Here is a 57671-nt window from a genome sequence, read left to right as displayed (position 1 = left end):
AAAATCACTTCTATTGGTGCCCAGTCGTCGATCAGACCTGCCGATCTGAAACAACCTGTCGGAAGCCTTTCTAGTGTGATTGCCGGCCGGGTAGCTGGTGTGATCGGCGTTCAGCGAAGCGGAGAACCTGGCTATGACGCATCCAATATTTATATCCGTGGTATTTCCACGTTTACCAGTAGCAGTCCGCTGGTTTTGGTAGATGGGGTCGAACGGTCTTTCAACAATATCGATCCGGAGGATATTGCCAATTTTACGATTTTGAAAGATGCATCGGCAACTGCTGTATACGGTATGCGCGGTGCCAATGGTGTTATACTTATTGAGACAAAGCGCGGAAGTGCCGGGAAAGCAAAGGTCAACGTGCAGTACAACCAAGGAATAACGCAGTTTACGAAGGTTCCTGAATTTGCTGATGGAGTTACCTACCTCCAAATGGCTAACGAGGCTTACGCCAATTCATATCCCGGAAGACCTCCGTTATATAGCGAAGAAAAAATAGAACATACTGCCAATGGTATTGATCCAGATCTGAATCCGAATATCGACTGGTTTGGCGAAATGTTCAATGATTTTGGGCAAAATAGAAGAGCCAATGTAAATATGAACGGCGGAACGGAAAGAGCGAAGTACTACCTCTCCGTAGGCTATTATGACGAAAATGGCCTTTATAAAACAGACGAATTAGCACAATATAACTCTAAGATAAAGTTTACACGATTTAATTTTACAAGTAATCTCAACATGATCTTGTTTAAAGATACAAAAGTTGATTTTGGAGCTATGGGTTTTGTCACGAATGGCAATTATCCGGGTTCGAGCGCAGGTGATATCTGGGATGCTGCTTTCATTATGCCGCCCACGGTAATACCGGTAAAGTATTCTAATGGGTATATCGCCATGCCAAGGGGCGAAGTGCGTAACCCTTATGAAATGCTTACACAAAGCGGCTATGTTAATAATATCAATAGCCAATTATGGTCAAACATTAGGGTAACCCAACCTTTGGATTTTATGCTAAAAGGATTGAGCGCATATGGTATGTTTTCCTTCGACAATTACAATGCCCACCAAATCTCACGGACGAAAACGGTAGACACCTACTTTGCTTCACACCGCGACAACGAAGGGGAGTTGGTATTTGAGCAAACGCGCATTGGATCCAGCTATTTGGGCTATGGCCGCACAAATGGTGGTAACCGCCAATTCTATGTCGAATCAGGAGTTAACTATCAAGAGACTTTCGGTAAACATGATGTAACCGGCATGCTCTTATACAATCAACGAGATTATGTGGACGCGTTTGCCGGCGATTTTATTTCTTCTATTCCGTCTAGGCTGCAGGGGGTTGTTTCCCGGTTTACCTATGCATACGACGATCGTTACCTAGCCGAGTTCAATATCGGATACAACGGTGCCGAGAATTTTAAGCAAGGAAGTCGTTTTGGTTTTTTCCCTTCTTATGGGTTGGGCTGGGTGGTATCCAATGAACCCTTCTTTGATCAGGCAAGCAAATTTGTACAGCTACTCAAATTACGCGCGTCGTATGGTGTTGTAGGTAACAGCAACATTGGCGGCCGGCGATTTGGTTATTTGGCCACGGTAACTAGCGCTACCGGATACTCATTTGGTCAAACCACGAATAATTCCTTCGGTGGCCTCGATATCGGGGATTATCCAATCGACGTTTCGTGGGAGGAAGCAAAGAAAGCAAATTTCGGTCTTGAACTAAAAACCCTCGCCGGGAGCCTTTCTGTCATTGCTGATTACTTCATGGAGAACAGGGAGGGTATCTTTTTGCAACGTGGAGATTTACCGAATTATACCGGGATCCGTAACCGTCCTTATGGTAACTTAGGTGCTATATTCAATCACGGTATCGATGGAACGGTGGAATTTTCAAAAGCAGTCGGTCAAGATGTTCATCTTCAGTTTAGGGGAAATATGGTATGGAACCGTGCTACCATTAAGGAAGATTCGAATGCGCTGTGGCCTTATCCTTGGCAACAAAACATTGGACGGAAGTATGGACAGAGATTTGGTAAAATAGCATTAGGCTTGTTCCAATCGGAAGAAGAAATAGAAAATAGCGCCCAACAGACAGGAGATATTCAACCCGGTGACATTAAGTATAAAGATTTAAATGGCGACGGTCGTATAGACTCGTACGATGAAGCTCCCATTGGATATGGTTCTATGCCCGAAATTGTTTACGGATTTGGTCCTTCGGTTACTTACAAGAACTGGTCTTTTGGGGTATGGTTTAAGGGTATCAGCAACGTGGATATATCTACGAATGGAGAGGGGATGCAGCCTTTCCAAAAGGAAGGTACGCGTGGTAATCTGTTTAGCGATATTGTTGATCGCTGGACTCCAGAGACTAACCCATCCAACCCGACCTATCCGCGGCTTACTTATCCCTCGACAAGCAATAGCAATTATGAAAATAGCAGCTGGTGGATCAATAATGGTGCATTCCTGCGCCTTCAAAATGTTGAGGTCAGCTATACATTCAAAGATAAAGGATGGATGAACAGAATCGGACTACAGAATTTCCGAATATATGGTATTGGATATAACCTGGCAACATTTAGTAGCTTTAAGCTATGGGATGTCGAATTGGGAGATGGTAAAGGGGCGATGTATCCGTTAGTGAAAACATATAATATTGGAATAGATTGTCGTTTTTAAAAACCTAAATGAAATGAAAAAGATATTTAACGCATTATGTTTGGTTGTACTTCTATTTGTATCGCAGGCCTGTGATTCCTTTTTAGATCAGGTGCCTGACGACCGGCAAACTATTGAAGAGGTATTTCAAAAAAAGAGACCGACCGAAGAGTACCTTGCCAACATCTATAATTCTGTTCCTGACGAGAGTGATCAATGGAATGGTCACCCCTGGATAGGTAATGTGGACGAAGTGCACATCGCTTGGGCCAAATGGACCATCTATCAACTGAATATTGGAAACTGGACGCCCGGCAGTAGTCCGTTTTATAAATGGCAGGGCTACTACAACGGTATCCGTTCGGCGACCTACTTTATGAATCATATCGACGGAAACACGGAGATATTAAATATTGATGGGCAGTGGCTCATCGATCAGTATAAAGGTGAAGCCCGCTTCCTACGGGCCTTGTACTATTTTTTGATCCTGCGGCAGTATGGGCCATGTGTGTTGCTCGGAGATAGTGAAATCCCGGCCGACGCGACGAATAATGACATACAACGTGCGCGAGCAAGCTTTGATGAATGTGTGGATTATATCGCTTCCGAATTCGCAGAAGCTGCAAAGGTATTGCCCATCGTCAATAGTCATGAACGTGACTTCGGGCGGGCTACAAAAGGTGCTGCCTTAGCTTTTAGAGCGCGTTTGTTACTTTATGCGGCAAGTCCGCAATATAATGGAAATACAGAGCAGGCCTCTTTTCGGAATAAGGATGGAGCACAGCTCATTGCTCAGTCTTACGATAAAGAAAAATGGAAGCGCGCCGCGGATGCAGCCAAAGAAGTAATAGATCTCGAAACGTATAGTCTTTACGAAGATCCTAGTCAGGATCCGGTAGCTTCCTACCGAGGTGTATTGCTGAGTCCTTGGAATTCGGAAGTGATCTTTGCGCGCAAAGACAACGGCTTATGGAATTGGGACTATAACTGTTCGTTGCGTTCTGCTGGAGGCTGGAATGGTGTAGCTCCTCTTCAAGAGATGGTCGACTCCTATTTTATGAAAGATGGAAAATCTATTCACGAATCTGATCTGTATGAAGGAAGCGGATTTACTGATGGAATTTATAATATGTACGTGAACCGTGAGCCCCGGTTTTATGCTTCCATATTGTTTCAAGGTACCACTTACAAAGGTGGAAATATCACAAGAGATCCGATTACTGTCGAGCTCAATTATTCGGGAAGAGATGGAAAGCGAAATGGGGGCGAGGATTATTCACACACGGGATACCTCGTGCTGAAAGGCGTGTCGCCAGAAACGAATCGGCTCACCGGTGTCAGTGCGAGCAGACCTTATGTCTTGATGCGATTGGGCGAGATCTATCTAAATTACGCGGAGGCTTTGGCCGAATATGGTGGAAATGATGCGGAAGCCTTAGTCTATCTCAACTATATCCGTAAGCGTGCCGGGATCCCCGAATACGGCACAGCGGGCCTTCCCGAGCCTACAGGAGCACAGCTCATCCAGAAAATTCGGGATGAACGTCGTGTCGAGTTAGCGTTTGAAAGTCATCGTTGGTTTGATGTGCGGCGATGGAAAATTGTAGAAGGTGTAATGGGTGATCAACACGGTATGAATATCGATGCTGATGGCAACGATTTTTTTAATCGTAGAGTCGCAGCGCATTACGCTTGGCGGAAGGCCTATTACTGGTTTCCTCTTTCACAATACGAAATAGACAGAGGTCTGCTTTTGGTCCAAAACCCAGGTTGGTAAATTTAAATGGATAAAAAAATGAAGGTAACAAATATAATGCGCCTAACCATGGCTCTCTTTGTCTGCATGTCGTCTTGCGAGACAATAGATATACCTAAGATCGACGAGGTAAACAATTACAATCTCGTGTATATGCCTGCGGCGGTTAGCCCGGTCGTAAAAGGATTTACGTATAAAGATACGATTTATAAAATGACCTATGGTGCAGGATTCGGCGGTGGCGAGCAATATCCTTCGGAAGAAATAGTAGTTAATTTCGAAGTACATCCGGACTCGGTGGTAGCCTACAATCAGGTAAATGATACTCAATATGAGATTCTGCCTCCTGAATGCTATGAATTAACAACATTGGCAGCTACGATAGCACCCAATACGGTGTCGACAGAACCGTTGTCTATTTTAATAAATCCGTCTAAAGGTATGGAATTGTTCAAAACGTATCTTTTACCTGTTTCCATCCGTACGATAAGCGGCAACGCCCAGATCAATCGCAGTTTGGCTACGGCGTATTATCTAGTCACAGCATCACTCAACCTAGCTGATTTTGATGATTTCGACCGCAGTAATTGGACTATTAGCGACATGTCTTCTGAGGAAGAGACTGGTGAGGGGCCGAATAATGGCCGAGCTATCTTCGTCTTGGATGACGATTTTTCCAGCTTCTGGCATACCCGCTGGAATGGTGGTAATGCACCGCCACCTCATTATCTGGCCGTCGATATGGGGGAGTTAAAGACACTTCGTGGGATCAGCATTGTTGGTAGACCAGGTTCCAATTCAGGACGACCCGAAGTTATCCTCGTAGAAGTGCGTACACAGCCAGATGAGGAATGGACCGTAGTGGGGAATGTATCGTTTAGCAATGTAAGTGATATACAGCGCCAATTTTTCAATACATCTTACGACGCACGACAGGTCAAAATTACGATCGTCAAGAATTTCAATAATATGCCGTTCACACATTTGGCCAATCTGAATTTATTTTAAACATTATTTATTTTAGAAAGCAATGAATTTAAAAGCTAAATTTTGGGGAACACTCCTTCTACTATGTATGACCATATCATGTAGTAAAAATGCCGTATCTCAAGATGAGACGAAAACGGAAGAAGAACAACAGGAGGAGAATGCACCTCCGGAAACCATACAAGAATTTTGGCTGGAACACCGCCAGTTAGTCTCCCGTGTATATTATGATGATTCTATCGCGATCTATTATGATAATGACATGCCACGAAGCATATCGTGGATAGCGCCTTATACAAAGAAAGTGTGGAGCTATGTCGTTCAAACCTATGGAGATTTGCATGGCAACGCAAAGGACAGACGGCTTTATGGGATTTTTCATAAAAACAAATATGGAGGAGGCCATCCGTTCTTCTACGACAATCCCGACCATGGTTATATAAGCGGAATTGATATAGGCTCTTCAGGAAACGATGCCTGGGTCAACGCCGAAGGATGGAATACGGATATCATTGCGCATGAGATTATCCACCATATTGAATTCGTATCGCACGGTAAGAGCGGATCGCCCTCTCGAAAATGGTGGGGAGATAGCAAGATAGCCGAAATCATTAACTATGATATCTACATGAATATCGGTATGCCCGAGGAAGCGGCACGTATTTACAACAATGATATTAACAAAACGGAAAATTTCCCCAGTGAAGGAACAGCCTGGTTGAAAAACTGGTTCTGGCCGATTTATTCCAACCACGGAAAAACCGAAGTGTTGCAGCGTTATTTTAAATTATTGTCCGATCACTTCCCGCAAAATTCGAGTGGCACCTATACGCGCGATATGAGTTTTGGTGAGTTTATTCATTTTTGGAGTGGTGCTGCAAAAGTGAATTTGAAAAATCAGGCAGTCATTGCGTTTGGATGGAACGATAATTGGGAACGTGAGTGGAAGCAGGCGCAAAGCCAATTTCCAAATGTCGGTTACACCTATTAATCCGACCTAGGCTAAGGTTTAAGCAAGGAGCTATACAATATGAGCCTGTTCTAAAAATAAATTTAGAGCAGGCTCATTACCATACAGATAGTTTATAATTTATAAGAATGAATAAGAAATATACTCTTTTTTTAATCTTGGTTTTCCTAACCAATATCCCAGCCCTTTTTGCCCAAGACATTGATCCGGATGCACTATACAAAATTGTAAGTCCGTCCGGTTTTGTGCTAGACAATCAAGGTAGTTTCGAAGATAATGCAACGGTTATCCTCCGTCAAAATCAAAAAGAAAGCAACGGCCAGCTGTGGCGAATCAAGCCTATAGGCAACGGCTTATATTCCTTTACAAACCCCTTCACAGACAAGAGTCTTGATAACGGCAATATTCATAACGGCAATGGGAATCCGATTATTCAGTGGGGAGCGGAACTAAATAACCGTAACCAACACTGGAAAATTCAGGTTACCGGAACAGGAGCAGTACAAATTCAAAGCGCTACAAATGGAATGTCATTAGGCATACAGGAAGATAAGGGAGGCGAGCAGGTGTATCAATTGCCCAACAGTTTTCAGGTTTGGAGGTTAGTACAAGATGAGGCAAAGTTGCCGACAGATTTTGTGCTGCGAGGCGAAGAGGATTGGCAGAATGAAACCGTATTTGGAATCAATAAGCTGCCCGGACATGCCACATTCGTGCCCTATTCCAGCACGACAGAATTGCAACAAGATGCCTACTATGAAAAGCCATGGTTAGCACCTAATTCTGGGTTATACCAATCCCTAAATGGTGAATGGAAATTTAATTGGGTAAAACAACCGGATGATCGTCCCAAAGATTTCTATCAGGTCGGATATGACGTCTCTAAATGGCAGCATATCAACGTGCCATCGTGTTGGGAAATGCAAGGATATGGCACTCCGTTATATACCAATATTACGTATCCATTTGCGAATAGACCGCCATTTATTCAGGTAAAAAAAGGTTGGACTATCGAAAAAGAACCTAATCCGGTCGGATCCTATCGCAGGGAATTTACCATTCCCGATGCATGGGAAGGGCAAGAAGTTATTTTGCACTTCGATGGGGTGTATAGTGGGTTTTATGTTTGGGTAAATGGACATAAAATTGGCTATAGCGAAGGGGCGAACAATGTAACGGAATTTAATATTACCTCCGCCTTGCGAAAGGGGAAAAATATGGTCGCGGTAGAAGTGTACAAGTGGACAGATGGCAGTTATCTGGAAGACCAGGATATGTTTCGGTTTGCGGGCATTCACCGTGATGTATTCCTTTATGCGCTGCCTAAAGTTCACCTTTATGACTATCAATTTAAGGTAGAATTTCCGGAGGAGAATATGTCAAAGAGTAAGTTCGTATTGCATGCGGACGTTAAGAATAGCAGCAGCCGTGCTTCAAAAGGAAACAAACTTGTACTGACTTTACTTGATCCCGACAGTCGGCTGGTTACCACGATTGATAAAGAGATAGCTGTAGGCAAAGGGGCGAGCCAATCGTTGGATATGATAGGTGAATTAATGAATCCCAGCCTATGGTCGGCAGAAAAACCAAACTTGTATACCTTAATTTTGGCATTAAAAAATAGTAAAGGTGAAGAAACGCAGGTAATTTCTTCGAAGGTTGGCTTTCGGAAAATCGCGATTAGAGATAAGCGGGTATTTATCAACGGAAAGCAAGTGTTTTTTAAGGGTGTGAATAGACATGATACGCATCCGGAATTTGGTAAGACAATTCCTGTAGCATCCATGATAAAGGATATTGTCATGATGAAGCAGCATAATATCAATATGCTCCGTACAAGCCATTATCCGAATAGTCCTCAAATGTATGCATTATTAGATTTTTACGGATTATATGTCATGGATGAGGCCGATGTGGAAAACCATGGGAACCACAGTATTTCCGACAAAGAGAGTTGGCGGGATGCCTATATAGACCGTATGGAGCGAATGGTATTAAGAGATCGTAACCACCCGTCCATAATCTTTTGGTCTATGGGTAATGAAAGTGGTAATGGACGAAACTTTGAGGCTATGTACAAAAGAACAAAAGAACTCGATCCAAATAGACCGATACACTATGAAGGGCATAACGAAGTTGCCGATATCGATTCCCATATGTATCCGTCTATGGAGCGTATGGAAAGATTTGATCAAATGAATAGTAGAAGACCTTATTTTTTGTGTGAATATGCACATTCCATGGGCAATAGCCCTGGCAATCTGAAGGAGTATTGGGATTATATCGAAAATAATTCCCAGCGGATGATCGGCGGATGTATCTGGGATTGGGCAGATCAAGCACATGTCAAAATTGGCGAGCCAAAAAATCATTATTATTACGGAGGCGGTTTCGGGGAAGTACCCACGGATGGAGATTTTTCGAGCAACGGCCTCACTACACCCGATCGGCGCGTAACGGCAAAGCTTATCGAGGTGAAAAAGGTATATCAGTATGTAAAGATCATTCCCTATGCACTGCACGCGAACAAAATTATCTTACATAATACATATGATTTCACCAATCTGAATGAATTCGAACTGCGCTGGCAGGTCAATAGAGAGGGGGTGGTGGTGCAAGACGGGATAATAGAAGCATTGGATCTCGATCCGGATCAAAAGCAGATACTAACGATACCCCTTGATAGGAAGTTCGATTTGGGAAAGGAATATCATTTGAATGTATATGTTACGTTGAAAGAGGACAATATTTGGGAGAAAAAGGGGTATGTCGTGGCCTCCGAGCAATTTCAACTGACAGCAAGAAGTCCTATTGCGCCAATAGAAATGGATAAAATAGGTACCCTTCATGTGTACGAAATCAATAACGAACTGCATGCCGAAGGGGATAACTTTTCGGTTAGATTTGATAGCAGATCGGGACAGATGACTTCATTAGTATACGGTGGCAAAGAGATCCTCAAAGACAAGGGGGGATTTCAATTTAACTGGTATAGAAGCGTCAATAATGATAAGTATACGGATCAGAATTATTACCCGACGACATTCTTGGCCCCTTTAACCAATTACCAACTGGATAATACCAAGAAGTCTTTGGTAGTCATGCAGACCAGTACGGCCGTTATACATGCCCAGAAAGAAATCCAGGTGCCTCACACCATCAAGTATACGATAGTTGCTGATGGAACAATTGATGTGGATAGCTATTTTATTTTGCCGAACAATTCGGATATCATCCACCGCTTAGGCCTTCAGGTGTTATTAGATCAATCTTTGGATCAAATTGAATATTTTGGACATGGACCTCATGAGAATTATACAGATCGTTTGGCCTCCTCATTCGTTGGAAAATATGAAACTTCTGCAATCGGAATGGAGGAGGAACACTATATACGTGCTCAAAGTTTGGGGAATAGGGAAGGTGTTAGGTGGCTTACGATGAAGAACAAACGAAATCAGGGGATCAGAATAATATCGAAAGATCGCTTGTCGTTTAGCGCATTGCACTTTTCGGATGCAGATGTCTGGGCAGCGAAGTATGATTTTTTACTCCCGTCTATTCGCAAAGACAAGATTTATTTAAATCTAGATGCCGTACAACAAGGACTTGGGAATGCGAGCTGTGGTCCGTTACCTTTACAAAAGTATATGATTCCTGTGGAAATCCCTACTTTTTATTCCTTTAGGTTGCAACCAATAGGTTGGTAGTTTTGCTGATTGAGAAAGCACGATTATTTTATTTAAAACAAAATGCCTACGTTTTTGTCGATACATATAAATACGATTATGACATCAAACATTAATTTAAACAATATGCAGTTGGAAGACTTGCAAAAGGAGGTCAGTATCCCTAAAACTGTAGAGGATCAAGTGGAAGAAACTTGGTTTGTTAAGTCTGGAGATGATATTATTGGGGTAGGTCTTTTTCTTCCTGAAAGTGACAACTGTGTACTTGCTATCATTGGTGAAAGCTACGAGGCAAAGATTGTATTGGGGACATATTCAACTAGCGATCAGCAATATGAGTCGGTGTATCAAGGTCTAGATATTGCATTTCAAGGATATTTACGATCTATTAAGGGCGATACCGTTATAGAAGGTCCAGAAGGCCCAGATGAAAACCCGTATTAGAACCGAAAAGCTTTTTGGTTGCTGATAAGCATCTATATAAAAAAGGCCTGCACTCCTGCAGGCCTTACATCAAAACAAAAATACCCAGTTTTAGAGGTATGTCGTTACCACTTTGCTTACCTGCCATCCATCCTTGGTTTGGCAAAGTGTGATGTGGTCTACACGGGTGAAGTCAGCGAATTCCATGGTTGCCTTTGCAATACACGAGTTACCACTTTCATCCAATATCTGATAGGTCGTTTTGCAGTCGTATTGTAATCCTTTATTTTCTTTAAGAAATTTGGTGTAATCTTTTTTGTTGTGCTTACTATCGTTTACCGTATTATAGCATTCGACATCTTTAGCAAATAAATGCTCGTTATACTGTGTGTTACCCAGTGCAGCTGCATCTAGATACACGGCGATAATACCTTTGCTGTTCATGTTTTTTAGCGGGTTAGCTTTCTCGGCTGCAAACGAGTTGAATGTTGAGATCAAGAGGAATGTTGTTGCGATTGTAGTGAAGATAGATGTTTTCATTTTTATGTTTTTAAACTTGTTATGTCGTATTATTAAATCAAAAGTAGGAGAGAACTCGGGGTTAGCAAAGGGCAACTAGACCAATAGCTATAATTAGTCGGCGAATGCGGGAAAATAATCGATGAAAATATTTGATGCTATTTATGAGGTCATTCATATGCGCAAGACGCAAAAAATCGACTTAGGGTTGCACGATCTGGGGTAGGAGTACTATAAAAATCAACTAATCTACAAGTATACCACGAAAACAAAACCCATAATAATAAATCAATTTTGTAGATTAGCCCCAGATAAATAGCACATTAATTATGTATTTACTTCACGGAAAACTAATAGCAAAGGAGGGGCAGGCGAAAGCGCTTGCAGATATTCTATTGGAGGCATCGCAACTTGTATCGACTGTAGCGGGATGCAAATTATATGTAATAGGTAAAGATGAAGACGACTTAAACGCGGTTTATATAACTGAAATTTGGAATAATAAAGAAGATCATGACAATTCGCTTAAAGTCGGAGGTGTCAGGGAATTAATTGTGAAGGCGATGCCCCTCTTAGATGGGCCGCCAAAAAAAGGTCAGGAGCTCCAAATCTTAGGAGGGGCAGGGATTTAAAAAAAGCACAGTTATTCTTAGTATTGTACTTTAGGCTTTCCGTTTTCACAGATTACGCCCTTAGCGGGCTTAGCGTTTTCGGTAGAGCAGTCAAGGCTTGTATCCCTATGTCTTTTGGCGGCATACAGGTAATTATATTGTTCTATTTTGTGAAAAAATTCGCCAAAATTAGCAGTCTGCGTGTAGACAATGGGAACAAATTCACAGTCTTTACGTACGGTATATACCTGCCACTTGCTGGCATCGTCGCAAGCAACGTTGCTGAAGAATTCCGTTATTTCTGTAAAGAGCTGATCGAGGTGTTCGTCTATTTCGACTAAACCTAGATCTAGGGCACTTGCCACCTTTATCTTGCCATCAATACAGCGCAAACCAAAATGGGGAGGACGGCTTACCGGACTGGTGTCGTACCGCTCAGGATTTTTGTATACTTTATTTGCTCTTGTCTGAAGATCTAGGGCTTCCGCAACAAGTTTATCATAAGCTTCTTCGAAGCGTGCATGTATGGGCACATAGGTGCTATAAAGCGTATCTATCCGCCATTCGTCGAGATTAGCACAGGGATGATCTTGCGTTAATTTTATGGCCTCTTGAATTTTGAGTTGGGCAAGTTGTGAAAGCTCCTCATAAGACTCTCCCTCTTTTTTGCAGCCTGAAAATAAAAAAATAAAAAGCACGGTAACGGAAAACAATGTTTTTCTTTGTGTCATAATATAGAATTTAAGGTTATAACGATCGTCGACAGAAGTTTGCTACAATTTTGATAGTTGTAGAGTCGTATTTTTAATCCTAGAGATGATAGACAATTTTATCTGTGGTGTTGATCGAAGCGGATGACGTAATTAATTTTAATTAGATGGCATTTAAATTTATAAAAATAGGGTTTGTTTTAGTACTCTGGATATTCGTTCGTTGCGAATCGCGAACTGAATCGCAATCGACCGCTTATGACGGACGAAATTTTGAACAGTCTATGCACGCAGATCCGGACATTTTTCAGGTGACAAAGACTATAGATGGTGATACCTTTTGGGTACTGAACCACACGGGTAAAAAAATTAAAGTGAGGCTCATCGGTATTGATGCGCCCGAGACAAGAGACGTATTTAAGAAAAAGAAACATCCGTTGGGACAAGTAGCGAAAGATTACCTTGACAATATGTTAAAGCAAAATCCCTATATAAAGCTGACGTTTGATGTAGACTCACTTGATCAATACGGTCGCAGCTTGGCCTACGCTTATTTAAGTGACGGTACTATGATCAACGAACAATTAATAAAATACGGTTATGCGGTATTAATGACCATACCTCCAAATATCAAATTCGAAAAGACATTTTCTGAGGCTCAAAATATAGCCAGGGAAAATAAAATGGGTATTTGGAAATATAGCGTATCAGAATAACTAGTTTTTTACGTCTTCATCGTCATCCGTTTTATACTGTGTCTCAGTGGAGGGATGAGTCAACGTTGAAGTTTTCACGAAGGCGAGTTGAGGTTCAACTTTAGAAGTATGCGGTACAACGAAGGTCCCCTTCACGCGCGTAGATTTGAATAAGTAGAGCGACCATATTATGGCGAAGAAAATACCTCGAACCATTTCCGTAGATTCAATATGCTGCGCGATTTTATTATTAAATATAGCTAGCGAAACGAATATATCCAAGAGGATAGCCAGCACCTGTAACATCAATAAAGCAAAAAGAGTTTGCGGAAAAATATCCCGCTTTTTGATCAATAAATAGAAACAATACGCCGATAGGAACATGATCATGGTGTTAGCTATAAACTCAGCAATTAGAAACATACCATATACAAATGGTGAAACACCCACGTTGTAACTTAAGCTAGCCCATACCTGTTCGCTAAAAGAAAGGGGTATCATTACACTAAAAAATATTCGGATCGGGCTCACAAACAACGCGATGGCTAGTAGAATTAGCCATCCTCCGATATCATTATATTCTGCTTCATCGTACAGTGGAATGAGCGATGACGCCTTTCGTGCATGATAATACCGGAATGTTGTCCAAGTGAACAAGACGAGTAGACAGATAAATCCGAAAACTGACCACCAATTCAATTGGTTATGTGTATTGGATCCGGTTACAAAACCATCGTTATCCAAAAAAATAGCAGCACTAAAAATGCTGTTTTTGTCGGAGAAATCGGTGATGTACTCTTGAATTCCTACATCTTTAACATAGGTATCATGAAAACCTAATCGAAAAGCAATCTTGATCGTATCTTTGCTTGTCGTGACGGTCTTTCCATAGTAATAGCTTTCTCTTGCGGTAAAGCTATTCTCACGCATAGTAGGTATGTTTACGCCCTCCGGGTTGATAATATAGACATCATGTTCTATGGCCAGGGGATAGCTCAAGGCGATAGGTGCTACACGCGATTCCATAACATCAGGAAGCAATGAACTTAAGTTAGGCGCATATACGGATACGGCATTTCTGTTTGTCGTCAGATCCAGCTCCGATATTTTTTTAATGGAATAGGATTCCTTAACCTGAAAAATGTTACCAGCCATATCGTCTTCGTACGTTAAAGTCGACTGTTTTGTAGTCTGTTTGTAAAGTCGTTGATAGTACTCCAAATAAGATTTCTCAATTTGATTCTTAGCATTCTGTTTAAAATAACTACGAATATTATCGGCATCAGATCCTGTATAGATAGTTAAAACATCTAGAATGGCCGCACCATCTTTCTGCAAGTGAAATCGTTCTTCAACACGTGTGTTTCCAGCTACAATTTTCTCCGTATCATACATCGTTGCTCCTGGCTTTGCCCACAAAACTTTTCCATAGAACGGAAAGTATCGATCACGTAACGCCCCTCCTTGGTCCGTAATAGTGGGGTCAATAAATTGCCCGCGTCCATCCACGCTAAAATAGACAACCATATGGTTGAATGCAGCAGGCGAGGGAAGGTACTCGTCCAGGTTATATTCTTCTAAAGAATTCACCAAAGCTAGTTCGCTGTCGATCCCCTTATATTTAAGCATGGAAGCCAGCAAGACCGATTTATCCTTACAATCGCCGTAACGTTGCGCAAATACTTTTTCTGGACTGTTTGCCCGATGGGAATATTCGCCAACCTCTATTCCCATGTATCGGATCTCATTTTGTACAAAATCGGTAATCTGTCTCGCATATTCCATCGAATCGCCCTTTGCTTTTTGCCAAAGGTCCTCTGCAAACTGTTGTAGCTTCCCAGGCTTTACCAATGCCGGAATGGGATTGACATCAGAAGCCCACTTTCCCACGTCCGACCATTTCTCAAATTCCGAACATTCTATACGTTGCTTTGTCGTATGCCAGAGCGGAGTATTTGGCTCGTACTCCGTCTTATCTGTACCAGCAATATCCCAATAATAGGCAGTAGCTAAGCCATGATCGTGCTGGGTAGGTGCGGTAGCACCCATAAATGTTTTGAAGTTGAGCTTACGCCCTTTAGGCACAATATAGTTGACATGGAGCAGCCCTGTAGGTTCGAATCCCTGCAATGTATAACTGTCGAAGAATTTTTCGCCAAATACGGGATTGAAGCCTTTCACGGAGTAGGATAATACAATCTTGTCGTCTTTTCTTAAATCTTCTAGGAGTAAGTAAGCGGAATAGGTTCCGTTGTAAATCGATCGCGAAAGCTCAGTTTCATAGGGCATGAGTTCGAATTTACTCATGTTTAGGCGATCCAGTCGCTTTCCATCACGCAATAGATAAAGCTCGTGTAAGATTAGTGTTTGATATTTGGGTTCGAAATTGATATATATCTGACCCGCGTTTTCTGCTCCCGCATTTTCTGTTAATACTTTTACAGTGCGTGAAAAGCGGGTTTGAGCAGCTAGGTTGACCTGATAGTCGATGCTTTCGAAATAATAGCCATCACTGATATCTTCCAAATTGGGTATTTTTGGCTGCTTTTGAGATAAGCGTACCCAAGCTGGGACAGTTGTTTTTGTCAATTGTGGGGATGCTGCGTAGCTGATCAATTGTAGGCAAAACAAAAAAAGCGTCAGGCAAAAAGTCCTTCTTAATTTCATGTAGTTAATAATCTTGAACGAAGATAATAATAAGTTGAAATATTTGGAAACGCAATTATGCAGTTCTCGTTAAGAAAGTTTAGATCTAGTTGGCTCTACTTTTGATTTCTTTGCTGCTTTCTTCTAGGTTCTTATCTTCAATTTTTTTACCTCTTGAAATCATATAGCTAAGCGAGATACCGAATACCTGCGTCGGTCTTTTCTGATAAAAGTTTATAAATGTTCCATTTCTTGCTGTCCATTCCCTTTCCCGGGATGTATTGAAGATATCGTTCCAATGCAGGCTAACTTTTCCTTTATCCTTTGCGATCCTTTTTGATAGTGTTAAAGAAGAGTAGAATTGATTTGCAAATTTGGTGTTCGCTGAAATAGTCGGTGAGACGTATCCTAAATATAACGAGCTATCAAGCCATTTTTTGATTTTGAAGGATTGAAAGACACTTGCTTCCCAAGTCTGTTGCGACAAGTCGTTGCCATCAATTTCAAAATTTGTTTTGTACCAAGCTGTGTTGAATTGTCCCGACCACCAGGCATAAATTTTCCAAGGTGTAAAGAAATTAGCTCCGTAATCTATGCTATAACCAAAGTTTCTAGATTGATAGGCCAGTATTTTATTATCTATGGTTTCGGTGAACAAGGCAATTTTGTCTTTGTTGTACGCAAAATAGAGATCTGCTGCAGCACCATTTTTGAATTGAAAACCACTCTGTACCCGATGCGTGAATTCTGGCGTCAATTCGGCATTTCCCTGCAATAGGATGAAGTCATCGATCTGCAAGGTATACGGATTTAGATCTCTAAAAGAGGGTCTCCGGATGCGTTTTGCATAGTTCAAAAAGAGAGCATTCTTGCTATCACCTAATTCGTGCAACAGAAAAATAGATGGAAAAAAATTGAGGTAATTCTGCGGAACCCGCTCACCCAAAGTAATAGATAGTGCATTTACATCGGTGTATTCTGCCCGAAGGCCCGCCTTCACCGATGATTTGTTTCTTTTGTAATTGATTGCTGCATACCCCATGAAGAGTCTTTCGTTATATGTAAACTCGTTACTCAGTCCTTCATCTTTTATCCAGATATTCCCAATTAAGTTGTTACGTAGTACCTCATTATTTCGTTCCGTACTAATAAATTTTAATCCCGCGAGCCAATTCAACCCTGAGGCATAATATTGTGTCCAATCGGATTGAATACTGAATATTTTAGTGTTACTGGGGGAGTAATTGACATACTGTTGATTTTCGCCCGTATTAAAATCTGTTAATACGTAATTGTTTTCTTCCCGATGGTTATTGGACACGAAATCTGTTAACAGTTTTAATGACGAACCTAATGAATCACGTTTCCAGTTGTAGTTCAACGTCGAGCTGAACTGAGTTGGATTAGTCAGCCAGTTATTCGAGGTCTGTTTATAAAGTGTGTCATCTGCTGTAAGATGCGTGTTATCAGTGTAAAAGTCTTGATCCGTGTTATTTTTATTAATGAGCGCCTGAAACCCCAAGCTCTGGTTATCTCGGATGTCATAAATGGTTGTCAATCGCGCATTGTAGCTTTTACTTTCTCGAAAGCGATCTGTTATGCTATGATATGTGCTGTTGTCTACATACGTCACATCGTTTGTCGCCATGATGTATTCATCGTTTCTTAAATAACCGAGCACACCGGTCAAGTAAAAATTGGATTTCTTAAAATCCATAATTGTCCCCACGTTGTAATAAGGATCCTTAACTTGTTGGAGGTATCGAGCCATTAAGTTTGCCCTGAATCCATCTAAGCCGTTTTTTCGAAGGACAATACGAATGATGCCCGCGGTACCAGCCGCTTCATACTCGGCCGCGGGATTGGGAATGATTTCAATTTTACTGATGTTTTCCGAAGGTAGGCTGCGTAGGTATTCGGCCAGTTGTTCGGACGACATCCGTTGTACGATATCATTTATCATAACCTGTACACCCTGATTGCCTCGAATACGAATATTACCGTTTGGATCCACCCAAAGCCCAGGAGAACGCTGTAAAATCTCCAAAGTAGAAAGTCCGCTTTCTAAAGAGGAACCTTCCACATTGACAATAAAGCGATCCGCCACCCGTTCAAAAGGTTGCTTGAAAGCTTTAACAGCCACTGTCTTTATTTGTATTTGTGATACGGATAGTACAATAAGACGTAGCGGTTTATCATCAGGATATATAAAACGGATGGTTTTGGGCATATGACTCATTGAGGAAATCTGGATCGTATACATTGTGGCTGGCTTGAGTAGTTCTTTCAGCACAAAGCTCCCATCTTGTGCGGTACTGGAAACAGAAATTAGTCGGTCTCCCTGAAAAAGTCTAAGGGAAGCGAACTCGACAGCCACACCTGTCGAATCCGTAACGCGACCAGAAATTTCCGCCCTTGGTTGTTGCAGCACATTAACAGGATAAATAGCTATTACCTTATCATCAATGTTTTTATAGGTCAATCCGGCCTGCTTTAAACTCTGATCTAAAAGGAGACGGAAATCTATCTCTTCCGCGGCACTATTGTATTTCATGTCATCTGTAACCACTTCATTGCTGTAGAATATAATGATGCCGGTTTGCATCTGAATCATTTCTAGTATCTCCTTCAAAGTAAACGTGCCCTTCGCTAGCTGAACCGACTTTTGCTGTCCAAAGCAACAAAATAATGCGCAAGATAAAACCACTAATATGATAGCTCTTTTCATCGATATTACCTGATTATTACCATTGAATCTTGGCGTTCATATTCAAAAGGATATGTTGCTTTTAACGCATCCAAGAACTCCTCCAAAGACATCTTATATAATACACCACTGAAACGCTTTCGTTGTAGTTCTTTATTCTCAAAAAAGATCGTTACAGTGTATATTTCTTGTATTTTTTTGGCTAAATCAATAAACCGTTGATTTTTAAATACAATACTATCCCGAAACTGGTTTTGGTTGTTAATGCGCTCAATTTCCGATAACTGACTTACTTTCACATCGCTGATATGTTGATTTTCAGATTTCCATGTCACTTTCTGGTTGGGTAAGATTTTTAAGGTCTTTTCAGACGAGTCCGCTGGTTTTAATATTACTTCACCATTGAATAAGGTAAGTTCATTTTGGTCTAACAGCGTATCTTGTATGATATCAAAAGAAGTTCCTGTCACGACCACTTCCCAATTATTTAGGTGGATGCGCATGGGAATGTCTGGATTCTTCACTACATCAAATCTAGCATTACCTACTAACTTGGCCTCCCGCTGCTGTTGTCCAAAGTCAGTGTTGACGAAAAGAGTGGCATTTCTATCCAAGGTGACTATTGTACCATCCACCATCGAAACGAGTGATTTGTTTTTCCCGCTGGCCATTTCTGTAAAAGAAGTCACATCTACAATAGTCGAATTGTGCTCTTCCTTACTGCTATACCAGATCACAAATAATAGCAAAGCGGCCACAGCACCCAATCTGACAATTTTACCTATAATTGACGTTTTCCTTATTAGTTTCTTTTGCGGCAACGAAGATTCACCGAGTTTCATCCAAATTTTTTGCAGATTTGCCTGTTGCGCCTGGCTGACCACACTATCGCTTTGATTAACATATGCCCTAAGACGATCTGCTACAGGTTTGTAATCCGCATGTCGATGAAGATATAGGTCATAATCGATCTGTTCCTGTCGATCCAGACCAGTTGATATCTTTTTTGAAAGTAATGCTAAAAAATCTTCTTTGTTCATAACCAATATTTTTTTGAGCCGTTTAGATAAATAAGAATAGTAGGCGGCTATTCCTTTTCTTCTGCGTAGGATTTGTACCTAAATAGACTTCAATAAGCTGAGCCAGTTGTTTTACTGCTTTATAAAGTTGGTTTTCTACCGTTCTGGTGGAAATGTTCAATAGTTCAGCCACGTCCTTGTGTTTTAAACCTTGATCCTTGACAAGTCTGAAGATAATTTTGCGTTGCGCTGGTAATGCTTCAACCATGGCATCTAGTAACTTAAATAATTCCTTGGTCTCCATGATATCCGCTGGACTGTCAAAGAAGCTGACTGCTAAATCGTTAGATTCTAATTCTACTGTTCGTGGTAAATTGCTTTTATCCTTTCGGATCTTGTTTAAGCAAATATTCTTCAACGCCTTGAAAATGTACGTTTTGGGGTGTTGGACAGTAGGTAGATTAGTGCGTCCGGTCCAAAGCTTCATGAACACATCCGAAGTTGCTTCTTCGGCCAGCTCCTCCGATTTTAGAATAACAAAAGCGTATTGCTTTAAGGTGTGAAAGGAACTTTGATGTAACCGAGCGAATGCGTTTCGATCATCATTTGCAATCGCTTCAAAAAGCTCCTTTATATCTAAATCGTTTATATTCATGTTGCCACCGTTCTTATTTAACTTCGCTTTTAAGTTCTTCCATTGCCAATCTAATCTTTTGGTGTTTTTCGATTAATTGTCGTGCTTTTACGCTAGTACAGCCAGCTTCTTCTACTAGAATACGCACGGCCCTATTTCTAAGCTTATCGTTGCTTAATTGCATGTCGACCATTTTATTTCCCAGCACTTTGCCCATGCGGATCATAGCCGCAGTGCTTATCATATTCAATACCATCTTCTGTGCAGTCCCCGCTTTCATACGTGTCGAACCGGTCAGAAATTCAGCACCAGTATGGATTGCTATAGGATAGGACGATACTTTTGCAATAGGTGAGTTGGCATTACAAACAATACAGCCCGTTAATATACCATTTTCTCGTGCGTATTTCAATGTACTCAATACATACGGTGTGGTGCCTGATGCCGATATACCGATCAGAAAGTCATTAGAATTTATCTGTAAATGTGTTAAGGTTTTCCAACCGTCGTCCATGTCATCTTCGGCATTTTCAACGGCGTTGCGTATTGCTTGGTCTCCGCCTGCAATGATACCCTGTATTATTTCGCTGTCCACGCCAAAGGTCGGCGGACATTCGGAGGCATCTAAAATTCCTAGTCGACCACTAGTACCCGCTCCGACATAAAATAATCGTCCACCTCGTGCTAACTTATACACAAGATTGTCAACAAGACTATGTATAGCCGTAATGCAATTTGCGACGGCTATTGCGACAGTCTGATCTTCTTGATTAATTGCTTTCAATATATCTTCTGTAGATAGTAAATCTAGATTGCTGTAAGCAGATTCTTGTTCGGTATGTAATATCATATGCCTGTTTAAATCTAAAGACACCTATTTCAAGCTAACTACTTACTCCGTTTCGAAATAAATTTTGCTCACTACTTACAACAATCTTTATAATTTGTTGTCGACTAGATTCGTAGTTAGTAGCTTATCACCCTGGGTGAGAGGTTCTACCAGGAAATTAAAAATGAGCCGTATGATCTTCAAGCCTAAGTTTTTCAGTTTCCGGATGTTCATTTCATTTTTTTCTTTTTGAACGGTCGTACTCAAAATTACCCGTAACGATTGGTAATGCAAAATTAAGACAGCAAAGTTAGGTTCGTTAAAAATGTAAGATCCCGTAGCGGGGAGCAACGGGATCTTACCAAACCAATTATTAACCTAAATTATGAAATTACTTATATAACGCATAATCAGTCCGGATATTATGTGGGTTAAAAAATGGGGACAATATTTGGTTGTTCGGAATTTCCAACCGACCACTTAAGCCTACGATAATGATATTATTGTGATATTTCGAGCCAAAAAAGCGATTATTATATCGTAAATTTAGCGTAAGAAATTGAGATCGAGCTCTCATCACCCTTAAATAAAGTATAGATTAGATGAAAAATGCGGAGAGAAATAGAGGATTTGTCTTTAAACAGTATGAAGAGTCCTTTCAGGCACCTTTTGATAAGTTGTTTGAAATTTTCATGGAACTCATCACCCATACTGCCGGTGACTTTGATGAAGCTGTCGATTGGTTACGGCAGTTGGACAAAGAGTTTAAGTTAACTACCCCCGAATATACTGTGGACGACTTTATAGAAGATTTAAAAAATAAAGGTTATATCGTCGAGCGTCCGGATTTGGATGGAAATGGGGGAGCGGGGCTCAGCTCGAAGATGGAGAAGGCGCTGCGGCAAAATGCGTTGGAGCAGATATTCGGAAAGATGCGTAAAGGTAAATCGGGCAATCACAAAACCAAATACAGTGGCCAAAGTGATGAGAATACGGGAGATTTTAGAAGCTATCAATATGGCGATAATCTGGACAAAATTTCCATTACAGAGAGTTTAAAGAATGCACAGGTCAACCATGGGATAGGTGATTTTAGCTTATCGGAAAATGATTTAGTCGTGGAAGATACCCAATTTAAGTCGCAGATGAGCACCGTATTGATGATTGATATCAGCCATAGCATGATCTTGTACGGCGAAGACCGCATCACACCAGCCAAGAAAGTGGCTATGGCGTTGTCAGAACTGATCCTCACGCGCTATCCCAAAGATTCACTGGATGTCATTGTATTTGGTAACGATGCTTGGTCTATAGCGATCAAAGATCTACCTTACCTGCAAGTGGGACCATTTCACACCAATACCGTCGCAGGCGTACAGCTGGCTTTGGATATACTCAGACGTAAACGCCATGCAAACAAGCAAATATTTATGATTACGGATGGCAAACCAAGCTGTTTGAATATGCCAGATGGCACATACTATAAGAATCCTAATGGGTTGGATCCTATCATTACTAGTAAATGCTACAGTATCGCTGCGCAAGCCCGAAAGCTAGGGATACCGATCACCACCTTTATGATCACTTCCGATCCATATCTTCAGGAGTTTGTCGATGAATTTACAGCTTCGAACCGCGGCAAGGCTTACTATACGGGATTGGGTAACTTAGGTGAAATGATCTTTGAAGATTACGAGGACAATCGTAAAAAGAGAATACGATAAACTATTGATTTAAACAACTACAATACATGAATTATACGACGATTAAGACTTTTGGAGAGTTGAAAAGTGCAGGATATATGCCCAAAGGCATAAAAGAGGAACTGCGTAAGAATCTGATTGAGAAAATACGCAGTGGCGAAACTGTTTTTGAAGGCGTGCACGGCTATGAGGATACGGTGATTCCGGAATTAGAAAGAGCTATCCTCTCCAAGCATAACATCAATTTCTTGGGACTTCGTGGCCAGGCAAAAACACGATTGGCCAGGTTAATGGTGAATTTATTGGATGAATATGTCCCGACAGTCGAAGGTTCTGAAATTAACGACGATCCGTATAAACCTATTTCCCGTTATGCCGTCGAGTTAATGAAAGAAAAAGGTGACAGCACACCAATCAGCTGGCTTCACCGGAGCGAGCGGTTCTCCGAGAAATTAGCTACACCGGATGTAACGGTTGCCGATCTGATCGGCGACGTAGACCCTATAAAAGCGGCGAATTTGAGGCTGAGCTATGCAGATGATCGCGTGATCCATTTCGGGATGATCCCGCGGGCCAACCGGTCGATATTCGTGATCAACGAGTTACCCGATTTGCAAGCTAGAATTCAAGTGGCACTCTTTAATATACTGCAGGAAGGCGATATACAAATCCGTGGATTTAAGTTGCGATTACCTTTAGATCTACAGTTTGTCTTTACAGCCAACCCCGAAGACTACACGAATAGAGGAAGTATTGTAACACCTTTGAAAGACCGCATAGGTTCTCAGATTCTAACACATTATCCCGCTACTGTGACAGTAGCCAAAGCGATAACCGAGCAGGAAGCGGGCTTGGAAGCTGTTCAAAAGGAGCAAATCTATGTTCCCGAATTGGCACGGGATATATTGGAACAGATTAGTTTTGAAGCACGGAATAGCGAATACATCGATGTAAAAAGTGGTGTCAGTGCGCGAATGGGGATTACGGCATTTCAAAATTTGCTCAGTACTGCCGAACTGCGCATGCTGAGAAATGGAGATACGGCTACAGCGGTGCGGTTGAGTGATTTTATGGGGATCGTTCCGGCTATTACGGGAAAAGTAGAGTTGGTGTATGAAGGTGAGCAGGAAGGCGCTGCCGCTGTAGCTATACAGCTGATAGAAAGTGCGGTGAAGACATTGTTCCCAACCTTATTTCCTAAAATTGAAAAACTGGAAAAGGAAAACGAGCAATATCCTTACGACGAAATTGTGCGATGGTTCTTAAATTCAGACGGTATTCAACTACCAGATGAACTCAATGATGTAGACTATCAGCATACATTGGAGCAAGTAGATCCCATCGTTAGGGTAATACAGAAGTATCAGCCAGATACAAAAAAAGAAGATGTTTATTTTCTCAGCGAGTTTGTGTTGTGGGGATTAACCTTAAACAATAAATTGAGTAAATACAGGTTGGATAACGGACTAGAGTTTCAGGATAACTTTCAGGGATACCTGAGAAGTAATATATAGAAGCCGTCGGGTTAAGCTACAAATAAAAATCCCATACACCTTGGTATGGGATTTTAATCCTCTCTCGATCCGTCATCCGCCATACGTACAATTTTGGGTAGAAACGTGGCTACAACATCTACCAGATCGGTTTGTGCAGCCATGACCGTATGAATATCCTTATAAGCCATCGGTGCTTCGTCCATTCCTGCTCCGAGCAGCGTAATGCCATTCACTTCTAGTATGGTCTTCAGTTCTGTAGCAGAAAGGGTTTTTATGGCTTGTGTGCGGCTCATCAATCGCCCGGCACCGTGCGAAGCGGAGTGGATAGCACGTTTTTCACCTTTCCCCCGAACCAAGAATCCTGGTGTCGCCATCGAGCCAGGTATGATTCCCAGCACCCCCTTCCCGGCAGGAGTGGCCCCCTTGCGATGAACGATTACTTCTTCATCATTAAGTAGTTCCTTCCACGCGAAATTATGATGGTTTTCTACTTTAACTAATAGTTCAGCACCTAATGTCGATCGTATTTTAGCATGAATGACTTCATGGCAAGCCGAAGCATAGTCACCCGCCAAATTCATGGCTAACCAGTAAGCCTGTCCTTCAGCCTTACTTAAGTCCAAGTAGGCTAGGTTTTGTGCTTCGTAAGGTAATTTGCAGATTTCTTTGGCCAATTTTGTGTAGTGCCCAGCAATGGTAGCGCCTAATCCCCGCGATCCCGAGTGTGTAAGTAAAGCGAGGTATTTGCCTTTCGCCAGACCTAATAGTTCATCGGCTTTGGCTACTTCCATCACACCAAATTCTACAAAGTGGTTTCCTCCTCCTGAGGATCCTAGTTGCGACCATGCTTTGTCTTTCAATGATCGGATAAAGCTGTCCGACTCAAACAACGTATTGTCCAAAACCGCGTGATCTATTCTTTCGTGCCTCAAATACCCATTACCTGCGCCAAATCGCGTGCTTTTTAGGAGTATCTCTTTAAGTTTTTCTTTATGCTCATCAAGGTAAGACGCAGGCATATCAAATATAGACAATGCCATTCGGCAACCAATATCCACACCCACACCGTAAGGAATAACCGCATTTTTTGTTGCCAACACACCACCGATTGGCAAACCATACCCTTGGTGTGCATCTGGCATCAAAGCACCAGCTACCGCTACCGGCAATTTCATAGCTACATTCATTTGCTTCGTTGCACCTTCTTCGATATGTTCTTCGCCAAAGATCATGTAAGCTGCTGGTGCGTCGTTTAGTGGAATGGTCTCTGCTTCAATCGTATCCATCTTCAACAATATTTCGGCGAGAGGCCTAAAAATAGCATCCTCAGTATACGATGCCGGATCTTCGAGCACATTTTTGAAATTTTCTAGCATTTGCTCCCTGCTAAAGCCTAATCTTTTTTTGTTGATTTTCAATGCAACACCCATTGCGTGATTTTCTTTATATCCTAGGGCAATCAGATCATTGCCATTAATTCTTTTATTTTCCATTTTTTAAAGTTATTAAAGTTTTCTAACCACTTCCTAAGCAAGGAGCAACAACCTCTTTACGTTGCCCCTTGCGCCTCTTTGTTTAGTTCCTATTTGATAAATATTTGTTTCAACGCTTTTCGCTGGTTTTCATCCCAAGAACGATTGTCATACCTGACATTACAAAGGTGCGAAGTGTACTACGCAGCTTTTTTGCGTGATTCCATAAAAAATGGTGGAAAATCACCTATTTTTTTTAATAATTTGATATTCAGTGTAATAAAGTTTTAAAAAAATAGGGATATAGTTTCTTTTCAAGCCTATTGCGCAAATATATTGCGTAGTAAAATATAAAAGCTATCTTTATCCTGTAGGAAATTCGCTGTAATTAATCATGGCCATCAACAAACTTGCTCTTATCCGCTACAAAATTATTGACAACTGCCTTCGGCAAAAGCATCGTAAATGGACGTTGGACGACCTAATAGGGAAGGTGTCAGAAGGTCTCTACGAACTGGAGGGTATTCATAGCGGTGTAAGTACAAGAACGATACAAGGCGATATTCAATTGATGCGTAGTAATAAATTGGGATATAACGCACCGATTGTGGTGATAAAACGAAAATTTTATACATACGAGGATCCGAATTATTCGATTAGTAATACTCCCTTATCAGATAGCGATTTATCCAAAATGAAAGATGCCGTGGATATCTTAAAACATTTGAATGGTTTTGCCTATTTTGAAGAAATGAGTGATATTATCGCCAGATTAGAAAATAACCTATCTAAGCAGGAAGACATATCTCCTTCATATATACAAATGGAAAGCAATAAGCTTCTGAAAGGATTGAACTGGATAACACCTATCCATAAAGCTATTAGAGAACAGATACCTTTATTGATTACTTATAAATCATTCAAATCCAAGACGGAGCAGGAGGCTGTGTACTTTGCTTATCTACTAAAAGAATACCGTAATAGGTGGTTTGTAATCTGCAAGCCGAAAAAAGGGAAGACGCTCATAACATTAGCACTTGATCGGATTGTAGAAATAGATGAAATGGCGAAATCGGGGTATGTAGCCTATGAGGGAGTAGATTTTGAACGGTATTACGCAGATACCATTGGGGTAACGAAATCCGAAAGAGATAGGGGCCATCGTATCATTCTACAGGTAGATAGTTATAATGCGCCCTACGTGATTACGAAGCCTATACATTCTTCGCAACAGATTTTAAAAGAAGAGGAAGATGGGAGTATTTTGATACGTCTGGATGTAGTCATCAACTTCGAATTGGAAAGAGAAATACTCGGTTTTGGTGAATGTATCAAAGTGTTAGCACCAAGGATACTTCGCGACAGAATCAAGCGACGATCGTACAATATGTTACAACAGTATCTTGCTGAATGATAATAGTGAATTTAACGGTGTACAATGACCTACATCTAGACAAGATAAGCCTCATTTTAATGGATGAAAATCATAAATAAATCAAAATAGTAAATGAAATATAAGGAATTAGGTACATCAGATTTAAGAATATCTCTAGCTATCTTAATTTATATCTGCGCGTTTTCAACTCAGTTTCTTTTCGCTCAGGATAAACCTCTGCCTAAGAGCATAGTCCGTGGCAGTATTATCTACAAAGCGTCGTGCATCGGTTGCCATATGGTTAAAGGAGAGGGTATTGTAGGCCTCTTTCCTCCTTTAGCAAAAGCAGATTATCTCGATAATACGAAGAAAACAATTCATGCTATTAAATTTGGACTGGAAGGGGAGATAACGGTGAACAACGAAGTATATGATAACATGATGCCTTCTGCAAATTTGAGTAATCAGGAAATTGCTGACGTGGTAAATTACATTAAAAATTCATGGGGAAATAGTTCAAAAGGAAAAGCGGTTACTGCTAAAATGGTAGAAGCTATTAAGGAATAGAAGATATGAAAATCACCTTCAAAAAGTCATTGCTAACTGCATTGGGTTATTTATTACTCTTAACGACTTATGCACAATCGAAGCAGACGCCTATTGGCATCGACGGACTTACACATGCCCATGTACATGGTGCACTACAGAATTTTGGGAAACACAATGCAGCAATTCAGATTGTAGGCATAGCAGAACCGAATAAAGATTTAGCCCGACGGATGGCTACACAATATGGGTTTAGTATGAATATTGTGTATGATTCTGTTGAGGAGATGATCGAAAAGACAAAACCGGAAGGGGTGATGGCTTTCAATTCCATTTATCAGCATTTGAGTACAGTTAAGGCCTGTGCACCCAAAGGTATTCATGTGATGGTCGAAAAACCACTTGCAGTGAATATGAGCCACGCTAACGAAATGGTAACATTAGCAAAAGACCATAACATCATGCTATTGACCAATTATGAGACCACTTGGTATCCAAGCAATCAAGAACTATATAAAATGGTGGAAAATGACAACGCTATCGGCGAGCTGCGTAAAGTTGTTATCTGTGACGGACATGAGGGACCGAAAGAAATAGGTTGTAATCAAGAGTTTCTCGATTGGCTTACTGATCCAGTGCAAAATGGAGGTGGTGCTGTTGTTGATTTCGGTTGCTACGGTGCCAATCTCATGACATGGCTCATGAAAAATGAACGTCCACTTTCCGTTTCGGCCACCTTAAATCAAATCAAGCCTGAAATTTATCCAAACGTTGATGACGAAGCGACTATTGTTGTAAAATATCCAAAGGCGCAAGCAATTATTCAGGGCTCATGGAACTGGCCATTTGGGCGCAAGGATATGGAAGCGTACGGAACAAACGGATACATAAAGGCACTGGATGGAAACAGGATATCCTACCGTTTAAGAGATCAAAAAGGTGAAACGAATACACAGCTTTCTTCAGATTTCATCTCGTTTAGAGATCCTTTTAGTTACTTTTCGGCCGCCATTAATAAAACAATAAAAGTATCGCCTGAAGACCTCTCTTCACTAGAAAATAATTTGATTGTTATTGAGATCTTAGATGCTGCACGAGAAAGCGCAAGAATAGGGAAAACGGTAAATTTCAGCTTTTAGAATGAATGCTTCACTATTTCTTGATGAGTCTATACTGTTCCGATAATGCGCCTGAGATTTCATGGCCTTCGGTATCCAAATGAAGAATAGCATTTTCGACTACTTTGAATGAGCGACTGTAATCTTTATTGTCTTTTAAAGAAACTTTAAATCCAGAACTATCCCAAACGAAATTGCCATTTACCTCGACCAAAAGGTTAGGAGATTTCAGATACTCCTCTCTTGATGAGAATGTATAGTCTTCATTCAGAACAATCGTGGTTTTGATGCCTTCGCAATCGGCGCAAGGCAACGTACCTTCATAAGTTCCGATCCAATCCAGGGAATTCTGAGCTGTATGCTCATCTTTGAACTGTTGTGTTGCTACCGTATCGTTGGAATTGACCTGTTCCCCATGGTGTTGTGGACTATTATTACAACCTACTAAGGCAATTGCAAAAAAAGTCGAAAGGAGTATTATCTTTTTCATTTTTATTTCTTAGTGTTACAAATTTACAAAAATTATTTACGATCCGCTTTCCACCATTTCCTGATTTCTACTTTTTCACCATCCGTTGGAATTTTTGGAACCATGTTAAGTCCGATATCTATCTTGCTCTTATTGCGGTAAGAGTCGATAGGCTCGATTTTATACAAAAAAGGCCTGCACTCCTGCAGGCCTTACATCGAAACAAAAATACCCAGTTTTAGGGGTATGTCGTTACCACTTTGCTTACCTGCCAGCCATCTTTTGTATGGCAAAGAGTAATGTGGTCTATTCGAGTGAAGCTCTCGAACTCCATCGTCGCTTTCGCGATGCAAGAGTTACCACTTTCATCCAGTATTTCGTAAGTCGTTTTGCAGTCGTATTGCATTCCCTGGTTTTCTTTCAAGAATTTTGTGTAATTTTTTTTGCTATGCTTGCTATGATTAGCCGTACTATAATATTCGAAATCTTTAGCAAACAGTTTTTCGTTAAACTGTGCATTTCCTAGCGCTGTAGCGTCTAAATACATAGCGATGGTGCGCATGGCATTCATGCTCTTTGTAGGACTGTTTTTGTCAGTGCCAAATGCCATAGAAGAAGCAAATAAGATTAGAGCTGTTGCGATCGTTGAGATGATAGTTGTTTTCATTTTCTTTAGTTTTTTCTGTTTTGGTGTTGTTATGTCGTATTGTATGATTCAAAAGTAGGGTAGAAGTCGACACTAAGGAATAGCGATTAGACCAGCAGACGGAAATATTCGGTGAATGCAGAAAAGGAGTCGGTGAAAAATCTGTGTTATAGGTTATCTAACATTTTCACTTCGCTTTATGTGAGAGAGAGTCTATTCCAACTCCGCAAAAGATTTGATTTGCTTTTTATAAAAATCTATCTTTTGATACATTTTGTTAAAGAATATATTTTTATCCCGTGTTCCTGCCGTATTTAACAATATAGAGTTCTTTAATTGATGCTGATAGAATTCCAATGCATTTTGACAGGTATCATTATCTTTTGTAATAAAATATCCCAACATCGTATAGGGTACAAAAAATGATTTTTGCTGTCTATCGGAAATCAGTACATTATTATTTAAGATCAACAATTCATGATAATACATTTTAAAATATTCATTTTTTGGTGTGCATTTTTTTTCTAATGATTTGATTAAGTCTACTAAATGATCACATAAAGCAACAGCATTATCTAGCTGTATCAATCCGGATTGAAAGAAATACAAAATCTGTTGTAGTGTACTGTTGATTGTTGTGTCATTCCAAATCTCGTGAACCTTTACAGACGAGTAGAAATTCAGTAACTTTTCGTTATTATCTACTAAAGGTGCCTGATAATTAAAATCCTCAAAGCTATCCTCTTCTTTCCCAAAATCCAAAAGATTAAGCCAGACAAACAGTTTGAACTTTGAAAGCAAATTGTGTCCGATGGTATAAAATAAGGGAATATCTTTAGCCGAGTAATATACCGAAGTATGCTCATCCACACGGTATTCCATCAATGCTTGAAAAGAACTCCCAAGGTAGTTTGATAGATCCGTTGCTGAGCGTATCTCTTTTGTCTTGCGCACCAATACATGTTCGTTGTTTTGAAGCATGGCGTCTAATGAAATTCCAAATACCTGCGCCAGACGAATAGTTTCTTCGATCGAAAATTTACTCTTCTTCGAAATGCGACGATGCGCAGCATCATAACTGATGTCTAGTGCCGATGAGATGCGTTCAATTAACGAATCTTGTGAACCTATCCGTCTTTGGATTGCCTGTATTAGTTTTTCTTGATACATCGTTGTTTTTTTGTGATTATCACAAATATAGAAAATTATTTATGCAAAAACCGCCGTTAAAAAATGTGAATATCACAATATCTTTGATCTAATCAAACTCAAATAATATGAAAACATTAATAATTTGCTTGATGTCGCTTATAATTGTCGCCACACAAGCCCAAGAAACAAGAATATTCAGTTTATCACCAATGACCAAAAACATTCAAAAAGTAAATGGCTTAGTGGTAGGAATAGGGCATTTTCAAGAACCGGATCATGTCCAAACAATCAACGGAGTAAACCTGGATGTAATGGTTTTTTCTCCGTTAATTACAGTGCTTGCTGTTATGCACGGAAGAGTGTACGATTACCCTCAAGATGAAAAAACGAAGGTAGTTTCCAATGGTCTTAACCTCGCGATTGGCGGATACATGGGAGATGTTGAACACAATGGACTTAGTGTAGCGTTATACAACATAGCAAATAAATCAACTGGTCTGGGTATACACCCAGCATTTAACTTAACAGAGAAGTCTGTAGGTACACATATTTCCGCTTTTGTTAATGCCGGAAAATATAGTCAAGGTCTCAATGTGGCTCTTTACAACAGACACGAATATATGACTGGTGTGCAGATAGGTGTTATCAATAAATCACTGCACTTAAAAGGAATACAGATTGGCTTATTCAATAGGTCCAAAACACTTAAAGGTTTACAGTTAGGCTTTATCAACTCGAATGGAAAAAGAACACTACCATTTATAAACTTCTAATGTCATGAAAATATTATTCTTTATACTCGGGTTATCTATCACCTCAATCAATTTGTCTGCACAAGTAAGAGATAGTACATTTCAATATGTCGAAATCGAAGCTGGGGCAACTATTCCTGTAGGAAATCTAAAAAACACTATGAATATCGCTCCAAATATTGGCTTATGGCTAAGACAACCTTATGCTGAAAAAAGTATTTGGGCTTGTGGATTTAGTTTCAATTTTCCAAAAAAAACCACATTTCAGTACATAAAAGACGAGTACGAGACCGAAACAAAGTCGTTTTCTGGTGTCATCGGATTTCGATTAGATAAAAAATACACGTTAAACAAAGCGAAAAATATTGATCTTATTTGGTCTTCCGTTTTAGGTTATGGAATGTATTTATTTGATGATGTGAGAGCTCGGGCGGAATATGAAACTTGGTCAAAGTCAAAAAAAGATAAAGAAGATAAACCCGTTTTTATCAAACCATTTAGCACCATCCATGTTGCACAGGGCTTGCAGCTTCAAATTCAGGATTTTGGATTGCAAGCTCGATACAACTATGCACCCTATGAAGCCTTTAGCGATATCATAGACAATAGATTTGGAGCACACAGCGTAACAGTCGGATTATTTTACAGACAATAAAAAAGGCGGAGGAATCAATGATCATCACGGTTATCGATTTAACATATACAGTAAGAAGTTATTCGGAATATTTAAAAATTCCTGCAACCCTTCGCTTTTACTATTATTTAAACACCTATCATAAAAGCCGTAGTGATACGGCTTTTATGATACTACCTTTTCTTGTTCTTCATTGTCATTTTGGCTTTAACCCCAGCTCCAAGATTGTATGTTTTGCTATTGCTTTCTTTCTTTTTATGAAAAGCTCCACCTTGCGATTCGTCCACTTGATTCTTTTCTTTTGAATTATTGGACGGGCGATAGATGATAAGATCCTCAGGAAGAGGCATGACAGGGATTTTCTTCCCCAAAGATTGTTCTATTTTTTTGAATTCAGGAAGTTCAATGTCTGTTGCGAATGTGATAGCAATGACCTCATCATCTGCAGTTTTTTCGACATGTCGCACAAACACTTCTGTAGCTTCCGGTACTTCAAAATGAAATATAAACGGAATTCCACTCAAATCAATGTCATTTGTGCCCTCATTTGCAATAATGAGTATTCGACATTCAGGTATCTGCTTAAAATCGCTTATGTCATCGATACCAGCGTCATCATGAAACAAAGGGTGTAGAACGGCAACTTCCCCATTCTTAGCATGTAGACTTTGACTTAGTTTCTGTGCAGTAAGTCGACTATTTACAAATATCACGACTTTATCAAATACGTCATCGTCTCTCATCAAAACATTTAGCAAATTGATTTTCGTGGTAAAATTAGGAACTTGATACAGCATGAGCTCGTGTGTTTCAGTCGTTTTTTCAGAGAGCTCTTCCGCCTCAACCAGCGTAGCCAAGGGCATAAAATCATCAATCATAAAATGCAATTTTTCATGTTCGACGGTACTAAATGCCAGATACTGGACTTTTCCGCAACTTTGTGCTAGTTCCCTTACGGGAGTTTGCATTCCTTGCTTCACTATTTCTTCTGCATCATCAATGATGAATGTCTGAATACGATTTAAATTGAGTCCTAATTTTAAGTACATCGCACGAGCACGGTTTGGAGTTGCTACCACAATATCTACCCCACGGACCAGATCTTCGATCTCTTCCTCTATGCTTCCGCTAGTTTTAAGACCCATGATATGGAGGTCTCTATTCTTGCTAATCGTCAGAAAACGATCAACAATTTCAGCGATTTTTTCTTCATTAGGAGCCAAAATTAAAACTTTGGGAGCTTCATCTTGCGTATATTTTAAGCGCATCAATACCCCGAGGACGTAGGTCGTGGTTTTTCCGGCTCCTTCAGGAGCAATACCAATAATACTATGCCCCCCGATTATTCGAGAGAGTGATTTTGACTGGATTTCTTTTGGTGTAAAATAGCCCAAATCATTCATGGATGCATGAAGACGTTTACTAAGCTTTAATTTATCTAAGGACACTGCTGAATTGTTAAATGAATACCAAGCTACAAAGTTAGGTAAAATAGTTCGCCCTGTGGAAATCCCACAAGAATATTCCTAATTCTACTTTCAGTCGCACCACACTGCTTTATGAGATCCTTTGTAAGGTTCTTTAAATTTTACACCAAAATCCGCTTTATCCTTTCTCTTTCTTTGTCCGACAGCGGTATAGCGTGTTCGATGACGGGTAGGATTTCCGCTTTCCGATCTGTTTGTAGGAGTAAATCCAAAAACCCTAGGTATGTTCTAATCAGATCGGATTTGATACCTACAAAGGCACGCGGATCGGCGATATTGCGTTTACAGCGATCTTAATAAAAAACATTTCATCACGTTATAAACGTCTAATTTTAAGAACTTCATATATGCTTTTTTGTCGTGTTTACTGCCTTGTGCCATATTATGATAGGCAAGCTTAAGTCGATATTATCCGTAGCAAAAAAAACTCATTAAGTTCATTTGCTCTTTTTTTGCTATATTAACGTTCTTATGAGCAAAAGATTTTTAATCGATCCGCAGACCACACAGGATATTCAACTACTTGACGTGACAGGCCGTTCCATTTGGGGATTTTTCAATCATGCTATCACCGCGGGCGGCGAAGATTTTCTACGAGAACTTTTTTTTAACCCTTTATCCGATGTGGATGCGATCAAGGACCGCCAGCTAAAAATACGTCGTTTAGAACCCGTCGTGCAAGAAGATTTTCCCTTTTACCGGATGGTTGTTATAGATATAGAGAAGTACATCAAGAGGTCCCATTCCGGCGAACGATCAGGATGGGGACTCTTGGATCTTTTTGTGGCCAAAGCACCTATCTATTATTACAAGGTCAGTTCGATTATTGAGACGTGTGACTTTTTGTTGAAATCCCAGGCATTTTACAAAAAGGTAAATGCCCACCAACCGTACGACGATATTGCAGAGATGATCCACATTCATGAAGAGTGTTTGTCCATGATATTCAAAGGCGGCCCGTACAATACAGAGCAACTGAAAATCAATAGATTCAATCTCGATGCATATGATCGTCTTATCCGTTACGAACTGTCAGGTAAGATCAAACAGGCAATCGCTTTTTTCTATGAGATCGATGCATATTTCGCGGTAACCCGCACCGCAACGGAGTATGGGTTCTGTTATCCAGAAATTTACCCAAAACATCATACAAGCGAGATCCACATGCAAGAGGTCTATCATATTTTCCATCAGCATCCTGTGAAAAACACGATCCAGATGACAAGAGAGAAGAGGATATGGTATCTAACAGGCGCTAATATGGCGGGCAAATCCTCTTTTATCAAGACTATTTCGACTGTGCTATACCTGACCCATATTGGTTTCCCCGCTCCGGCGAGTTCCGTGAAAACCGACCTGATCGATGGTGTATTTACCAGTATCAATTTGCAAGATAATCTTGAACTGGGTTATAGCCATTTTTATGCAGAAGCCATCCGGCTCAAGGAGATTGTAGATCAGCTTGACAAAAACACGAATGCGCTGATTATCTTAGATGAACTTTTTAAGGGCACCAACCATATTGATGCCTCCAACGCGATTTTTGACATTATAGATCACCTTAGTCATATCGATGGTCCTTATGTGATTGTATCCTCGCATGTTACCGATCTGGCGCCGAGACTGAAATTACTTCCCGTAGTAGATTTTTATAAAATGAATATCGAAAGCGGCGAAGAGGGAGATCCCCGCTTCACGTATACGATCGTCCCAGGTGTCGCCGAAGAAAAATTAGGCATGTGGCTGTTAAAAAAGAGCGGTGTTTTCCAGTCCATTGCAAGATTGAAAGATATGTCATAAAGATTGCTTTACTTTTTTACAGGACGTTATCCCGATTAGATAACAAATGCATGATTTTTCTTATGCACTAGCGCATAAAAAAAATCCTAAAGTATCAGGTACGTTTCTTGTCATAAGTCAAGTAGGGTAATTCAAAATCTTCCTAACTTGCCGTTTTTAAAATCTATCGAAAACAATATTAATATAACATAGCAACTAAGTATTAAAGAAAATGGCAAAACAAGTATTTATTAATTTAGCAGTAAAAGACCTTCAAAAATCAATGAGTTTTTATAGCGCATTAGGTTTTACAAATAATCCTCAATTTTCAGACGATACCGGAAAATGTATGGTTTGGAGTGAAAATATTTTTGTAATGCTGCTGACACACGAAAAGTTTTCGACGTTTGCAACCAAACCTATCGCGGACACAAAAAACAACGTTGCGGGTCTTTTTTCATTATCGCTAGACAGTATCGACGATGTTAATAATACAATGGAAAACGGATTAAAAGCAGGCGGAACCGAGCCAAGCGAATTAAAAGATTACGGTTTTATGCAACAGCGGACTATTGAAGATTTTGACGGACATACTTGGGAAATTTTCTATATGGATATGTCAAAAATTCCGACCGAATAAACAGCGGAAGTGAAAAAACTAAGTTATAAATACAGGTTTATCTCGACAGAATTGTTACTGCGAGATGATGAACAGTAGAAATGTGCAACAGAGTATGTTGTTGAAGTCTAACCACATAAGATCTATTATAAAAAAGACGATATGAGCCCAAAATTTGAAGCAGGAATTAACATTGCAATAAAAATACCAAAAAGCAAATATGAAGAGACAGTTGCATTTTATAAGGATATTTTGAAGTTGGATGTAGAAGAAAAGGACATTGATAACCCAACCGTTTGCAGAACACACGAAGTAAAATTCGGTAACAATATTATTTGGTTAGACTGTGTGGACAATTATACACATTCAGAAACCTGGTTACAGCTTACAGTGCCTAACGTGGAAGAAGCGACAAGCTATTTGCAATTGAACGGTGTGGAAACCTGCGACGAACTGGAAGAACTGCCGAAGAATATGCATTGGATTCAAGACCCATCGGGCACCGTATTCAACCTGCAACAGCGCACAATAAAGTAAGTGGAATTAAAATATAATTTGCGTTCGATATTCACTTCCAATCGACAGAAATATATTTATTCATAATTGCCCCCATTTGATCATTTTATCTACATTATTTCGATTCTTTTCCTATTTTAGCTTAAATATATGAAGCTAACCAACGATCATATTCTGCTAGCACTATGTGCCCGATGGTATACACCCGAGTGTAGAGGCGGGTGAAGAGGTTATCGCACCTCATATTATCAAAAGTATTTTACCTTAAAAGTTCAATGAAAAATAAACCTATATGGTGTTGCATCCACCATAATTACTGCTGCCGTAAAGTCCAAGAAAATGGTTAAGTCTGTTATCGTCGTTTACCTTCGGACCAATGTTTAAAACAAATAATAGTATACATATGAAAAATAAAATGAGAAATATGCTTCCACTCCTAGCTATAGGATTGTTAGTGATTATTAGCGGTTGTTCATCCTCCAAGCGAGTTGCTGAAAAGACTGCTTTTCCAGAAGAAGCATTGGGCTGGAAGCTGGGGGCGCAAGCCTATACATTCAAAAAATTCACCTTTACCGAGGCAATAGAAAAGATAGCCAGTTGTGATTTACGCTATGTAGAAGCTTACCCTGGGCAGGAAATCGGAGGGGGGATAACCGCAAAAATAGATCACCGGATGTCTCCGGAAAGTCTGCAATACGTCAAGAAATTGTTAAAAGAAAAGGGAATACAATGGTCTGCATACGGAGTCGTAAAGGTTAAAGATGCGGCCGAATGGCGGCAAGTATTTGAATTTGCAAAAAGTATAGGCATTGAAACGATTACCTGTGAGCCGAGTATAGATATGATCGACCATATTTCCAAGCTTTGCGATGAGTTTGATATTCGCGCAGCCATTCACAATCATGCTAGTCCATCGTATTATTGGAAGCCAGAAACGGTGCTTGAAGCTATAGCCGGTAAAAGTGATAAACTGGGTGCAGCAGGCGATATAGGACATTGGTTAAGGTCGGGGTTAGACCCACTCGAATGCCTAAAAAAACTGGAAGGAAAAGTATTTCACCTTCACTTCAAAGATTTAAACGAAAAGTCGAGTAAACAAGCGCATGATGTACATTGGGGAACCGGGGTGATCGATGTTGCAGCAATGATCGCGGAGTTAAAACGGCAACAGTTCGACGGGATGATTTCCGCAGAATATGAATACAATTGGGATAATAATGTAGAAGACGTACGGATAAGTGCACAAAATTTTAGAAGGTTTGTTTCTAGCTCTGCTCAATAATGTATAGTAAGTATTCTCTTATTTATTATTAAGAAAACGATAAGACGGATCAAAAGAGCCCGATTGTAGTTCTTTTGACCCGTTTAGTTAGATCTCGTATTTTGCGAATATTGCCAAGATTGCTGGGCGGATTTCTTGCAGCATTCGTTCGAACCCTAAGTCATTGGGATGAATACCATCTGTAGTTCCCTCTTGGTCGGTACCCAAAAGACCGTCGGCTTCGATGAGATATAAGTGGGGATCATCACGCTGTAATTTTTTAATTTCCTGTCTAAAATATTGATCTTTCAGTTTTACCCGCTGGGCAATCTGTTGATCAAAATTTCCTTTTTCACGCGCAACACTTTGAATGGCAATGATAGGTGCTTCGGGGTGATATCGTCTTATGGTCTTTACCATGTTAGCCGTACGTTCCAATATTTCTTCGGGGGAGGGGTTAGGGACACAATCCAATATAAAAGCATCCATAGGGAGTGGTGCGATCATCTCAGCTACAGTAGTTTCCATTTTTGCGTTACCACTGAATCCCATATTGATAAAATGATATCCCGTCTGTCTGGACAGCTTCGCGGGATACGCCAAGCCAGGCCGGCTAGCCGATGCACCTTGAACGATGCTCGAACCATAGATCAAAATATTTTTTCTAAAAGGATTCGGATTAGCTTTTATCGTGGCATCGGCATCTATACCGATTTCGAGAAACAGGGTCTCGTCGTATGTCGGTAAAAACAATAGACATGTTTTTTCGCCATGTACCATATTCTCTACTATAGAAGTTTCCGAGGTATCATGGGCCGATGGCCTAGCAACACCAGCGTATTGCCACCGTCCATCTCGTAAGATGTAAAGGTCTAAACCTTCATAGGCGATCCCTGTCATGTTATCGCTTGAACGCTGTGGACTCGTTTGCCACCTTGCCGATATAGTGGTGCTATTGGTTTTAAAGCTTATTGCCAGTCCGGCAGAATGCGTTGCCAAACGTTTGAGCGTACTGGAAAGCCCTGCATATCGGGCAGTATCTAGCCGGTGGTAAAATGGTTGGCTATCCCAAGCTTTTCCCGTTATGGTAAGGGTGTGCGCCTGGGTAAAATGTAGTGGCTTTTTTTGCTGCGCATATACATTGGCAACGAAGAACATTAATAAAAGAGCTGTTAAAGAAAAAGAATTGAGTTTAACCATTTTCGTACTGTTCGTCATACTTATTGCTATCGACATAAAGATACAATGGTTTTCCTGAATTATTACTTTAATCGATGTGCTCCTTGTAAAAGATGACAGTCAGTTTGTTTCAGGGCATCTTAAAGATAAGCTGTTAAAATAAACATTAAATTTGGCTATTAAATTTACCCCTATGAAATACCTCACGATCGTTTTGTTAACTTTTCTGGTCGCCTCTTGCGCCAATGTTTTAGGCGTATTTGTTCTGCAGTCCCTTGACCAGATTGGTACGGCCGACACGGATATGAAAAACCTGCCCTACGGCATTGCCATTGGCTTCAACCTTTTCTTGGCCTTGGGTACTTTTCCTACATTTCTGAACCTCATGCCCTGGGTCAGAAATAATAACTTTTGGAGTACATTAAGCTTCTTCTTGCTTCCGCTTGTCATTATGTCCTATCTGGCTTTTTCGCTGGAGGAGGAGGTATTGATTGGGATTGGGTTCTGTATTCCTTATATTATTGTTTTAACGGTATTTTTCGTGCGTCTTCGGAAACAGAACGATGTTTAGAAGGCTAATTCATAAGAGCAATTGAACAGTACCGACTTTGAACAGGAAGCGATTGCTGTTAAAGCAAAAGAATTGGAAGCATATCAAAAATCATTTGTTTCGGAGGATGGTCTTATAGATATTTATCTCAACGAAAAGAAATAATAAAGTATTAGCGATTTAAAATGATAGACACATGAAATATAGAGCTAAGACAATAATGCTTCTTACCGTTGTGATAAGCCTATTTTCCTGCAACGGTGTCTCACCTGATAAAGTAGTTGCGCAAACCTGGCTAAATGTCAATAATATCACATCGCACTACTCGCCTAAATTTTTCCGTAATTTGCAGGAAATGAAATCAAAGGACAATATTACTGTAGTCCGCAACAATGAAGTAGTCAAAGGTACTGCGGTAGAATACGTCCACCAATATGTAATCACTCCCGTAGTTGAAGCCCAAAAAAAGTAGAAAAATTACCGGCAAAAGAAGACACCAAAGAAATAATAGCGGCATCGCTGGATAGTGTATAAATATGGAAAAGCGGTTTTTGAAAATGAATACCTTACTATCGCTACAATGGTGGACGAGGGAAAGCCCGAAGCGGAAATCTACACCGCTATTGAATACCTTTATATTGTTCACGATCCTGTTATGCAAAAAAAGCTCGATAGATTAGATGAGTTATTTAGCATTATTTAATTACAGCAACAAAAAACATGTTTCCAAAGCAGTGGATTTTTGGAATTTCGGACCGTTGACCATATCTCCACGCAATAATAGCTTTGAGATGCAAATATTGAAACAAATTCCCTATCTTAGTGTAAATCTAATCTAATATGCCAATGAAGTATCTGCTCATATTATCATTCCTATGTACGCAAGTTTGTCTAGCACAGAAAAGAACAACATATAATTACATTATAAAATTTAATAACAGTACGGGCACGTCGATCGAAGAAAAAACCTACTATGTCACGCTACAGGAGATAAAAAGCTTGTCAGGGCAGAATCGACTTATGGAACTCCGAGTAGACGGTTTTGATTTTGAGGACAAAAGTGCTACGGGGCGCGCATTTTCCACCGGAGCACCTAATAAAAGCAAAGACTTCCTGAATTCGACAGCAGCGCTTAGCGATCTTTATTATTTAAAGAAACCGCTGCAATTTACGGTCAATAAAGGTTTGGTAAATGTAGATACATCATTATGGAAAGATGAGATTAAACGACAGCTTCACGATTGGGAGATACGGGAAGATGTATTCGCAAATGCGGTGGTTACGACATTTTCCGGAATGTCAAATTTAGCACAGGCGCTATATTTTTCCAGCCTAGCATCGATGGACTCAAAGACACTAAAAGAAAATGAAATAACCAAAGACGGTGTAACCTATCATATCTTACAACGAGATAAGGCAGAAATACATGTTAATTATTCAAAATTAGACAGTTTATCTACATTGGAAGGGAATACTCGTTTCGATGTTAAAAATTATCTCGTACAGGTCGGAGATAGGAATGTGAAAAGCACCTATGTCATGGACGATGGACAGAAGATAACAAGTCGTAGTAAAATGTCCATACAACGAGGCGATAAATCTCAAGATAATCCAATCGAGAATGACTATTATGATATGCTCGTTAAGGGCAGCTACTGGAGCACGGCTTTAAACCTCGGAGACAAAGTGGATAGTGTTAAATTAGAGCAATATATAGAGGTATACGAACCAAAGTATGCAGATGACCGTAATTTTATTATCGCTAAATTAAGGCATATGCAAAAGTTGGATGATTATAAACAATACGACAAAGCGTTAAGCAGCGTGTCACCAGGTATGCTAGCAGGTACCCATCACCTAAGTAATAAGATCAATTCGGACGATCTCTCGACCGACGAATTCCGTGAAATAATTCCGTTGTTAGATGACCAGCAATTATACGATTATCTACAGTATTCGCTAAGTCAGCATATCTTAGCCAAGGATACCCTTGCATCCCAAAGACTGCAGATCATTGCCAGTCAGTTTAGCGAGAGAGAAAAAGCCGCTGCACAGCCCATGTACCTTTGGGCACGTGCGTTGCAAACAGAAAACATAGATAGTGTAAAGTTCCTCCAGCAAGCAATCCTCAATACAGGTGAGGCATATTGGAATCAAGGGAATGCCGGTCGATATGCACTGCTCCTGCAACAACTTCTCTTTAAAAAAGGAGAACATGGGTTGCAGACGTTGCAGCATATTATTGATAAAATAGCACCATTATATGAAGAGGAGACAAATGAGCTTAGGTTCATACAGAAAGCGCATTTAGCGTATGCGTATTATTTGGGTTATGAACGTGCAATAGATCACGAAGAACAAGCGCTTTCCTTTCTGGAGAAAGCGGCCTATTATTCCCCAAAAAATGGAGCAGAAAAAGCATACGGAAGTTTCTATGATAGGGTATTTCTAAAATCAAAGGAAAACTATAGCGAAGATTATTTTACTGCGTTGAGTAAGCTCGGCAAGAAGGATGTTGCTCTCCAAAGCTATGTCCAAGAGTTCTTGAATAATCCGGGCAGTAGCTTTCAGAGTTTATCAGCTTTCTACCGTGAAAATTATGATGAAGCGAGCTTCAGTACATTTTTTAAGAAAGAGGTTATGTCTCAACTTCCGGATGCACCTTTGTTTTCGCTAAAGGATTTACAGGACAAGGATTTTACCTCCGAGCAGTTCAAAGGTAAATGGACGGTAGTTGACTTTTGGGGAACCTGGTGTGGCCCCTGTGTGGAAGAGATGCCTAAACTAAACAAATATTATCTCGGATTAAAGAAGGATCAAAAGAGTAAAATAGATTTCATGACCATCGCTTGCCATGATACCAAAGAGAAGGTTCAACATTTTTTGTCTGACAATGACTATGAAATACCTGTACTGATGTCGGATAACAAAATTCAGGGAGCTTATAAAGTAAGAGGTTATCCAAGTAAATATATCATTACGCCCGAGGGTAAGCTAATTTCTACGGAATTTGGTTTCGATTGGCAGACTTTGGTTTCGCAGTTAGCAAATCTGTAGAGATATGAAAACTAGCTTAAGTCAGAGTATTCTTTATTTGAATCATAATAGAAAGCGGTAACATTACGTATTATTGTTAATCTGGGACAGTCTAAATAACTGGTTTTCAACAATCACATCTGGATCCACATCTCTTGGTTTAGTCTTGAACAAAATATTAAAATCCTGTTTGGATAACCAGTCCTGATACGATGTATGGAGGTCTATTTTTAGAACATGTTCTATTTTTTTTAAAACCTGAAAATCGTCTTCATTAAAATCTGCCAGTGTCAGATTTCCGTTGCCATATAACTCTTTTGTTATGGCGGCCATGAATTTATTTGCACGCTTATTGTCCCTTCCATTAAAATATTCTTCAACGAGAAAAGTATACTTATTTTTGAACCATTGGGCATATTCGACTTCGGTAACAACTATTCTGTTATTGACAATTGCGAGGCCCTTTAAAAACCATGCAACCTCCGCTTTTGTGATCTGCTCTAACTTCATTAAATCCCGTAGTGTATAATCAATTCTGTCAGCACATAAGCCTGGTAATGGGTAATCCAGAATAGTAAACTTGTTTGGAGTTAAAAGCTGATCAATGCTAAATCCATATTTTTCAATTACTCTTAAAATTTCAGGATGCTGCATTACTTCGGTAAAAATCTGTTCGTGGTAATTCTCCTCAGGTAGATCAAGAACATAATCAATAAGATGTGAAAAGGCTGTATGTGAAATATCATGTAATAAACCCATAATCTGTTCTGTTAAACTGCCTTCTAGAACCTGAATTAGTTTCATAACTCCAATTGAATGTTCAAATCGTGTTTGATTCAAATCAGGTCGGACAACGATAATTGCACCGCCTTGATGAATACGTTTTAATCTTTGGAAGGGTTCTGTATGAACGAGTTCCTCTAAAATCCCCTCAATTTTAAAGTTTCCATATAATTCATCTTGATAATATATACTCATAGTTTCTAATTTTTTAAACGTTGGTACCTCACAATTGTTGTTCGGGAATTATGTTAAAACAGCAATTAACACGTTTTATAGATAGGTCAGTGAATTCGAATCCTTCCAGCTCCACAAATTAGTAAACAGACGATATTCAAAACCCTACCGTACCCTCAAACTCACAACATCGCTCCAGTCTCCGGTTCCGTAGCTATTTATAGCGCGTACCTTAATGAAAACTGTTGATCGGGATGGTATACCCTTAATCACGTTATTCCGGGATCGGGTAGTAAAAAGTGAATTCTCCCACTGAAGTTTTGGCGAATGGGCTTCAACTTCATCATATGATGTCCATACCGCATACTTGCACTCATAGGTCAGATCTCTGCCCAACGGATTGAAATCGAAACGGACTTCGTCGAATAGTTGCCCATCAGAAAGCCGACCGCCGGTAGGTGCCCCAGGGACCGTTCCCTTCTTCCGTCCTGTAAATACGGGAAACCCCGATGTATAAAGGATAGACAATTTCCCTTTGCCCACAAAATTGACATAAGCCGCCAACTCGCCTAATAGAGTGGCTAAGCGTGCCTTACTCTCTCGTTTGAGCACCCTGTCGACGCGTCCCTGCGTCCAGTTAACTTGTGCCAAGTTCCTCAAATACTCATTATAGGCACTTTCCACTTCTGAAAGCGATGGAGTGGGATCGGGGAAGTGAGGATTTCCTTCCATTGACGAAAGTATAACATCCGCTTCTACTAATAGCACGCTATCTCTATGCTGACCGAAGCCTCCTAATGCACGTATGTAGCTCATAATTAACGTTTTTAGATTTACTTATTTATATGTTAGATCAGATAATGACACTCACTCCGAGGAAATATGATGTAATTGTATACTGATATGCCGTTAATATAACTAATATTAACGTTATTTTAAAATACAATAGCGTAGATTTATTAAAAATTAACGTTAATGTTTTTTTAAATTACGGTATTGTAAAATATGAATACGTTGTAATATATGATATGAACGTTAATATAAATTAAAATAACTTAAAAATGACCCTACTTAACGTAATTATTTTATAAGATAACTGTATAACATTATTAAATTACGTTAATTTTATATGAAACAACGTCAAATTATATTATAATTACGTTGATATAATTTAAAGTACCGTTATTTTGATATGAGCCTGAACAAAATAATTGGTATATTTCATTGAATCGGTATGCTTCAGGCAGAGTACTCGAGAAGGGGCACTTTAGTATTATAGGAAGATTTGGCTTGTAGCACGAATGTTTTACAGGAAAAGAGATATTTCAGTCCAAGAACAACAAGGACATGTCTATAAACGTTGTACGCCTTGATCGAAGAAGTTTTCCAAATCGCTCCGTAAGCACAGCATTTGACTTAGGTAGCCAGCTGGAGTAATGCCCGATAAATCCAACATTAGCATAATCTAGTGTGGCAATCGCCTGCGTTCACGTCTCCGGGAAATGGTGAATCTGATCGGTTTTGGTAAAGAAGTGGGGGATAAGAGGAAATAGCAAAGACGTCGTCGAAAAAGACAACGTCTTTAACATATATTTATAATTTACCGCGAACGACGTCGCTACAATGTTCTATAAACCGCTCACACCGTTCGTCGTACCGGTACGCTTCATCCCAACCAACCATAGACCAGCCTTGATACCGGGTATCTTTTACAGTTTGCGCAAATTCATCGAATAGTGTTTTTTCTTCTTCGGTATTACGTGGAAAGATATCGTTTGGAAATTGCCATAAACTAGCACACAGACTGAACAAATGTTTTAGATTGTATTGGTATGGCGCATAGTCATAAAAATATTCTAGTAAACCCAAACATGCTTGTTCAATAGCTTGATTATAAAGAAGTACTTTAATTTCAACCTCTTCGGAATGATCGATCGCCTTACCTCCATTGTAGAAGCCACTTGCGTTATTTTCTCTTTGGTACCATTTTGTCTTCGCCTCGTTCATCTCGTCTTGAGTGCGCTCTCCATTGTGTTCATGAAATTCCCAGTTCAATAAATTGCTCCCCACACCATGCAGTGGATCGACGTATTGCAAAGACTGATGAAAGAATGGACTGTTTTTATCCAACTGTTTTTGTATTTGATATCGAGTGAAGGAAAGGAATAAAACGGAAACGTTTAATTCCTTGTTTATCGACGCTTGTATATTACCTATTGTCTCCCGAATATCGTTTTCGCTGACAATTAGCAAATCGAAGTAGTAATCATAAATGGCTGTATTTGATGGTTTATTAATACCATTGATAACAAATGATCTAATTCGCTGACCAACTAGATAGATGCCTTGTATGTCAATAGCATTCATCAAACGAGTAATAATCAATTCCAACTTCTTATCAGCAGCGCTTTTGTAGACATCATATTCCGGCTTCATAGTATCGTCATTAGAAATGCTTCGTAGCGACTTTTCTTGACTTTCGACACGATGTTCTAATTTCTCTTTCGGATTATCGACCTCAAAAGGGTAGTTTTTAAAATTCGTCACGGAATCCTGAAATATCGTGTCTGTGATCTGCATGAAGTTTTCCATCCGTTCTTCCAGCTTCAGTAGAATATCAAGATCCACGTCAAAATCATCTTCATAGCGTGCCGCCCGATATACTCCCTCTAAAAATTGGAGCATAATTTCATCATCTGGCTTGCCTTCTTTAAATATAGTAGCTAGTGACGGTGCCATTCTAACCAGATAACGATGGTGAGACCTGATAGAGTGCGTTGCGCGCTCCTTTCCCATGACCATAATCTCCATGCATCTATACCGCAACTCAAATACCTGATGCAACATAAATCCTGCGTGTGAAAGCGATCCTCGCTCTTTGAAATAATAGTAGCCCTCTTTAAACTCATTAATTTTATGATTTTCACGCGCAAATAATTCGTTTACCGACTCCAGCGTATTTTCGTTGGAATGCCTTTCAGGGTATAGCTCGAATTTTGACGATGGATTTTGATAAATAAGTTTATCTGGATGGCAGGTCATGTGTAAATATAAGTTCCCATCAATAAGCTTACTTTTTACCTGAAACGCTACTAAAGTGACATGATGAAACTTCGGAAAATCCTTTAAGGACATTCTAATCTGTGGATCTAGTTCGCCTACAGATTTATGCTCCTTGTTGGATAATAGGATAACCAACTCGTAGAAAGGAACATCAACAGCATAGTAGGTATTCAGGAATATCCGATCGATATTGTATCTGCTTGCTAGAATCAGAATGATGCTATTTAAATCAGTCTGATCATTTTTATTTGTAATTCCCATAACTTATAAATTTCCGGTTTCATTTTCAACTTTTTGTAATTCTGTCTGCTTATCATGATCGAATATTGGCGGATAGCATACACCTTCATTCTTGGTTCTACGTTTGCGCAGATCCAAAACGATTAGAGTTAACACATCTAAAACTTCCAATAGTCTTTCTCTTGTGGCAACTTCCTCTTTGTCTAAATCTTTATATTTTTCGGAATATTTGCCCTCTAGATAGGTCATGATTCTGCTTTCAACCATGTATATCTCTTCGCGTACATCAACGCCATAAAACAATTTTGACAAAGCCTTTGGAATGTCTTTTTGTCTTTTATTGCTTAAACTCTTCGGCTTCCAAGTTGCTATATCTTCTTCTGGTATTGGACAGCGTAAAAAGTCAATCTTGTCTGGATCAAGCCAGTCTTCAGGAAAATAATCTGTTTGTAATAACATCCATCCGGATTGGAGCAACCACCTTAAAGTATATCGCAGATCACGAGCAGTCAATACTATGCCGCCTTTTCCACAGGGGCACGTGGGGTACAAATACAAAATGCTTTGTCTAACGTTATTATAGCTTTGTTCATAAAAAGTATCGCTAGCCATTACTAAAGGACTGGCACTTTGATAACCGTTTATATAATCTGTTCCAAGGTAGTCAACTATCAAGTATTTGTTTGGTGGTGGATAATCAATGGCCGCCCAGTGGTAAGCTACATAACAAGCTTCACGTAGTTTTAAGAGCTGTTCGTAAGTTTTTAAAGCTGCGTATTCACCTCCACTTTCGAAGATGGATTCATTCTCACTTATACATCTTTTCCAATCATCTAACAAGTTTAGCCAAGACGACAGATCCATTTCGGAGAAAAAATTCTCAAATGCGATGACAAAATTTTGAATCTCTTCTCGTGTTAATTGAGTGAAATTATAATCGAAATGCGCTAAATGATGATTGAGCTTTTCGTCTTCGCGAGGTCGATATTTTTCTAAACAGCGGTAAGGATTTGGTAGCCATTGGATATCTATCCAGTCTTCTTCATACGTTAAACGTCTTTTATGATGTAAAAAATAATGCCCCCCCTTAACCATTAAGATGATGTTATCTAAATGATCAATTATGTATTCCTCTTTTGTTTCTCCTGTATTGTTTTGAGATGTGAGAATAACGAGGATGTCCCATAGCTTTTTCTTGAAAGATTCATAAGTGCCATATTGAATGGATTCAAGTATTCCTCCTTCGATTAGATACCATCGAATGTCCCACTCATCTTCTGGATTTTTTAAATATGCATTGTTCATATTTGATAATTTTAAATTTTTATTTTATCACCGACATTGATTTGTCTTAATGCACAGCCTTCATCTAACTGCAATATTTTCATTCTCGGATTACCCCTGTAGTCCATTTTACTACGTCCGAACAGTCCGAACTCTAGCTTTTCTTCTAACCATATAGAGGCCTTAGCCTCGTCGTGGACGTGTACATTTCCTTCGGAAGCTTCCAGTTCCGATCCATCATAAACACCTCGCTGATGCGCCAAGACACGTGAGAAAATTGTTTCGCCGGACAATTTTGCATATGCATTTTTTATCACGGTACAATCGAGTGAAAAAGCGTCTACGGTTATATCCAGATTTCCTTCTCTTACGATTATACCCATATTTTGTAGGGTGAGTGTCTCTAATGATCGGACAAAGCATTTATCCAGCATCTGCAATCCTGTCAAGATTTTATAGGTGATCGTTATCTGCGGATAATAATCGTGTAGTAACAGATAACCGTAATATTCAGGCTTCGTGTATACGACTAATTGATCGTTGAGGATAGATATATTGACCCAATTCGCTTTTTCTCCGCTTTCGTCGATGGAGAAAGACGGTTGTTCGCCATGTGATAGTTTAATCGTACAGCGAGTTTGTACAATTAAGTTGTTAAAATCATTCATGCTTTTTCAGTTAATATTCATTAAGTGTTGATATATCCCCTTTAGCTCTATCTCTTTTGTTAAACCATCGTCTGAACCAATGCTGCATATACATGTGGTTGCTTTTCCAAAAGAGTTTCATGTCCTCGTGATCCATGCCGTCTATTGTTTTACGTATTTTTCGGTCAGCTTTTAGTTCGTCAAACATCTGATTAATTTGCTTTTTAGTATACACAGGCTGCCCATATTTGCAGGCGAGAAAGAACTTCTTTGCAGTTTTGCGTTGTGTATTTGAAGCCGTGTTATGGTGTGAATAACTTAACATCCACATAAAATCGTTTAACAGTTTTTCGACCTTCACATCCAGTATGGCACACTGCATTCTGAGATTTGATGGGATGTCCAGTTTTACCTCTCTAACTTTACTGGAGTACATTTCATCGATTTCGGCATACTTGTGATACATGTCCACCGTTACGATTCTGTCCTTTTTTTTCTTCTTCATATCAAATTTATTTTGGTTCACAAATGAACAAACCCTCATCCACGTACCGAACCAAAACAGCTTGTATAAAACCAATAGCCTTTGTATGCTACAACGATATTCATGTTTTGTACCATCTGAAGATATTTCGTATCTTGAACGCTGAATATTTGTTAACTTTGGAGATATGAGTACAACCAACACGACAAACCATATAGGAAGAAAAATCAGCCGTATCCGCGAACTGCGGGGAATGAAGCAGGAAGCCTTAGCTATTGAATTGGGAGTAAGTCAGCAGACAGTATCCAATATTGAGAAAAGTGCTGCTATTGAAGATGATTTATTGGCACAGGTAGCCGAAATATTAGGGGTTACTCCTGAAGCTATTGAGAATTTTAGCGAAGAGGCTGTGTTCAATATTATTAATAACACTTTTACAAGTCACGACACGTCTACACTAAACGCCATAAATATACAGCCAACCTTTAATCCTCTTGATAAACTTATTGAAGCCCACGAGGAAAACAAAAAGCTTTACGAACGTCTTTTGGAAGCTGAAAAATCTAAGGTGGAGTACTTGGAGAAGTTGTTGAAGGGTAAATAATCCATTTATTATAGAGTCAAAAGAATATTACTAACTTTCTTCCTAACCAAGAGTGATCGAAAAATTTGCAGCTAGTATACATCATTTAATAAGAGATTACCGCACTGAAGATGGTATACAGATCAGTCCCGACAGTATAATAGCTTGGGCATCCCAATTCGGTGACGATGCTTTGTTTATACTTAGTGAACTATCTCACATATTACCACAAATGTATATCTCCAAGCAGAAGGCGAAGCAATTCATATTGCAACATATTAATTGGTTGATAAATAGATACGGCTATCGTGGTATTCACGAATTCTTAAGTGATACCGAGTTCTTGAAAATACAACAAGATGGTAAAAAGCTACCAGGCACTACTATAGCTCTTAGAAGAAGTCTTAAACGAAACCTGGGAGAATACAGGCACTGTTGTAAAACGTCTAAAAATGGACGAGATAATAGCGACAATATAGAATACTAATCAATGTAATGATGAAAATATATGCAGAAACAGAACGTTTAATTTTAAGAGAAATAGTACCGACAGATATTGATGGCATGTTCGAATTGGACTCCGATCCGGAAGTGCATAAATATTTAGGAAACAATCCGATAAAAGATAAGGGGCAGGTCGCGGCTATTATCGACTTTATTAGAAAACAATACTTTGAACACGGTATCGGAAGGTGGGCAGTAATCGAGAAGCAAAAGAATGAGTTTATGGGATGGGCAGGGCTGAAGTATATCACGGAAGAAACGAATGGACACAGGGATTATTATGATCTTGGCTATCGCTTAATTAGACGTTACTGGGGAAAAGGTTTTGCGACTGAAGCAGCAATAGCTTCACTTGATTATGGTTTTAAGGAGTTAGGGTTAGACGAAATGTATGCCATCGCAGATTGTCAGAATAATGGATCAAACAAGATTTTGACTAAGGTTGGTTTTGCCTTCATTGAAGTGTTTGACCTTGATGCCGTAAACTGTAATTGGTACAGGATAGACAAACAATCTTATGACTTTGAATCATTGGCTTAAGACAACTACACGACTTAAGGTTGCCTTTCAGTACACCCTCCGGCTCCACAAAATAAAAGCTCAATAAAAGGAAGAGGCAACATATATCTGGAATACAGAGAAAAATAGAACCGTCTTGAAAGATGCCGTTGTGATGATAGACAAAGACCTGCAGATTATTCGTGAAAAAGGTTGATCGAAAGAATGCGCCTAAGAACTTTAGCCGTATTCTACATGCCTATACGGCTCCGGATAGAGGTTTTATCCTAATGGAAAGCATAGTTGGAAGAAACTATTGTTTAGAAAAGGACTTTCGTTGAAGCTAGTTACTAACTTGGTTACTTGCGAAAAAACCTTCTATTAAGTTTATACACAGTACGATTAACGGCCATGAACGCCGTGACTTCCATTTTTGTTAATAGGCTATAAAAATCACAGGAGGTTTGCATACGATCCCAGAATTCACTTTAATTTTCTTGTGGAATATGCATATATAAGCTCCGACACTAGCTCCAACACTCCCAAAGTTTAAAAACTCTACAAAGAAGCATATTGTGCTAATTCGGAACGATTTAACTCCGACACTAGCCTTTGCGCAACTTTTATGGAATGGCTAATATTGCTTTTCGCTTTACAATATCTTAAGGGAACCTGCTTTTCCGATAATATGAGGAAAAAAGATGTCGATATCCGTGGATATCCGATGATTATATCGGATCGCTAAGTTAGTGCCACCATTTAAAAGCAGACCCCTCAAAACTTTTAAAAGATTGTAATTCACGAATAGTCTTTAACAGACGTGGAAAAATAGCAGACATTATTGATAACGTAAAAATTGCCTGACATGATAACGACGAGCAACAAGTTTACAGACCTCATTACTAATGCGTTCTTTTGTTTTTCGCAATTCTTTAACAATTTGGGTTTTACTATAAAGCTGTTCCAAGGGTCGGATATCTTTAACAAACGTTTCTGCAGTTGTAGCAATTAGCGCTCTAGGGATAATAAAATCCCTGTCATCCTGAATATCTAAATTCTTTGGATCGACATCCCAAAATAAGTATTTGAGAAAGATTTGGGATATATCCTTTATTGCGTTCATTTATACAAATTTACAGCATATTAAAAACAAAAGAAAATAAATTTGGGTACAAACCATCTATTTAACGGACTTGCGATTACCTTTTGTGGTACGGTAAGACCCAATTTTTAGGTCTTATCGTACCACAAAAGGTAATGATACTATTTCATCTTATTATCCTCAGTTTATAGCAGAATAGTAAATGGCGGTAATGGGTCAAAATGGTCACATATTTCCTAACTTTATTTTGTAAATTGCGATAGATCATAGGTTAATTAAGAAATATGACAGACAGTTTTTGGAAAGAATTTCAAAATGAAATGCCAGAATATAGTGGTGTAGAAATGCCACCGTCTTATTACTTTTGTGATAACGAAAAGGATGCAAATGAATGTGCTGACCTCGTAAACAAAGGTATTAAACAAGCTACCACACATTCCTTATACTGGTTGCAAATCCACGAAGAAAAACTACCTACAAACGGAGATCTGGCTATCGTGACCGATTGGCATGGAACTCCCAAGGCAATCATCAAAACAATTAAAGTGGAGATTGTAAAGTTTAAAGATATCACAGCGGAATATGCTTTCATTGAAGGTGAAGGAGACAGAAGCTTAGGCTATTGGCAAAAGGTTCATTGGGATTATTACACACGAGAACTCAGTGATCATAGTTTGCAACCAACTCTCGATATGGAGCTGGTCTGCGAATACTTTGAGACAATTTGGCCGAAGAAACAAGCTATATCTTAAATGTTGAAAACAGCAATAGTCATAGGAGCTGCAAGCGGAATCGGTAAAGGGCTTGCAAATGCGATGCATAATTTGGATATTAAAGTAATATATGCCGACATCTCTTATCCCATAAATAACCAAGACAATGCAGTTTGGCACGTCGATGCGACAGAGGAAAACTCTATAAAGGCTTTAACAAATAATTTACGAGAAGACGGTGTGACCTTAGATTATCTGATGATAACCTTAGGCGCCATAGATGAAGGACAAGTGTCCGATTACCCAGAAAAAAGCTTATCATGGATGTTAGATGTCAACCTTTTAGCACCATATCGTTTGATTCAACATTTTCTGCCATTTCTCAAAAACAGTAAAAGCCCTAAAGTTCTATTGACAGGGTAGAGGACGAACTTACACAGATGATAAAGGATTTATTCGATGAATAATAGTCATTTAAGGTTTTTCTTTACCAATTCACTGTCTCCTGAAGAGAAAGAAATTGTAATGAAACTTTGGAATAGTGAGTATCCAGCTAAATTAGCCTACGACCAGGTAGAAGATTTTGACACCTTTATCAAAGAGCTAAAAAGTCCCACGCATATACTTGTTCGATTAAATAATGAAATTGTTGGATGGGCCACGAAGTTTCTTCGCAATGAAGAAAAATGGTTTGCAATAATCCTTTCTAGTTCCATCCAAGCTCAGCGTATCGGTTCCAAAATCATGAGCTATTTAAAAACTAATGAAGAAATACTTAGCGGCTGGGTGATTGATCATAACCAGGACATCAAAGTTAATGGTGAACTTTACCTATCGCCACTAAACTTTTACTTAAAGCAGGGCTTCAACATCGTAAAGGAACAGCGTTTAGAACTTCCAACATTGTCTGCAATCAAAATTCGTTGGAAAAATACTTCCTAAGTTTATTTCGTAAATGCATCCTCAATTGAGCTAAATTGTCAGGAAAACAAATGGTCATTTCTCCGTCACCTTCTTCCGATGATTAATACCCCAATCTTTAAGAGCATAAATTAATGGGGTCAACGTGTCTGCATATTCCTCAAGCTGGTAAGAGATCTTTACTGGATATTCATCAATAATAATTCTCCTGAGCAGTTTATGCTGCTCCAGATCTTTAAGTTCTTTCGCTAATACTTTCGGTGAAATTCCGGGTATACTCTCTTGGATATCTGTGAAGCGATCATTGCCAACACCAACTGATATGATGATGGGTACTTTCCACTTTCCATTGATGACGTCTAAGGTGTCTCTTACCGGTTTTATGGTATCAAGACAGTCGCAATGTATTTTTTTTTGTGCCATAATTCTCTACAAAACATTTAATACTTCACTTTCCTTTAGGAAAGTACTATACAAAGGAAAGTAATATTTTGTAACTTTGCAAAACAATTTAATATAAAATGATGAAAATAGGAATTTTAGGAGTAGGCCATATTGGAAAAACATTAGCATTAAAACTGGCTAACGCAGGACATAACGTCGTTGTGGCTAATTCCGGTTCCCCGGAGAATATAGACCCTGCTGTACTTGCTACTGGAGCCATTGCCGTGACAGCCCAGCAAGCTGTGCAGGATAAAGAGGTTATCATCATTTCCATCCCCCTAGACCAGGTTACAGAAGTTGCAACTCTTTTTGCAGCCGTTTCAGAAGAAGTAACTGTGATAGACACTTCTAACTACATTCCTGCACGCGACAGTGAAATTGAGGAGTTAGAAGCAGGGCAAGTTGAAAGTTTATGGGTTCAGCAGCAGCTGGGACGTCCCATTGCCAAAGCATGGAACGCGATTCTTGCCCATTCTTTTGCTACAAAGGGCAAGCCCGCCGGAAATCCAGACCGTATTGCGATCCCTATAGCAGCAGATCGGGATATTGATCGGGAAATTACTTTAAAACTGGTCAATGAAACCGGCTTTGATGCCTTTGATACAGGTTGCCTGGCCGATTCCTGGCGACAGCAACCAGCAGCGCCTGCCTATTGTACAGATCTAACATTGACTGAAATGCAAGCCGTTATTGATACAGCAGAAAAAGATCGTTTACCCAAACGCAGAGCCTTAGCTTTTGCAATTCTTACAGAACGTATGGGTGGTATTTCCCCTGAAAATATTGATTGGGAATTCGTCCTTCGCATGAGTCGTGCACTGTATATCTAATACAAAAACAGAACTATGGATTCTCTAATAGAACAAACCGATAAATTTTCAAATACGGGAAAACAAATGCTGATCGGACTGCATCTGGGAAACGGATATGGCTCCCAGCCGGGAGCATGGCGCATGCCGGGAGTTGACCCAAAAAGTTATACAAGTTTTGATGCAAGGGTTAAACAAGCGCAGGCAGCTGAACGGGGCAAGTTCCAGTTTATATTTTTGCCTGATGGCCCAGGGGCGATTATGGCCGATATAGAAACCGAATCGCCAACCTTCAACCTTGATGTGATGCTCGCCCTGGCAGCGGTCGCACGCGAAACCGAATATATTGGTTTGGTTGCCACGGGATCTACCACATTTAACGAGCCTTTCAATCTGGCAAGGCAATTCAAAGCGCTGGATGTTATGAGCCACGGGCGGTCTGGTTGGAATGCAATTACATCAAGTGGTGAGGATGTAGCAGCAAACTATGGAAGGAGAATTCCGTCAAGTGAAGACCGTTATGGTCGTGCCCACGAGGCCATTCAGCTCATCCAGTCACTTTGGGGCAGTTGGGGAAAAGAAGCCTGGGTGCACGACCAAGAGAGTGGCCATTTTGCAAAGGAAGACCAGATCGTCCCGATTAACATACAAGGCAAATTTGTAGGTTCAAGAGGCCCGCTGTACATTCCTCCATCGGAGCAAGGCCAACCTATAATCTTTCACGCGGGCGGTAGTCCCAATGCGCATAAACTGGCAGGGCGTTTTGCCAATGCGGTAATCGGGGCGGCATTTACCATCGAGGATGCACGTGCACAGCGCAATGCATTCAGGGAGGCGGCCAAACGTTACGGGCGTGACCCTGATGAGATCAAATACATTCCCGGCCTAATGACCACCATTGCCAAAGATAGGCGGACGGCATTGGATCGCAGAATTCAATTAACGGAACATTTATTCCCACAAAGAGTCGCCTACCTTCAACAAATGCTAGGCATACCCCTTGACTACGCCCGCCTGAACGAACCACTTTCAAATGAACAACTCGGTGCTGCCCGTCCGTATCCCTATGACCCCCGATCGTCCAATGCCCTGAAGATTGCAAAGGAAGGATGGAGTCTCAAAGACATATTGGCTCACGGTGTGATAGACTATCATCCTGTCATTGTGGGGCCGGGAATCGAAGCGGCAGATCATATGCAGGAGTGGTTTGAGGCAGGTGCAGCCGATGGCTTCTGGATTTCACCTGACGTGAATGCAGATGGGATAGATGCTTTTGTGGACGAAGTGGTTCCGATCCTGCAAGAGCGGGGACTGTTTCATCAGGATTACGAAGGTAAGACCCTGCGCAAGCATCTTGGTGTGCCCGACCAGTACGGAATTGATCCACGGGTTTAAACCCGAAATATGCATTAGCAATTCTATTACAGCCATTAAGTGCAATTAAGGTCTTCCATATCAAAATGGAATGGCTGACGAAAATTATAAATAAGTATAAATCAACATAAAATGAAAAGATTAGAAGGTAAAGTTGCCATCATTACAGGTGGTGCAAGAGGATTGGGAGAAGCTCACGCAAGATTGTTTGTTGAGCACGGAGCGAAAGTAATCATCACTGATGTCCTTGAAGAGGAAGGTGCTGCTTTGGCAGAATCACTGGGTGATAACGCCATTTTTATAAAACACGATGTTACCAGCGAAGATGGATGGAAAGTAATAGTAGAAACGGCTGAAAAGCATTTTGGTAACATTACTGTCCTGGTTAACAACGCAGGTATCGCAGGTAAATTTGCCAACGTTGCCGATCTTGATTTTAATGAATACAAAAAGGTAATGGCTGTAAATAGTGATGGTGTATTTTTAGGAATGAAATCAGTCATTCCTTCGATGCTAAAAGCAGGTCAAGGGTCTATTGTCAATATTTCCTCTGTTTCAGGATTGCAGGTAGCCCCCGGATCACCAAATGCTGCTTATGTAGGAAGTAAGTTTGCGGTTACAGGCCTTACAAAGATGGCAGCTTTAGAATATGCGACCCGCAATATCAGGGTTAATTCGGTACATCCGGGTGGTGTGAAAACTGGAATTGTAGATCCAAAATTATTTGACGATCCAAAAATTTTAGAACCTACTCCGTTGGGACGATTAGCTGCACCTATTGAGGTGGCGTACGTTTCCTTATTTCTGGCTTCTGATGAATCATCATACCTTACTGCTGCTGAATATAAAGTAGATGGAGGGATGACTGCAAAATAATCATTTTAAAAAGATAAAGTAATGAATATAGGAATTATTGGAGCCGGCCTGATCGGCAAAACACTAGCAAAAAAATTAAGTGATTCAGGGCATACCGTTTCATTAGCTGATGCAAAAGGTGTGAGTGAAATACAGGAGCTGGCAAACAAGATTGGTGCAAAAGCAGTTAATATGGACGAAGTTGTAAAAGATATTGATGTTTTAATTTTATCAATTCCTCTCCTAAGAATTCCAGAATTAGCACAGAGCCTAAAAGGTAGATTAGAAGAACGTGTTACCATTGTAGAAACAACGAACTACTGGCCACATCGGGACGGACGCATAGAAGAAATTGAAAACGGCACTGTCAATAGTGTCTGGGTACAGCAGCAGTTAGGTCGAACTGTCGTAAAAGCTTTTAGTAATATCGGTGCGTATAGCCTTTTGGCTGAAGGAAAACCGAAAAACAGTGCTGGTAGAATTGCTATAGCAGTTTCAGGAGACGTTCAGAAAGAAATAGATCTGGTGATGGGATTGGTAG

Annotated in this window: 54 protein-coding genes (2 of these 54 only partly in view); 33 read left to right on the top strand and 21 right to left on the bottom strand. The window is 40.0% G+C overall.

What is annotated here, in order from left to right; all coding sequences use genetic code 11:
- The 6 genes from FAZ19_RS11415 to FAZ19_RS11390 all read left to right on the top strand — a co-directional run.
- Positions 1-2691: the 3' portion of a SusC/RagA family TonB-linked outer membrane protein gene (locus FAZ19_RS11415; protein ID WP_136820852.1), read on the top strand. It extends 639 nt beyond the left edge of the window; the window shows 2691 of its 3330 coding nt (coding positions 640-3330); its start codon lies beyond the left edge, outside the window; it ends in the stop codon at positions 2689-2691.
- Positions 2692-2704: 13 nt separating this feature from the next.
- A complete protein-coding gene (locus FAZ19_RS11410; RefSeq protein WP_136820851.1) occupies positions 2705-4447 on the top strand; it encodes a RagB/SusD family nutrient uptake outer membrane protein in 1743 nt (580 codons plus the stop codon).
- 18 nt (positions 4448-4465) lie between these two features.
- A complete protein-coding gene (locus tag FAZ19_RS11405) occupies positions 4466-5434 on the top strand; it encodes a BT_3987 domain-containing protein (protein WP_169305637.1) in 969 nt (322 codons plus the stop codon).
- Between the two features lie 22 nt (positions 5435-5456).
- Positions 5457-6404, top strand: a complete 948-nt coding sequence (locus FAZ19_RS11400; RefSeq protein WP_136820849.1) for a hypothetical protein — start codon at positions 5457-5459, stop codon at positions 6402-6404.
- Between the two features lie 107 nt (positions 6405-6511).
- The gene (locus FAZ19_RS11395) at positions 6512-10090 is read left to right on the top strand and encodes a glycoside hydrolase family 2 TIM barrel-domain containing protein (RefSeq protein ID WP_136820848.1); all 3579 of its coding nucleotides are present in this window, start codon (positions 6512-6514) and stop codon (positions 10088-10090) included.
- A 78-nt stretch (positions 10091-10168) separates the two neighbouring features.
- Positions 10169-10513 (top strand): hypothetical protein, encoded by a 345-nt coding sequence (locus FAZ19_RS11390; protein WP_136820847.1) that lies wholly within the window; start codon positions 10169-10171, stop codon positions 10511-10513.
- Between the two features lie 90 nt (positions 10514-10603).
- On the opposite strand, the gene FAZ19_RS11385 is transcribed toward FAZ19_RS11390, so the two are convergent.
- Positions 10604-11032: a nuclear transport factor 2 family protein gene (locus FAZ19_RS11385; RefSeq protein WP_136820846.1), complete on the bottom strand. Its 429-nt coding sequence runs from the start codon at positions 11030-11032 to the stop codon at positions 10604-10606.
- 308 nt (positions 11033-11340) lie between these two features.
- On the opposite strand from FAZ19_RS11385, the gene FAZ19_RS11380 reads away from it, so the two are divergent.
- Positions 11341-11643: a putative quinol monooxygenase gene (locus tag FAZ19_RS11380; RefSeq protein ID WP_136820845.1), complete on the top strand. Its 303-nt coding sequence runs from the start codon at positions 11341-11343 to the stop codon at positions 11641-11643.
- A 17-nt stretch (positions 11644-11660) separates the two neighbouring features.
- On the opposite strand, the gene FAZ19_RS11375 is transcribed toward FAZ19_RS11380, so the two are convergent.
- Positions 11661-12353, bottom strand: a complete 693-nt coding sequence (locus tag FAZ19_RS11375; RefSeq protein WP_136820844.1) for a hypothetical protein — start codon at positions 12351-12353, stop codon at positions 11661-11663.
- A 146-nt stretch (positions 12354-12499) separates the two neighbouring features.
- Between FAZ19_RS11375 and FAZ19_RS11370 the strand changes: the two genes are divergently transcribed.
- Complete coding sequence (locus FAZ19_RS11370) at positions 12500-13048, top strand: thermonuclease family protein (protein ID WP_136820843.1); 549 nt, start codon at positions 12500-12502, stop codon at positions 13046-13048.
- Here FAZ19_RS11370 and FAZ19_RS11365 read toward each other — a convergent pair whose 3' ends face one another.
- The 5 genes from FAZ19_RS11365 to murQ all read right to left on the bottom strand — a co-directional run bounded on the left by FAZ19_RS11365 (position 13049) and on the right by murQ (position 20883).
- A complete protein-coding gene (locus FAZ19_RS11365; protein WP_136820842.1) occupies positions 13049-15694 on the bottom strand; it encodes a DUF3857 domain-containing protein in 2646 nt (881 codons plus the stop codon).
- A gap of 85 nt (positions 15695-15779) precedes the next feature.
- Entirely contained in the window at positions 15780-18401 is a 2622-nt protein-coding gene (locus FAZ19_RS11360) for a TonB-dependent receptor (RefSeq protein WP_136820841.1), read from the bottom strand.
- A 5-nt stretch (positions 18402-18406) separates the two neighbouring features.
- Entirely contained in the window at positions 18407-19420 is a 1014-nt protein-coding gene (locus FAZ19_RS11355; protein WP_136820840.1) for a FecR family protein, read from the bottom strand.
- A gap of 22 nt (positions 19421-19442) precedes the next feature.
- Positions 19443-20054, bottom strand: a complete 612-nt coding sequence (locus FAZ19_RS11350; protein ID WP_136820839.1) for an RNA polymerase sigma factor — start codon at positions 20052-20054, stop codon at positions 19443-19445.
- Between the two features lie 13 nt (positions 20055-20067).
- A complete protein-coding gene (murQ, locus tag FAZ19_RS11345) occupies positions 20068-20883 on the bottom strand; it encodes an N-acetylmuramic acid 6-phosphate etherase (RefSeq protein WP_136820838.1) in 816 nt (271 codons plus the stop codon).
- A gap of 581 nt (positions 20884-21464) precedes the next feature.
- On the opposite strand from murQ, the gene FAZ19_RS11340 reads away from it, so the two are divergent.
- Complete coding sequence (locus tag FAZ19_RS11340) at positions 21465-22586, top strand: vWA domain-containing protein (RefSeq protein WP_136820837.1); 1122 nt, start codon at positions 21465-21467, stop codon at positions 22584-22586.
- A 26-nt stretch (positions 22587-22612) separates the two neighbouring features.
- The gene (locus FAZ19_RS11335; protein WP_136820836.1) at positions 22613-24079 is read left to right on the top strand and encodes a magnesium chelatase; all 1467 of its coding nucleotides are present in this window, start codon (positions 22613-22615) and stop codon (positions 24077-24079) included.
- 53 nt (positions 24080-24132) lie between these two features.
- Here the strand turns inward: FAZ19_RS11335 and FAZ19_RS11330 are convergent, their stop codons facing one another.
- Positions 24133-25554: an RtcB family protein gene (locus tag FAZ19_RS11330; protein WP_136820835.1), complete on the bottom strand. Its 1422-nt coding sequence runs from the start codon at positions 25552-25554 to the stop codon at positions 24133-24135.
- 373 nt (positions 25555-25927) lie between these two features.
- Here FAZ19_RS11330 and FAZ19_RS11325 point away from each other — a divergent pair, with 373 nt between their 5' ends.
- The 3 genes from FAZ19_RS11325 to FAZ19_RS11315 all read left to right on the top strand — a co-directional run bounded on the left by FAZ19_RS11325 (position 25928) and on the right by FAZ19_RS11315 (position 28593).
- Positions 25928-26947: a helix-turn-helix transcriptional regulator gene (locus FAZ19_RS11325; protein ID WP_136820834.1), complete on the top strand. Its 1020-nt coding sequence runs from the start codon at positions 25928-25930 to the stop codon at positions 26945-26947.
- Between the two features lie 93 nt (positions 26948-27040).
- A complete protein-coding gene (locus FAZ19_RS11320; protein ID WP_136820833.1) occupies positions 27041-27475 on the top strand; it encodes a c-type cytochrome in 435 nt (144 codons plus the stop codon).
- Positions 27476-27480: 5 nt separating this feature from the next.
- Positions 27481-28593 (top strand): Gfo/Idh/MocA family protein, encoded by a 1113-nt coding sequence (locus FAZ19_RS11315; protein ID WP_136820832.1) that lies wholly within the window; start codon positions 27481-27483, stop codon positions 28591-28593.
- A gap of 13 nt (positions 28594-28606) precedes the next feature.
- Here FAZ19_RS11315 and FAZ19_RS11310 read toward each other — a convergent pair whose 3' ends face one another.
- The 3 genes from FAZ19_RS11310 to FAZ19_RS11300 all read right to left on the bottom strand — a co-directional run bounded on the left by FAZ19_RS11310 (position 28607) and on the right by FAZ19_RS11300 (position 30857).
- On the bottom strand, positions 28607-29062 hold the full coding sequence (locus FAZ19_RS11310; RefSeq protein ID WP_136820831.1) for a copper resistance protein NlpE: 456 nt from the start codon (positions 29060-29062) through the stop codon (positions 28607-28609).
- A gap of 217 nt (positions 29063-29279) precedes the next feature.
- Positions 29280-29708, bottom strand: a complete 429-nt coding sequence (locus FAZ19_RS11305; RefSeq protein WP_136820830.1) for a nuclear transport factor 2 family protein — start codon at positions 29706-29708, stop codon at positions 29280-29282.
- Between the two features lie 192 nt (positions 29709-29900).
- Positions 29901-30857 carry a helix-turn-helix domain-containing protein gene (locus FAZ19_RS11300; protein ID WP_136820829.1) on the bottom strand — a complete coding sequence of 319 codons (957 nt, stop codon included), beginning with the start codon at positions 30855-30857 and terminating at the stop codon, positions 29901-29903.
- Between the two features lie 107 nt (positions 30858-30964).
- On the opposite strand from FAZ19_RS11300, the gene FAZ19_RS11295 reads away from it, so the two are divergent.
- Together FAZ19_RS11295 and FAZ19_RS11290 are read left to right on the top strand one after the other, a co-directional pair.
- Positions 30965-31612, top strand: a complete 648-nt coding sequence (locus FAZ19_RS11295; protein ID WP_136820828.1) for an LA_2272 family surface repeat-containing protein — start codon at positions 30965-30967, stop codon at positions 31610-31612.
- A gap of 4 nt (positions 31613-31616) precedes the next feature.
- Entirely contained in the window at positions 31617-32246 is a 630-nt protein-coding gene (locus FAZ19_RS11290) for a hypothetical protein (RefSeq protein WP_136820827.1), read from the top strand.
- Between the two features lie 152 nt (positions 32247-32398).
- Here FAZ19_RS11290 and FAZ19_RS11285 read toward each other — a convergent pair whose 3' ends face one another.
- Complete coding sequence (locus FAZ19_RS11285; RefSeq protein WP_136820826.1) at positions 32399-33673, bottom strand: DEAD/DEAH box helicase; 1275 nt, start codon at positions 33671-33673, stop codon at positions 32399-32401.
- 510 nt (positions 33674-34183) lie between these two features.
- Between FAZ19_RS11285 and FAZ19_RS11280 the strand changes: the two genes are divergently transcribed.
- From FAZ19_RS11280 to FAZ19_RS11265, 4 genes are all read left to right on the top strand, one after another.
- Positions 34184-35512 (top strand): MutS-related protein, encoded by a 1329-nt coding sequence (locus tag FAZ19_RS11280; RefSeq protein ID WP_136820825.1) that lies wholly within the window; start codon positions 34184-34186, stop codon positions 35510-35512.
- A 211-nt stretch (positions 35513-35723) separates the two neighbouring features.
- The gene (locus tag FAZ19_RS11275; protein WP_136820824.1) at positions 35724-36131 is read left to right on the top strand and encodes a VOC family protein; all 408 of its coding nucleotides are present in this window, start codon (positions 35724-35726) and stop codon (positions 36129-36131) included.
- A 141-nt stretch (positions 36132-36272) separates the two neighbouring features.
- Complete coding sequence (locus FAZ19_RS11270) at positions 36273-36647, top strand: VOC family protein (RefSeq protein ID WP_136820823.1); 375 nt, start codon at positions 36273-36275, stop codon at positions 36645-36647.
- Positions 36648-37029: 382 nt separating this feature from the next.
- Positions 37030-37908 (top strand): sugar phosphate isomerase/epimerase family protein, encoded by an 879-nt coding sequence (locus FAZ19_RS11265; RefSeq protein WP_229707493.1) that lies wholly within the window; start codon positions 37030-37032, stop codon positions 37906-37908.
- Positions 37909-37995: 87 nt separating this feature from the next.
- On the opposite strand, the gene FAZ19_RS11260 is transcribed toward FAZ19_RS11265, so the two are convergent.
- Complete coding sequence (locus tag FAZ19_RS11260) at positions 37996-39123, bottom strand: SGNH/GDSL hydrolase family protein (protein WP_229707495.1); 1128 nt, start codon at positions 39121-39123, stop codon at positions 37996-37998.
- Positions 39124-39259: 136 nt separating this feature from the next.
- On the opposite strand from FAZ19_RS11260, the gene FAZ19_RS11255 reads away from it, so the two are divergent.
- The 4 genes from FAZ19_RS11255 to FAZ19_RS11245 all read left to right on the top strand — a co-directional run bounded on the left by FAZ19_RS11255 (position 39260) and on the right by FAZ19_RS11245 (position 42673).
- Positions 39260-39637, top strand: coding sequence for a hypothetical protein (locus tag FAZ19_RS11255; RefSeq protein WP_136820822.1), 378 nt, complete (start codon positions 39260-39262; stop codon positions 39635-39637).
- Between the two features lie 21 nt (positions 39638-39658).
- A complete protein-coding gene (locus tag FAZ19_RS24350) occupies positions 39659-39781 on the top strand; it encodes a hypothetical protein (RefSeq protein WP_262709342.1) in 123 nt (40 codons plus the stop codon).
- 31 nt (positions 39782-39812) lie between these two features.
- Positions 39813-40088, top strand: a complete 276-nt coding sequence (locus FAZ19_RS11250) for a hypothetical protein (protein WP_136820821.1) — start codon at positions 39813-39815, stop codon at positions 40086-40088.
- A gap of 368 nt (positions 40089-40456) precedes the next feature.
- Complete coding sequence (locus FAZ19_RS11245; protein WP_136820820.1) at positions 40457-42673, top strand: TlpA family protein disulfide reductase; 2217 nt, start codon at positions 40457-40459, stop codon at positions 42671-42673.
- Positions 42674-42736: 63 nt separating this feature from the next.
- On the opposite strand, the gene FAZ19_RS11240 is transcribed toward FAZ19_RS11245, so the two are convergent.
- The 6 genes from FAZ19_RS11240 to FAZ19_RS11215 form a co-directional block, all read right to left on the bottom strand.
- Positions 42737-43630, bottom strand: coding sequence for an HD domain-containing protein (locus FAZ19_RS11240; protein ID WP_229707497.1), 894 nt, complete (start codon positions 43628-43630; stop codon positions 42737-42739).
- Between the two features lie 144 nt (positions 43631-43774).
- Positions 43775-44425, bottom strand: coding sequence for a hypothetical protein (locus tag FAZ19_RS11235; protein ID WP_136820819.1), 651 nt, complete (start codon positions 44423-44425; stop codon positions 43775-43777).
- A 777-nt stretch (positions 44426-45202) separates the two neighbouring features.
- Positions 45203-46933: a hypothetical protein gene (locus FAZ19_RS11230; protein WP_136820818.1), complete on the bottom strand. Its 1731-nt coding sequence runs from the start codon at positions 46931-46933 to the stop codon at positions 45203-45205.
- Between the two features lie 3 nt (positions 46934-46936).
- Positions 46937-48217 carry a hypothetical protein gene (locus FAZ19_RS11225; RefSeq protein WP_136820817.1) on the bottom strand — a complete coding sequence of 427 codons (1281 nt, stop codon included), beginning with the start codon at positions 48215-48217 and terminating at the stop codon, positions 46937-46939.
- Positions 48218-48228: 11 nt separating this feature from the next.
- Positions 48229-48864, bottom strand: coding sequence for a GIN domain-containing protein (locus FAZ19_RS11220; protein WP_136820816.1), 636 nt, complete (start codon positions 48862-48864; stop codon positions 48229-48231).
- A gap of 10 nt (positions 48865-48874) precedes the next feature.
- Positions 48875-49348, bottom strand: coding sequence for a hypothetical protein (locus tag FAZ19_RS11215; RefSeq protein WP_136820815.1), 474 nt, complete (start codon positions 49346-49348; stop codon positions 48875-48877).
- A gap of 166 nt (positions 49349-49514) precedes the next feature.
- Here FAZ19_RS11215 and FAZ19_RS11210 point away from each other — a divergent pair, with 166 nt between their 5' ends.
- The 3 genes from FAZ19_RS11210 to FAZ19_RS11205 are packed head-to-tail and all read left to right on the top strand — an operon-like array spanning position 49515 to position 50954.
- Complete coding sequence (locus FAZ19_RS11210; protein ID WP_136820814.1) at positions 49515-49931, top strand: helix-turn-helix domain-containing protein; 417 nt, start codon at positions 49515-49517, stop codon at positions 49929-49931.
- Between the two features lie 52 nt (positions 49932-49983).
- Complete coding sequence (locus FAZ19_RS24560) at positions 49984-50397, top strand: phosphoribosyltransferase-like protein (protein ID WP_444544623.1); 414 nt, start codon at positions 49984-49986, stop codon at positions 50395-50397.
- Positions 50398-50405: 8 nt separating this feature from the next.
- Positions 50406-50954: a GNAT family N-acetyltransferase gene (locus tag FAZ19_RS11205; protein WP_211245488.1), complete on the top strand. Its 549-nt coding sequence runs from the start codon at positions 50406-50408 to the stop codon at positions 50952-50954.
- A 796-nt stretch (positions 50955-51750) separates the two neighbouring features.
- Here FAZ19_RS11205 and FAZ19_RS11195 read toward each other — a convergent pair.
- A complete protein-coding gene (locus FAZ19_RS11195; RefSeq protein ID WP_136820812.1) occupies positions 51751-52035 on the bottom strand; it encodes a DUF6922 domain-containing protein in 285 nt (94 codons plus the stop codon).
- A 263-nt stretch (positions 52036-52298) separates the two neighbouring features.
- On the opposite strand from FAZ19_RS11195, the gene FAZ19_RS11190 reads away from it, so the two are divergent.
- The 3 genes from FAZ19_RS11190 to FAZ19_RS11180 are packed head-to-tail and all read left to right on the top strand — an operon-like array spanning position 52299 to position 53669.
- Positions 52299-52766 (top strand): ASCH domain-containing protein, encoded by a 468-nt coding sequence (locus FAZ19_RS11190; protein ID WP_136820811.1) that lies wholly within the window; start codon positions 52299-52301, stop codon positions 52764-52766.
- A complete protein-coding gene (locus FAZ19_RS11185) occupies positions 52767-53150 on the top strand; it encodes an SDR family oxidoreductase (RefSeq protein WP_136820810.1) in 384 nt (127 codons plus the stop codon). It abuts the gene before it with no gap.
- A 36-nt stretch (positions 53151-53186) separates the two neighbouring features.
- Positions 53187-53669 (top strand): GNAT family protein, encoded by a 483-nt coding sequence (locus tag FAZ19_RS11180; protein ID WP_136820809.1) that lies wholly within the window; start codon positions 53187-53189, stop codon positions 53667-53669.
- Positions 53670-53723: 54 nt separating this feature from the next.
- Here FAZ19_RS11180 and FAZ19_RS11175 read toward each other — a convergent pair whose 3' ends face one another.
- Positions 53724-54071 carry a winged helix-turn-helix transcriptional regulator gene (locus tag FAZ19_RS11175; RefSeq protein ID WP_136820808.1) on the bottom strand — a complete coding sequence of 116 codons (348 nt, stop codon included), beginning with the start codon at positions 54069-54071 and terminating at the stop codon, positions 53724-53726.
- 98 nt (positions 54072-54169) lie between these two features.
- Between FAZ19_RS11175 and FAZ19_RS11170 the strand changes: the two genes are divergently transcribed.
- From FAZ19_RS11170 to FAZ19_RS11155, 4 genes are all read left to right on the top strand, one after another.
- Positions 54170-54922, top strand: a complete 753-nt coding sequence (locus FAZ19_RS11170; RefSeq protein WP_211245487.1) for an NADPH-dependent F420 reductase — start codon at positions 54170-54172, stop codon at positions 54920-54922.
- A gap of 15 nt (positions 54923-54937) precedes the next feature.
- On the top strand, positions 54938-56296 hold the full coding sequence (locus FAZ19_RS11165) for an NtaA/DmoA family FMN-dependent monooxygenase (protein WP_136820807.1): 1359 nt from the start codon (positions 54938-54940) through the stop codon (positions 56294-56296).
- Between the two features lie 111 nt (positions 56297-56407).
- Positions 56408-57151 (top strand): glucose 1-dehydrogenase, encoded by a 744-nt coding sequence (locus FAZ19_RS11160; protein ID WP_136820806.1) that lies wholly within the window; start codon positions 56408-56410, stop codon positions 57149-57151.
- 21 nt (positions 57152-57172) lie between these two features.
- A protein-coding gene (locus FAZ19_RS11155; RefSeq protein ID WP_136820805.1) for an NADPH-dependent F420 reductase crosses the window boundary here: on the top strand, positions 57173-57671 show its 5' portion. It continues 299 nt past the right edge of the window; 499 of the gene's 798 nt are visible here — the first part of the coding sequence; its start codon is at positions 57173-57175; the stop codon falls past the right edge of the window.

Source organism: Sphingobacterium alkalisoli, from assembly GCF_005049105.1.
Taxonomy (GTDB): Bacteria; Bacteroidota; Bacteroidia; order Sphingobacteriales; family Sphingobacteriaceae; genus Sphingobacterium; species Sphingobacterium alkalisoli.
The sequence above is the reverse complement of the archived record's forward strand: the minus strand, read 5'-3'. Positions and strand labels throughout refer to the sequence as shown.

Coding starts and splice junctions, on each gene's coding strand:
- FAZ19_RS11225 (WP_136820817.1), bottom strand. CDS start 48,217: ATGAACAATGCATATTTAAAAAATCCAGAAGATGAGTGGGACATTCGA.
- FAZ19_RS11240 (WP_229707497.1), bottom strand. CDS start 43,630: ATGAGTATATATTATCAAGATGAATTATATGGAAACTTTAAAATTGAG.
- FAZ19_RS11220 (WP_136820816.1), bottom strand. CDS start 48,864: ATGAATGATTTTAACAACTTAATTGTACAAACTCGCTGTACGATTAAA.
- FAZ19_RS11165 (WP_136820807.1), top strand. CDS start 54,938: ATGGATTCTCTAATAGAACAAACCGATAAATTTTCAAATACGGGAAAA.
- FAZ19_RS11215 (WP_136820815.1), bottom strand. CDS start 49,348: ATGAAGAAGAAAAAAAAGGACAGAATCGTAACGGTGGACATGTATCAC.
- FAZ19_RS11250 (WP_136820821.1), top strand. CDS start 39,813: ATGAAATATAGAGCTAAGACAATAATGCTTCTTACCGTTGTGATAAGC.
- FAZ19_RS11290 (WP_136820827.1), top strand. CDS start 31,617: ATGAAAATATTATTCTTTATACTCGGGTTATCTATCACCTCAATCAAT.
- FAZ19_RS11295 (WP_136820828.1), top strand. CDS start 30,965: ATGAAAACATTAATAATTTGCTTGATGTCGCTTATAATTGTCGCCACA.
- FAZ19_RS11230 (WP_136820818.1), bottom strand. CDS start 46,933: ATGGGAATTACAAATAAAAATGATCAGACTGATTTAAATAGCATCATT.
- FAZ19_RS11170 (WP_211245487.1), top strand. CDS start 54,170: ATGATGAAAATAGGAATTTTAGGAGTAGGCCATATTGGAAAAACATTA.
- FAZ19_RS11370 (WP_136820843.1), top strand. CDS start 12,500: ATGGCATTTAAATTTATAAAAATAGGGTTTGTTTTAGTACTCTGGATA.
- FAZ19_RS11190 (WP_136820811.1), top strand. CDS start 52,299: ATGACAGACAGTTTTTGGAAAGAATTTCAAAATGAAATGCCAGAATAT.
- FAZ19_RS11160 (WP_136820806.1), top strand. CDS start 56,408: ATGAAAAGATTAGAAGGTAAAGTTGCCATCATTACAGGTGGTGCAAGA.
- FAZ19_RS11340 (WP_136820837.1), top strand. CDS start 21,465: ATGAAAAATGCGGAGAGAAATAGAGGATTTGTCTTTAAACAGTATGAA.
- FAZ19_RS11235 (WP_136820819.1), bottom strand. CDS start 44,425: ATGAGCTACATACGTGCATTAGGAGGCTTCGGTCAGCATAGAGATAGC.
- FAZ19_RS11305 (WP_136820830.1), bottom strand. CDS start 29,708: ATGAAAACAACTATCATCTCAACGATCGCAACAGCTCTAATCTTATTT.
- FAZ19_RS11360 (WP_136820841.1), bottom strand. CDS start 18,401: ATGAAAAGAGCTATCATATTAGTGGTTTTATCTTGCGCATTATTTTGT.
- FAZ19_RS11185 (WP_136820810.1), top strand. CDS start 52,767: ATGTTGAAAACAGCAATAGTCATAGGAGCTGCAAGCGGAATCGGTAAA.
- FAZ19_RS11280 (WP_136820825.1), top strand. CDS start 34,184: ATGAGCAAAAGATTTTTAATCGATCCGCAGACCACACAGGATATTCAA.
- FAZ19_RS11255 (WP_136820822.1), top strand. CDS start 39,260: ATGAAATACCTCACGATCGTTTTGTTAACTTTTCTGGTCGCCTCTTGC.
- FAZ19_RS11325 (WP_136820834.1), top strand. CDS start 25,928: ATGGCCATCAACAAACTTGCTCTTATCCGCTACAAAATTATTGACAAC.
- FAZ19_RS11180 (WP_136820809.1), top strand. CDS start 53,187: ATGAATAATAGTCATTTAAGGTTTTTCTTTACCAATTCACTGTCTCCT.
- FAZ19_RS11405 (WP_169305637.1), top strand. CDS start 4,466: ATGAAGGTAACAAATATAATGCGCCTAACCATGGCTCTCTTTGTCTGC.
- FAZ19_RS11355 (WP_136820840.1), bottom strand. CDS start 19,420: ATGAACAAAGAAGATTTTTTAGCATTACTTTCAAAAAAGATATCAACT.
- FAZ19_RS11410 (WP_136820851.1), top strand. CDS start 2,705: ATGAAAAAGATATTTAACGCATTATGTTTGGTTGTACTTCTATTTGTA.
- FAZ19_RS11175 (WP_136820808.1), bottom strand. CDS start 54,071: ATGGCACAAAAAAAAATACATTGCGACTGTCTTGATACCATAAAACCG.
- FAZ19_RS11310 (WP_136820831.1), bottom strand. CDS start 29,062: ATGAAAAAGATAATACTCCTTTCGACTTTTTTTGCAATTGCCTTAGTA.
- FAZ19_RS11350 (WP_136820839.1), bottom strand. CDS start 20,054: ATGAATATAAACGATTTAGATATAAAGGAGCTTTTTGAAGCGATTGCA.
- FAZ19_RS11380 (WP_136820845.1), top strand. CDS start 11,341: ATGTATTTACTTCACGGAAAACTAATAGCAAAGGAGGGGCAGGCGAAA.
- FAZ19_RS11300 (WP_136820829.1), bottom strand. CDS start 30,857: ATGTATCAAGAAAAACTAATACAGGCAATCCAAAGACGGATAGGTTCA.
- FAZ19_RS11365 (WP_136820842.1), bottom strand. CDS start 15,694: ATGAAATTAAGAAGGACTTTTTGCCTGACGCTTTTTTTGTTTTGCCTA.
- FAZ19_RS11390 (WP_136820847.1), top strand. CDS start 10,169: ATGACATCAAACATTAATTTAAACAATATGCAGTTGGAAGACTTGCAA.
- FAZ19_RS11395 (WP_136820848.1), top strand. CDS start 6,512: ATGAATAAGAAATATACTCTTTTTTTAATCTTGGTTTTCCTAACCAAT.
- FAZ19_RS11385 (WP_136820846.1), bottom strand. CDS start 11,032: ATGAAAACATCTATCTTCACTACAATCGCAACAACATTCCTCTTGATC.
- FAZ19_RS11205 (WP_211245488.1), top strand. CDS start 50,406: ATGATGAAAATATATGCAGAAACAGAACGTTTAATTTTAAGAGAAATA.
- murQ (WP_136820838.1), bottom strand. CDS start 20,883: ATGATATTACATACCGAACAAGAATCTGCTTACAGCAATCTAGATTTA.
- FAZ19_RS11195 (WP_136820812.1), bottom strand. CDS start 52,035: ATGAACGCAATAAAGGATATATCCCAAATCTTTCTCAAATACTTATTT.
- FAZ19_RS11335 (WP_136820836.1), top strand. CDS start 22,613: ATGAATTATACGACGATTAAGACTTTTGGAGAGTTGAAAAGTGCAGGA.
- FAZ19_RS11330 (WP_136820835.1), bottom strand. CDS start 25,554: ATGGAAAATAAAAGAATTAATGGCAATGATCTGATTGCCCTAGGATAT.
- FAZ19_RS11265 (WP_229707493.1), top strand. CDS start 37,030: ATGAAAAATAAAATGAGAAATATGCTTCCACTCCTAGCTATAGGATTG.
- FAZ19_RS11400 (WP_136820849.1), top strand. CDS start 5,457: ATGAATTTAAAAGCTAAATTTTGGGGAACACTCCTTCTACTATGTATG.
- FAZ19_RS11245 (WP_136820820.1), top strand. CDS start 40,457: ATGCCAATGAAGTATCTGCTCATATTATCATTCCTATGTACGCAAGTT.
- FAZ19_RS11275 (WP_136820824.1), top strand. CDS start 35,724: ATGGCAAAACAAGTATTTATTAATTTAGCAGTAAAAGACCTTCAAAAA.
- FAZ19_RS11260 (WP_229707495.1), bottom strand. CDS start 39,123: ATGTCGATAGCAATAAGTATGACGAACAGTACGAAAATGGTTAAACTC.
- FAZ19_RS11270 (WP_136820823.1), top strand. CDS start 36,273: ATGAGCCCAAAATTTGAAGCAGGAATTAACATTGCAATAAAAATACCA.
- FAZ19_RS11320 (WP_136820833.1), top strand. CDS start 27,041: ATGAAATATAAGGAATTAGGTACATCAGATTTAAGAATATCTCTAGCT.
- FAZ19_RS11210 (WP_136820814.1), top strand. CDS start 49,515: ATGAGTACAACCAACACGACAAACCATATAGGAAGAAAAATCAGCCGT.
- FAZ19_RS11315 (WP_136820832.1), top strand. CDS start 27,481: ATGAAAATCACCTTCAAAAAGTCATTGCTAACTGCATTGGGTTATTTA.
- FAZ19_RS11375 (WP_136820844.1), bottom strand. CDS start 12,353: ATGACACAAAGAAAAACATTGTTTTCCGTTACCGTGCTTTTTATTTTT.